The sequence below is a fragment of the Pseudomonas sp. GQ91 genome (genome assembly GCF_059758795.1).
In genome coordinates, this window is record NZ_JCAXED010000004.1 from 1 (window position 1) to 57,671 (window position 57,671).

The window sequence follows — 57,671 nt, forward strand, 5'->3', positions numbered from 1 at the left end:
ATTCAAATACGATCCAGCAGGCCGTTTACTCAAGGAAACCGGAAGGCCTCGAATGGCAGACCGAGACCTTCGCCTACGACGGCAACGGCAATTTGCTACTGGCCGAAAACGCCGCCTGCAAGCTGCAATGGTTCTACGACCGCGCCGGTAACAATACCCGCGAGCACCAATACCTGCGTTATCTGCAAGAACCGCATGTAGCCATCTGGAAACATGAATACGATGCCCTCAACCAACGCATCGCGACCACTCGACCGGATGGCCATCGGGTCAGTTGGTTGACCTATGGCAGCGGCCATTTGCTGGCCTTGAGTGGGAAGGTTTATTGGCAAGGATCCGATTGGGTTTGCGGGTGGGCTCAACGTCTATGCGTATGCGCCAAATCCAGTTGGGTGGATTGACCCGCTCGGGCTGGCAACCAACAGAGGAAGAATCCAAGCTCAAGGGACAAAACTTGAACAGTCGGTAAGTTGGAACCAAGACTCACCCCTTACCGCCGCTGATGCAAAATTAAAACTAGATGAACTCAAGGGAAAACTAGGCCGTCAAGATTTGAGAGCTAGGGAAGAAGCCTTCGGCGCACATGAACGTGTGGATATAGAAGTCAGCTCTGGAACAGCATTTACGGGTAAATAATATGTTCAACGACTACCTATCCACCCCAAGCACATACAAAAAACTTGAAAGCTACATCAAAAAACTTTTTATCGAGCTTGCAATTTCACACAACATAAATATTGAGAGCTTTATTACTCCTTTTTATAAAACTACATTTTCCAATGGAAGCCCCTTTATGGACGCCAACCCCATATTTTCGGTAAAACACCAAAAAACAGGAAACATATTAAAAATAGTTCTGAATGAAAACATCAGCAAAACCACTTCCACCACTAAAAAGTCAGAACTAGGGCATGAAACATCCATCATTTCAGCTCAAAAAAATCTCACATCAATTAAAAATGAAATATCTAAATGGCTCAAAACGCTTGCCACTTAAATTAGTCATTGTCTATCGCCAGTGCCCGCACACATCATTAGCTTAATCGCCAGTAACCACCACAATTCTTCAATCTAAAAAACAAGACGAGGCAGTATGAACAAACCGCCCTTCTCCACATTTCCTCCAGCAGAACGAGACAGCCGTCTTCACCAAGCAGCCAGAGAGAGAGTGCTATGAAATGATGCCAATAATTCGACTCGGAGATACCACCGACCACGGCGGTATTGTCACCGAATCCATCCCCCACACCAACCTCAACGGCAAGCCGATGGCCGGCAAAGGCAACTTGGTGATGTGCCCCTTATGCAAAGGCCCCTTCCCGATTGCCGAAGGCAGCAGCACCTATTCCGTCAACGGAATCCCCGTAGCACTGGACGGCATGAAGACCGCCTGCGGCGCTACACTGATCGCCAGCGGTTCTCATGGTGCCGTTCATCGCTGACCGGCCCACTCGCTCTTTAACGCTGGCATCGCTTCAGTGCAGTGGCGTGGTACCAATGCGACCACCTCGGCACGCCTGTGGAGTTGACCGACGAACACGGCGACATCGCCTGACGTGGGCTGCACTACAATCGGTATCGGTACTTATACTGAGACGTAAAAATTATCAGGCTGGCAACACCCATGGAGCGGCATAAAGGAGTAAGGAATGATCCAAGAACAAAAAAAGGAAATAGGTACAGGAAGGAGATCAAGCACGTTTCGGAGCGTTGGCGCGGAGTACTCCGGTGTGCGTCTGCGCGCGCTGTTGAAGGAATGCAGGATTGCCCCGATGGAGTTCGCGCTGTTTGTGAGGATCAGCCCGCAGCGGCTGAACAACTGGTTTTCGAGGGGTATACCAGAACAGCGGCTCGAAGATATCGCACGCTTGTTGAGCGTTAATGCCGACTGGTTGGCAATGGGGACTGGGGAGAAGTACGTGACAAGAACTGACTTACGAGGACGTCGAGCGCCTGCACGAACGTTCTGTCTGTCCTCGGGACGAGACGCTGCGGGCTGACTCTCTCGGGAATGGGTTCAGCAGTCGATGAGCCCGGCGACGAACTCATCTCCGCCCAAACGGGCCAAGATGCCGGGTTAACGACTTGCAGGACAATGAGGTGACCGCTGGTTTGCAGGAGGAACGCGCTTTTGCGAGAGCAGACATACACAAAACAGACGCGCGTCAGACTAAAAAAATGCCCGATACACTGTATCGGGCGTTTTTGTCAGGACTCAATCAAACAGCATTCAACTAAGACAGATCAGCGGCTTACCAGACCAGAATGCTGTATTTGCGAAGTGTCCCCCTGGCGCAGCGAATGCTCGATAACCACGTTGTTTATCGAGTCGACGGTGATCCCAAGACGCTGCTTCGCAATTGCCAGGCCATAGGTCGCGAGTTCCTCGTTCGAAAGCGACTGGTTTACAGGCTCCGCTTCCACCAGCAACGTAGCGTCCTTCAGCATACTGACACCGATAAGCAACAGTTCACCTGTGCCTAGTGCTACCGAGCCGTGTGATCGAGTTGCACCTTCGTCGTGCAGCTTCGGCAGGTTACGCAGGCTGGATGCGACTTTCTCCAACAGAATGTTGTTACCCATGTCGCTCGCCGAGTATTTCCCTTGCGCCTGCAATTCCTTGCCCACCTGCGAACTGTACAAATTCAACACGCTTTTCGCGGCGGGCATGGAAACACCATCTTCGACGGTCAGGCTAACGTTGCCGTTTGCGGTCAACAGGCCACCACGTAATGGCTCGCTTGCGGCGAGATCCAATGCGCCCGGCGCTGTGGCCACGTCATTCGACACCAAGGCACTGGTAGCCACTGGCTGGGTAGAACGTGGGGTAACCTGGCCTGGACGAGTTTGCGGCTGGTTCACAGTCAAGGCGGTGCCGTTGGCACCTTCTGTTTTGCCCAGCAGGCCAACAGGCGTGTAAAGCGGCGCGTCGACCGAAGCGCTGCCGCTGACCTGATCACTTGCCAACTGATAATTGGCAAGGTCATCTCCGGTCAATTGCAAACCCACCACAGTGACAGGCTTGTCACGGCCAGCCCCCGGGGTGAGGAAGTCAGCACTGCCCACTGCCCCGACATGGTCCCCCGCAATAACACCTTGCAGCGTCACATCGCGAATCGTCGCCGTGGTGCGTCCGTCGTGCAATTTGTCGGCAATTTCAACCGTTGCCGTCAGGGTTTTCTTGTCGATGGTGCCGGTGCCAATTTGCGCGTCGGTGTTGAAGCTGTAGTTGCCTGCCTCTTCGCCACCGAGGCTGATCCCGCTGCCGGTCACCGATTTATCGATACCCGCGTTCTTGTTGATGAAACTGCCCTGGTTACCGACGACCAGCAGTTCATCAGCATCACCGTCGATTACGCCGATCAGTTGGACGTTGCCCAGGTTGGCGTTGGTTTTACCGTCGTAGACTTTGTCGGAGACGTCAGCCGTGGCGGTCAGGGTTTTCTTGTCGATGGTGCCGGTGCCGATTTGTGCGTCGGTGTTGAAGCTGTAGTTACCCGCCTCCTCACCGCCGAGGCTGATCCCGCTGCCGTTTACCGACTTATCGATGCCCGCATTCTTGTCGATGAAGCTGCCTTGGTTACCGACAACCTGCAGTTCATCAGCATCATCGTCGATTACGCCGACCAACTGGACATTGCCCAGATTAGCGTTGGTCTTGCCGTCGTAGACCTTGTCGGAGACGTCAGCCGTCGCCGTCAGGGTTTTCTTATCGATGGTAGCAGTACCGATCTGCGCGTCGGTGTTGAAACTGTAGTTCCCCGCCTCCTCACCGCCGAGGCTGATCCCGCTGCCGTTTACCGACTTATCGATGCCCGCGTTCTTATTGATGAAGCTACCTTGGTTGCCTACAACCAACAGTTCGTCAGCATCACCGTCGACCACGCCGACCAATTGGACATTACCCAGATTGGCCTTGGTCTTGCCGTCGTAGACCTTGTCGGAGACATCAGCCGTCGCCGTCAGGGTTTTCTTGTCGATGGTCCCGGTGCCGATTTGCGCATCGGTGTTGAAGCTGTAGTTGCTCGCCTCCTCACCACCGAGGCTGATCCCGCTGCCGGTCACCGATTTATCGATACCCGCATTTTTGTCGCTGAAGCTGCCCTGGTTGCCAACGACCAGCAGTTCATCAGCATCACCGTCGATTACGCCGATCAGTTGGACGTTGCCCAGGTTGGCGTTGGTTTTGCCATCGTAGACTTTGTCGGAGACGTCAGCCGTCGCCGTCAGGGTTTTCTTGTCGATGGTAGCAGTACCGATCTGCGCGTCGGTGTTGAAGCTGTAGTTACCCGCCTCTTCGCCACCCAGGGTGATCCCGCTACCGGTCACCGACTTATCGACGCCCGCGTTCTTATTGATGAAGCTGCCTTGGTTGCCTACAACCAACAGTTCGTCAGCATCACCGTCGATTACGCCGACCAACTGGACATTGCCCAGATTAGCGTTGGTCTTGCCGTCGTAGACCTTGTCGGAGACATCAGCCGTCGCCGTCAGGGTTTTCTTGTCGATGGTCCCGGTGCCGATTTGTGCGTCGGTGTTGAAGCTGTAGTTCCCCGCCTCCTCACCGCCGAGGCTGATCCCGCTGCCGTTTACCGACTTATCGAAGCCCGCGTTCTTATTGATGAAGCTACCTTGGTTGCCTACAACCAACAGTTCGTCAGCATCACCGTCGATTACGCCGACCAACTGGACATTGCCCAGATTGGCATTGGTCTTGCCGTCGTAGACCTTGTCGGAGACATCAGCCGTCGCCGTCAGGGTTTTCTTGTCGATAGTAGCGGTGCCGATTTGCGCGCCGGTGTTGAAGCTGTAATTACCCGCTTCTTCGCCACCCAGGCTGATCCCGCTGCCGGTCACCGACTTATCGACGCCTGCGTTTTTGTCGATGAAGCTGCCTTGGTTACCGACAACCTGCAGTTCATCAGCGTCACCGTCGACCACGCCGACCAACTGGACATTGCCCAGATTAGCGTTGGTCTTGCCGTCATAGACCTTGTCGGAGACGTCGGCCGTTGCCGTCAGGGTTTTCTTGTCGATGGTCCCGGTGCCGATTTGCGCGTCGGTGTTGAAGCTGTAGTTACCCGCCTCTTCGCCACCCAGGCTGATCCCGCTACCGGTCACCGATTTATCGATACCCGCATTCTTGTCGCTGAAGCTGCCCTGGTTGCCGACGACCAGCAGTTCATCAGCATCACCGTCGATTACGCCGACCAGCTGGACATTACCCAGGTTGGCATTGGTCTTGCCGTCATAGACCTTGTCGGAGACATCAGCCGTCGCCGTCAGGGTTTTCTTGTCGATGGTAGCAGTACCGATTTGCGCGCCGGTGTTGAAGCTGTAGTTGCCCGCCTCCTCACCGCCGAGACTGATCCCGCTGCCTGTCACCGACTTATCGATGCCCGCATTCTTGTCGATGAAGCTGCCTTGGTTACCGACAACCTGCAGTTCATCAGCATCACCGTCGACCACGCCGACCAGTTGGACGTTGCCCAGATTAGCGTTGGTCTTGCCGTCATAAACCTTGTCGGAGACATCAGCCGTCGCCGTCAGGGTTTTCTTGTCGATGGTAGCGGTGCCGATTTGCGCGTCGGTGTTGAAGCTGTAGTTACCCGCCTCCTCACCACCCAGGCTGATCCCGCTGCCGGTCACCGACTTATCGATGCCTGCATTCTTGTCGCTGAAACTACCCTGATTACCGACAACCAGCAGTTCATCAGCATCACCGTCGACCACGCCGACCAGTTGGACGTTGCCCAGATTAGCGTTGGTCTTGCCGTCATAAACCTTGTCGGAGACATCAGCCGTCGCCGTCAGGGTTTTCTTGTCGATAGTAGCGGTGCCGATTTGCGCGTCGGTGTTGAAGCTGTAGTTACCCGCTTCTTCGCCACCCAGGCTGATCCCGCTGCCCGTCACCGTTTTATCGACGCCCGCGTTCTTGTCGCTGAAACTGCCCTGAGTGCCCACCACGTCCAGCTGGCCGACATCGCCACTGAGCACACCGATCAACTGAATGTTATTCAAGCTGGCCGCGGTCTTGCCGTCGTAGACCTTGTCTGCCACGTTCGCCGTCGCGATCAGGACTTTTTTGTCGATGTTGCCGATGTCACCGCTGACACTGTCGGATACCAACTGGTAGCCATACACCTTGGCATCACCGTTCTGCGCTTCGCCAAGGCTGATGCCGCTTACGCTGACAGTCTTGCCGCTGCCGGCGTTTTTGTTGTCGTAGCTTGCGGTGTCATAGCCGGCAATGATGAGGCTGATGTCGTCGCCATCGATAGCGCCCGAAGCAGCCGTGAAGTTATCTGCTTTCACCGTGGCATGGGCATCGCCGTCGTAGGTTTTGCTGACCTCGCCAGTCAGGCCCACCGTGACTTTGGGCGCGACGGTGTAGATATGGCCGTTTCCGCTGGACTGCGCCAGCGTATCGCCGTAGTGGGCGTTGTACTGTTTGAAATCCAGCGGCAGGCCGCCGCGCACGTCCGCGTCCGGGCTGGTCGAGTAAGTCAACCAGCGCCCATTGCTATTGGAGGCGTTCAGCGCCGCGCTGCCGGCGTGATTGATGAAGTTGCGCGCGGCACTCAAGACCACGGCGTCGCCGGTGCCCTCGCCGGTAACGCTGCCCGTGCTGCCGATCACAACATCCGCCTGGCCTGCACGAGCGATCACGTGCCCGGTCGAACTGGTGTTCTGCAGGGCACCATCAATTTGGATGTTGCCGTTGAGCAAGGTCAGGCTGTTGTTGGCGTTGAAACCGAAACCGCTGTTGTTCACGGTGGTGGTACCGGTACCGTCCGCGCGGCCGATGGTCAGGTTCATGATGTTGTCGAGCTTGCCGAGCGTATTGGCCGTTGCGATCCCATCGGTGCCATCCAGGGAAATATTGGTGGCGATATTCCAGGGCTCCAACCTGAGGCTGGCGGTCGACACGTTCTGCAGCGTGGCCTGGGTGAAATCGATGTTGGTCGCGCGCAGAGTCAGTGCGTCGTTACCGGTATCGAGCTTGACGTTGCTGGTGAAATTGATGTCGCCGTCCGTGTAAATCGATGCCCCGCCGAGCATGGTCAGCGGCGTAGAGAAATTGACGTCACCACTCAGACTGAGCTTGCCGCCCAGGCGCTTTTCACCCGTAGATCCGCCCAGGCCCTTGGCGCCCATCGCATCACCAAAAAACAGCCGCCCGGCCCCCAGGGTTATGTCGCCCGTGAGCGTAGCAATACTTTCCGCATACGCGGTTGTACCAAAGGAAAGGTACAGGTTGCCGCCGGCGGTGTTGATCGGCGTGTTGATGGTCAACGCCCCCCGGCCGCCGGTGTCCGAGTCGCTGGACAGCCGCACATAGCCGCCATTGGTCGTGACGGCACCGGCAATGGTCAAGCCGTCGGCGCCCAGCAGGGTAATACTGCCTGCCCCCGGAACACCGCTGCCGATAGTCGAGACATTATGCGTCGGCAGGTCCGCGATCGCTGGATTGGCCCCAGCTCCGTGGGCAATGAGGTTGAACGAGTTCCTGATCGACCCCGTCCCGGTGCCCCCCGCTTGCATATAAATGCTGCCGGTACCCGATACTTCCAGGGTGTTGGCCGCATTGGCGAAGCTGATCACTGCATCGCCGCCGTCCAAGGCTTCAGCCCGAAAACTGACATCGTCCTGCATCGTAATGGTGCCATCGCCACCATTTTGCGTCAGATCGGCAAAGGTGATGGAATCAGTGGCTTGCAGCAACACGTTGGCGGTCTGGGCCTCCAATGCCTTTTCGGTCACGGTACTGCCGGTAATCGCGTCACCTGCCGTACCGCCGCCGCTGACAGTGATATTCGCGGGATCAAGCAACAGGTCGCCGGTACGCCCGTGACTGGCGCGCGCGTCGGTAATGCCGCTGTACTGCAGCGTCTGTTTGCCGGAAACCTCGACTTTGCCGCCGTTGCCGCTCTGCGCACCGCCACGTACCGAGACCGTACCGGCGAAGCGCGTGCTGTCATCCGCCCAGAACACGGCGGTACCGCCGTCGCCCCGGCTTGTCGCATCCGCACGCACCGACGTACGTGCATCCACTGTGACCTTGCGCGCATTGGCCACGCCGGCGTCCTTACCTTGCCAGCCGCCGCCTACTTTCACGGTGCCGCCGCCGAGGGTACCGCTGGCATCCAGCGCAGCGCCAGTCAGCGCAATCTGCTCGCCGGTGATTACGATGTCGCCACCCTTACCCTGCTGCGAAGACACATCCAGCACGCCAGCCACCTGGGTCGAGCCGCCCTGGTCGTCGCCGTCCAGCAAAATACGGCCATTGCGCTCAAGCATGCCCTTGGCTTCGATGAGGCCGGTGTTGTTTACCACACTGCTGATGGCGGCATCGGCCGAGCGTGCGCTCAGCGTCACCAGTCCTCCATCGGCGCTGATCTGGCCGCTGTTCTGGACCAGCGCGTCCAGCACGCCACGGTCGACGTTCACGCTGACCAGGCCGTCGCCATTGAAGTCCAGGCTGACTTTATCGCCCGCCGCAAGCGCCGTGCTGCCGCCTGGCGTGTGGATCACGCCGCTGTTGCTGACGTGTGGCCCGATCAGTGCGACAACGCCACCTTCTGCGGTAGTGATGCGCCCCTGGTTACTCACCAAGCCGGCACCCGCACCGTCGCGCAATGTCGTTTTGCCCGCCAGAAAGTCTTCATCGCTGATCTTCAACGAAGAGGCGACCAGCCCACCCACATTGACCTGGGCACCCTTGCCGATAACCACCCCGTTGGGGTTCAGCAGCCAGACCTGACCGTTGGCGTTCAGTTTGCCGAGGATCTGGCTGGCATTGCCGCCGCCCACCACCCGGTTGAGTGCGACGCTGGCGCTGTTGGGCTGCCGGAAGGTCACGCTGGCGTCACGGCCGACATCAAAGCTGTTCCAGTTGGTCACCAGCTTGCCGGTGGATTGGTCAATCACCATGTGGTTGCCGTTTTGCGAAATGCTGCCAACGCCGCCGACTATCGCGCCACCGGTCGGCAGATCGGCCGCCTGGGCCAGGCCCGCGCCCAATAGCCCCAGCGCCGCGAGAGTGGCGATCAATCCACCCCGCTTGCCACGGGCATTGGTGTGTTCGGAAACAGCAACATAGGCTTGGGCGGCATCGCTCCAGACCAGACGGTAAACATGGTTCAACGAGGCGTTCTTCATAATGGAATGCTCTTGAGAGTTCGGAGGCTGGAGGCGGAATCAGAAAGCCACGGACGTTTGTAGCCATGCGCGCCAGTCGCTGGAGCGACTGTCCGCGTCCAGGCCCGAAAGGCTGCGACCGGGGTTGTTGTCCAAGGTGCGCGCGACCGCGGTACGCACCGTCCAGTTGCCGACCCAGAGGTTGGCGCCCAGCCCAACGGCATTGAGGTCATAACGATTGGTATTGCCGGCATTGTTGACCGAACCCTCCCACTGCTTTTCATGCAGCCAGATGCGGCCGGTGTCGAAAAAACCCAGCGCCTGGAACTTGGCCATCGCCAGGCCGAGATCGATATCGCGCCGTAATTCCAGGGTTGCCAGCCAGCCATGATCGCCCGAGGCCTCGCCAACGGGATAAGCGCGCACGCCCGCCGGTCCGCCCAGCAGAAATTTCTCGGATGAATCGAGGTTCTGGCTCGCCCATTGGGTGGACACCGCGCCGAACACCGTCCAGCTGTCAGTGGCTCCCAGGCTTTGCAGGCGCGACAGGCGCAAGTTGACCTTATGGAAATCACCGTCGCTTTTGGCGCTGGTACGGTCAGCGAGCTCATCGTCGCGATTGCCTGAAAGGTCGAGCTTGCCAACGGTCAAGGAGGCGCTGGCATCCGTCACGCCGCCACCGGCGAAACTGTCGAAACGGTTGCCGCTCAGGGCAAAGGTAAAGTTGTCCAGGGTACGCTCACGCAGTTGGCTGCCGAGCCCACGGTCTTCCAGTTCCCGGCGCTCATAGGTACCGGTAACGTCGAGGTTTTGCAGGCGCGAACGAATCAATGGATACGTCAACCCCAGGGAACCGCTCTTGGCGGTACCGCGCAGGTCCAGAGGCCTGAACACTTCCTGGTCTACGTCATAACGCAAGTAAGAAGCCGCCGCGAGCAGACGCAACCCCGAAGGGCTCAGCGGCAAGCTGTAGCCGCCGCCCACCACCGAGCTGCCGGTGGTCTTGCTGAGCCCGAGGTACAAGCGATCGCCGAAGCCAAAGGGATCATCGACGTTGAGTTGCGCATTGCCCCGCGCCGTGCCGGTGCTTCGGTTGCCATAGTTGTCCGCCGACACGCCGCCGCTGAAGATCGGCCCTTGCGTGGCATTGATCAGCAATTGGCTGCTGCCCGGTTCAGCACCACGATCCAAGGCCGAGTGGGCCACGATGCCCGGCTGATCATTGATCAGCAGCAGCGCCCGCTCCAGTTCGCGGGCACGCAGTACCTGACCTTCCGGCAAGGCGGCGCTGGCGATGTCATGCAGGCGCTGCGCAGACGTACGGGTCTGCCCGCTGACCTTGATACGCTCTGCGCCTGACTGCAGTTCGCCCTGGACAATCGCAATCTCGAGCACACCTTCGGTCAAGTCCTGGCGAGGCAAGTACGCCCGCGCAAGTACGTAACCCTGACCGCGCAGATAACGGGTCAGGCTTTCTACCAGTCGCTGCAACGCGGGATGGTCGAGGGTCTTGCCCAGGACAGGCGCAACCAATGCATGCAGATTCTCGTGGTCGGCCAGTTCGGTATCACCGCTGAAACGAATGGCATTGAGCTTGACGCGCAATCCTGAGTCTTTCACCGACGAGGCGTCCGACGGGATTTCGAATGCCGGTGGCGGCTGGGTCGATCGACGCTCGGTAGGGACGGTCTGCTGCTGCTCGTTGAGCAATTGCCCGGCATCCGGAATCGTCAGTGCCAGACTTAAGGGGGCGGCAGTCGAACCGACCAGAGCGATCGTCCACTGCAGCAGATGCCTGCTCACATACATCGAGTCCCTGTGAGAATTGCGCATCGTTAGTTACTCCGTTGGAAAACTGTCCGCACCGACATGGAACGGAAAATGTACGGCGCACAGTTTTCCAGGCGCCGCACAACAGCATCTTTGAATGACGGAATAAATATTTTGCTGGAGCGGATACAGCTCAATAAGCCTGCAAAATCGAGCAACGGCCCACGGCGCACGCTCAGGATTTCCGAGCGCGCCCAGTGACGGCAATCAGTGGCGGACGTTGAGCGTCAGGCCGACGGTCCTCGGATCACCGGGCAGCACGCCATAGTCGCCGGCCCCCAATAAGGAATACACGGCGGTGATGTACTGCTTGTCGAACAGGTTGCGCGCCCAGCCTTCAACGCTCCAGCTGCGCTCATGGTCGCGCAGGCCGACGCGCAGATTCGCCAACCCGTAGCCTGGCTGATAGCTGCCGGGACCGCCTTCGAGGGTGCCCTGGTAGCCGCTTCGCAGGCTGTAGTCCAGACCCGAATATGCTTCCAGGCCTGCCTCCAGTGGATAGCGCCAATCCACCCCGGCCGTGGTGTTCCACTCGGGCGCGTTATAAAGCCGCGCACCGCTGAGGTTGCAGGTCCATTGCCCGGAGCCCGGCGGGCAAGGTGCATTCTCGAAGTCGCGATAACGCGCATCGCTCCACGCCGTGCCCCAGCGTAGGTCGATGCGTTCGTTCAAACGCCAGGCGAAGTCCAGCTCGATACCCCGCAGGCGCACCGCGCCGACGTTCAACAGGTTGTCGCGTAGCGGCGGTGACAGCGTATCGACCGGTCGACTGTAGGTCAGCGCCTGATAGTCATCGACATCGGTTTGATACAGCGCGAGATTCATGCGCGCGGCATCGTTCCAGAACTGGGTTTTCACCCCGACTTCCATCGACGTGGCCTGCTCGGCCTTATAGGTCGGGTTGACACCGGGGCTGACCACATCCAGATTGATGCCGCCGGCTTTCGAGCCGCGGGACACACTGGCATACCCCAGCACCTGCTCGTTGAAACGATAGCTCAGGCCCAGCAGACCGGAAACATTGTGTTCGTCAATGGTGCTACGCCGGTAATAGCTGCCGCCCAAGGCGACATTGCGCAGCAGTTGCCCGCCTACCAGCGAAATCGGATCGCGCTCCAATGGCGCAAGATTGACGACCTCGCGGGAAATCCAACCGGTCTTGCGCTCCTCGGTGTAGCGCAGACCGAAGGTCAATTCCAAAGGCTCAAGGGGACGCCAGGTGTATTGGCCGAACACCGCACGGCTGTCGCCCTTCTGCTCGCCGTCGAAACGCTGGCCAGCGCCGTTCAACAGGCTGGCGGGAATCTGCTGCGGGCGGGTCACGCCAAAGGCCGCCAGTTCCGGGCGGTCACCGAGAAACCAGGCGCTGGCGTCCTTGCCGAAGTCCACATCCACCGTGCGGTCCAGGTGCTGTTGCAGGTAATAAAGACCGACCACGTAATCCAGCCGATCATTGACCTTGCCCGCCAGGCGCCATTCCTGGCTGAACTGGCGTTGATCGAGCCCGCTATCCGCTTGCGCGATCGCCAGCCCGCTGCCGTCTCCATCGCGAGGATTACGAAAACGCCAGTCGCGGTACCCGCTGAGGCTGGTCAACACATGCTCGTCATCCAGCGTCCAGTTGAGTTCCAGCGACAGACCATTCTGCTGGCTCCGGGTCCGGGTCAAGCCATCTTGTTGGGTCTCGCGTCGATACGGGTCCGTCGGCAACAAGGTGTAGCGCATGAACCGCGCGCGATTGCGCGTTTCCTGGCTGTACTGGCTCGCCAGCAACGCATTGCCAGTCTCGTCCTGCCAGGCGCGATCAGCGCTCAGGCGGGCGCTGAAGCGCGCATTCGGCGCCCATAACAGCTGACCGCGCAGGGCCTGACGATTCTGATCATTGAGTCGCGATCCGTTGTGCAGGTTTTCAACCTCTGGATCACGGGTGCTTTGCGATGCGCTGAGTCGCCCCATCAGCACTTCGTCTACCAGCGGGCCTGACAGCACACCGCGATATTCACGGGAACCATGGCTGCCCAGCGAGGTTTCGGCGCTGGACTCCAGATAAGGGGTGGGCTGGCGCGTGACAATATTGATCGCCCCGGCGCTGGTATTTTTGCCATACAACGTGCCTTGCGGGCCACGCAGCACTTCAACGCGCTCAACATCGAGCAAATCGCTGAAGGCCATGCCCGAGCGACCGAGATAAACCCCGTCGACGAAGACCCCGACGCTGCTTTCCAGCCCGTCGTTATAGGCGGTGGCGCCAAATCCTCGCAGCCCCAGACCGGCATATCGCGCGTTATGCCCCGACACCACCAGCCCGGGGATTCGCTCTTGAATACCCTGCAAGTCATGCAGGCCACTGTCGTCCAGTTGCTGGCCGTCGAGCACGCTGAGGGCGATGGGTACGTTCTGCGGCTTTTCCAGGCGATGCCGCGCAGTGACCTGCGTCTCGTCCAGCACCAACGCTGATGGCGCGGCCGCCGTCGATTCGCCATCGGCCGCTGCGAACGGGGCCCAGACCAGCGGCCCCCATAACAAAAGACCCGCGCAGGAAGACCACGCAAGGACACCCGGAAGGCAGCTCCTTGGATTCTTTTTATTGTTCATGGACCGAATTCTGCCGCTCAGTGAGTGTGTGCTGGATCAGCGCCTGAATGCCTGCAATCAGCTCGTTTCCGGAGGCGGGCTTGAGTAACGTGGTATCGAAGTCCAGCGTTTGCGGGTAACCGACGGGCCGTCGTGGCGGCGCCGAGGAGTAAAGCAGCACGGGCAACTCCGGACGCTGTGCTCGCAGGCGCCGCAGCAGCGCCCAGCCGTCCATGACCGGCATTGCCTGGTCGGTCATCACCAGGTCAAACGACCCTGTATCGACGAGGGCCAGCGCGCGCTCGCCATTCTCGGCAACGGCTACATCGACGCCATAGCCGGTCAAGAAATCGTAGAGCCAGTCGCGATTCAGCTTGACATCATCGACCACCAGAATTCGCGTGCCCTCGCCGTCAAAGGCCAGCCAATTGTTCTGCTCCGAGGCTGAATCCAGCTCATCTTCGCCGGCAAGCTCCAGTTCCAGGCTGAAGCTGAAACAACTGCCACGTTGCGCCTCGGACTGCAGTTCAAGGGTGCTGCCCATGTGCGCCAGCAATTGACTGACGATGGATAAGCCCAAGCCGCTGCCTTCATAGTGGCCGGCGTTGCTGCCACGCCGAAAGGGTTCAAGTATGTGGTCCAGTTCTGCCGAATCGACGCCGATGCCGGTGTCCGTCACGCTGAAGCGCAAACGCGCGCGCTGAGCATCCGAGCCAGCCTGCTGGGTCACTTCAAGGGTGATACAGCCATGACGCGTGAACTTGGAAGCGTTTGCCAACAGGTTGATCAAGACTTGACGCAAGCGCCGGTAATCGGCCCTGACCAGCGCCGGCAGGTCTTCGGCAAAACGGCAGACAAACAGATTGTCCTGTCGTGAGGCCAGTAATCGCCCGTCCTCTTCGACCTGCTGGAGAAATCGATACAGGTAGCCCGCAGCCAGCGAAAGTTCCAATTGCTGCAGTTCGCTGCGCGAAAACTCCAGCAGCTCGTCAATCAGCTCCAATTGATGGCGCGCGCTGTTTTCGATGCGATGACTGTAGTGCTCTGCGCGGACCGGATCGCTGGCGAGCATCCTCGCGTAATCAATGATGGTGACCAGTGGCGAGCGCAAATCGTGACTGATGCGCGCCATCAGCGAGCTGCGCGCCTGGAGGGAGTCGTTCAACTGCTGGGTGCGCAACGCTACGGTATTTTCCAGGCGCTGGTGTTCGGCTTGCTGTTGGCTCTCAAGATCCGCCAGGGCACGTCTTTCGCGGGTGCGGCCACGGCTCACCTCGACCACCAAGGTGCACACCAGCAGGACGATGCCGGGTATCGCCGAAGACAAATCATGTCGATTGGCCTGGGCCTGCCACGGCAACTGATAAAGGGTCAGGACATAGCGCGTCACGAATTGCACGCCGAACAGAAACACCACGATCCAGGCCATCGGGTTAAACGTAATGCCCTTGCGCACCCCGATCGCCAGGGTGAGCGGCAAAATGACGTAGATGCCATAGAGAAATACCAGCGAGGCCTTTGCGCCGTCCTGCGCATCGATCCCCAGCCCCCACAGGCGACTGGCGGCAAACCCGACCAGTTGCAACGAAAACAGCCATCCGAGGATTTTCGGCAAGCGCCTGACCTGCAACAACACCCGCGCGTAACCCAGGAAAAAGGCGAACGAGACAATACTGAAGAAGGTGAATATCTGCGGGGTAAGCAGCGAGGCTGCGGGCCAGAACGTGAGGTAACCGTTGGTGGCGCAGGTCAGCAGAATGTAGCTCAACAGCAACCCCGCATGCACACGCAATAACTGCGAGCGCACTATCCAACCCACGAGCAGGCTGAATGGCACGAACACAAATACGATGCCCAGCGCGATGCCGTCCACCAGGTCGACGTATTGGCGCGTTTCCAGCAAACCACGATCGGACCACAGTTGCGGGTCTATCAGCAGCAATGAGTCACTGGCAATCCGGATCAGCAGCGTAACCTGCTCGCCTTCCTGCAATTGCAAGGGAAACACCGGCTGTCGAAAGGGCATCGGCCACTGGTCCAGCGGGTAGTCGGCGCCAGCCCGCAGCACTTGCTCGCCGGAGGCGCGCAGCACGTGCATTTGAATGTTCTGCAGGCGCGGCTCACCTACGGTCAGCCACTGGGTACAACTGCCGCTCGCCGCATTCCGAAGGGTCAACCGCAACCAGAACGCGGCACCGGAATAGTCAGGACGCGCCCATGTATCCATGGGGTGAAAGCGTTCGCCAGGCACCGCCAACACTTGCGCGGCAGTCAACTGTCCACCCGTGTCTTGCAACACTTGCGCCGAGGGGGTCAGCGCCTGGCGATCTGATCGGCACGCGTCCACGACTGTGGGTGCGGCTTGCCCTGCTCCCATGCCGCTTATAAATAGAAGCAACAGACGAATCCAGAAGGTCACGTACGCCCACCAGCATCCTGCGTTCCCTGTGCCTGCTGCCTGAACTGGCTGGGGGTCATTGCGAATCTCTCGCGAAACGCAGTGGCAAAGTTTGCGGCACTTTTGAAGCCTATTTCTTCGGCTATGTCCTGCATGTTCATCGAACCGCTCAACAGCAGCTCCTGTCCCCGGAGCAGGCGTGCCTCGCGGATATAACCAAAGACCGTGGTGCCGAGGCGCGCGCGAAATATGCCAGACAGTCGTTTTTCGTGGGTCCCTACCGTCAAGGCAATGTCGGCCAGGGATGGCAGCACTTCCAGGTTCTGCCCGATATAGCGCATGGCCGCCTGCAGCACAATCTGCTCCGCATCAGCCGGCGTCGCGAGTTCGGCAGGCAGCGCCTCGGCCGCTTCCCCACGCCGCGTCAGTTGCAGGTGCAGGCGAATTCGCGCCAGGACTTCATGGGGTTCGAAAGGTTTGAGCACGTAGTCCACACCCCCCAGGGCAAAACCCTCGAGCCGCTCCTCCAGGGTGCTGGAAGAGGTCAGGAAGATCACTGGCGTGCTGCGCGTAGCCGCTGCTTCGCGCAGCAATCGGCACAGGGTGAACCCGCTCATTTTCGGCATTCGGACATCGAGCAGAATCAGATCGGGACGCAGCGTCAGTGCGCGCTGATAGCCCTGGTGGGGATCACTGGCGAAAGAAAGTCGCCAGGGCTGTGTCTGCAATAACTGCAGCAACGGTCGAACTTCGCTGACACTGTCGTCGATAATCAAGACATGGGGTTTGGTACAGGGTGAAACAGCATTGACCTGCATCGATCCTTCCTGGCGTCTCATCTATCAGCATGTTTAGTTTTATTAGTGACGGCAGCATACAGAGCATTCTTGAACGAATAAATATAACCAAAGTAAATGCCCGCACTAACCGTGCGACGCCCCTCTGGCTCCCCGCCCTTCTTGGCAAAATCGAACGCGCGCGGCGTTGCCGCGGGTAACGGAATCATAAAAGACACTGAAACCTGTGCTTTCAGTTCCACATAGAAATCCTGCTCCTGTCAGGTCCGCACATGCAGGCCCGACCAACCTTTTGTCGCTGCAAACCACCTCCGCTGATTGTTGACACTTGCACTTAAGGTATTATGGTATACCATCATACACAGACCCACTCACATCCAGCTGGAGCAGCCATGAGTTTCGAAATCCGCAAGATCGTCAGCTATGTAGAAGAAACCTTTATCGAAGGCGGCAAAGCCTCGGACACGCCGGTGACCATGGTCGGCCTGGCTGTTGTGTTGAAAAACCCATGGCTGGGTCGTGGTTTCGTCGAAGACCTGAAGCCGGAAATCCGTGCCAACTGCTCCGACCTCGGTGCGTTGATGGTCGAGCGCCTGGTGAGCATCATCGGCGGCGCCGACAAGATCGAGGCCTACGGCAAGGCGGCCGTGGTGGGCGCCGATGGCGAGATCGAGCATGCCTCGGCGATCATCCATACCTTGCGTTTCGGCAACCACTACCGTGAAGCGGTCAAGGCCAAGAGCTACCTGAGCTTCACCAACAAGCGCGGCGGCCCGGGGACCTCGATCCAGATTCCGATGATGCACAAGGACGACGAAGGGCTGCGCTCGCACTACATCACCCTGGAAATGCAAATCGAAGACGCTCCGCGCGCCGACGAGGTTGTCGTGGTGCTGGGTTGCGCGGATGGCGGTCGCCTGCATCCACGGATCGGTAACCGCTATATCGACCTGGAAGAACTGGCCGCCGAAAAGGCCCAGTAAACCCAAGCGAGTTATCCCAATAAAAAAGGTATGCAGGAGCGCTCCATGATTCGGCTCATCGCTGAACGCACCCCGGCTGGTACCAGTTATCTGGCGACCGGCCAAGGCCAGCCTGTGGTTTTGATCCACGGCGTGGGCCTGAATAAAGAAATGTGGGGCGGCCAGGTCGTTGGCCTGGCCACGCAGTACCGCGTGATCAGCTATGACATGCTCGGTCATGGCGCCAGCCCACGCCCGACCGCCGGCACCCCGCTGCTCGGTTATGCCGATCAACTGCTGGAGCTGCTCGATTACCTGCAATTACCCAAGGCGACGGTGATCGGGTTCTCCATGGGGGGGCTGGTCGCACGGGCGTTTGCCTTGCATTACCCGCAACGCTTGCAAAGCCTGGTGGTGCTCAACAGCGTGTTCAACCGCAGCCCCGAGCAGCGTGCCGGCGTGATCGCCCGCACTGCCCAGGCAGCCGAACACGGGCCAGACGCGAATGCCGAAGCCGCACTGTCCCGTTGGTTCAGCCGCGAGTACCAGGCGGCCAACCCGGCGCAAATCGCGGCTTTGCGCCAGACCTTGGCGGGCAACGATCCGCAGGGTTACCTGACCACCTACGAATTGTTTGCCACCCAGGACATGTACCGCGCTGACGACCTAGGCAGCATCCAGGCGCCAACCCTGGTCGCCACCGGTGAACTGGACCCCGGCTCGACACCGCAGATGGCCCGGCAATTGGCCGACCGCATCCCCGGTGCTACCGTCGCGGTGCTGGCCGAGCAACGGCATATGATGCCGGTCGAATCGCCGCGTCTGGTCAACCAGCTGCTGCTGGATTTTCTTGAAACGGCACACGCCCAACAACATCCAATAAAGGGGATCGTGGCATGACGCTTGAACGCTTCCAGATGTGCATCGGCGGTGAATGGGTCGATGCCCTGTCCGGCAAGACCTTTGACAGTCTCAACCCCGCGTTGGCCCAGCCTTGGGCACAACTGCCCGACGCCGATGAAGCGGATGTCGAGCGCGCCGTGCAAGCTGCACAAACCGCCTTCGACAGCCCGGCCTGGCGTGGTCTCACCGCCACCGCGCGGGGCAAGCTGTTGCGCCGCCTCGGTGATCTGATCGCCGACAACAAGGAGCAACTGGCGCAACTGGAAAGCCGCGACAACGGCAAATTGATCCGTGAAACCCGCGGCCAGGTCAGCTACCTGCCGGAGTTCTTTCACTACACCGCGGGCCTGGCGGACAAGCTCGAAGGCGGCACCCTGCCCCTCGACAAGCCGGACCTGTTCGCCTACACCGTGCACGAAGCCATGGGCGTGGTGGCCGCGATCATCCCATGGAACAGCCCGCTGTACCTGACCGCGATCAAACTCGCGCCGGCTTTGGCGGCGGGCAATACCATCGTCATCAAACCCTCGGAACACGCCTCGGCGAGCATTCTCGAGCTGGCGCGCCTGGCCCTGCAAGCCGGTATCCCGGCGGGCGTGGTCAACGTGGTCACCGGCTACGGCCCGAGTACCGGTGCCGCCCTCACCCGCCACCCACTGGTACGCAAGATCGCCTTCACCGGCGGCGCGGCCACCGCGCGCCATGTGGTGCGCAGCAGCGCCGAGAACTTCGCCAAGCTGTCACTGGAACTGGGGGGTAAATCACCGAATATCATCTTTGCCGACGCCGATCTCGACAGCGCCATCAATGGTGCGATTGCCGGTATCTATGCGGCGTCCGGACAGAGTTGCGTCTCCGGTTCGCGCTTGCTGGTGCAGGATGAAATCTACGATGAGTTCGTTGACCGCCTGGTCGAACGCGCCCGGCGCATCCGCATCGGTAACCCCCAGGAAGATGCCAGCGAAATGGGTCCCATGGCCACGGCACAACAGCTCGCGGTGGTCGAAGGCCTGGTGGCGGACGCCATCGCCGAAGGTGCCCGCCTGCGCATGGGCGGCAAGCGGCCACAGGATCTGGGCGAAGGCTGGTTCTACGAGCCGACTCTGTTCGAGTGCGACCGCAACTCGATGAAAATCATGCAGGAAGAAGTGTTCGGCCCGGTGGCCTCGGTCATTCGCTTCAAGGATGAAGCCGAAGCACTGGCGATCGCCAACGACTCGCAGTTCGGCCTTGCCGCCGGCATCTGGACCCGCGACCTGGGCCGCGCCCACCGCCTGGCGCGGGATGTGCGCTCGGGGATCATCTGGGTCAACACCTACCGTGCCGTGTCCGCCATGGCGCCCATCGGCGGTTTCAAGAACAGCGGCTACGGACGCGAAAGCGGCATCGATTCGGTGCTGGCCTACACCGAACTGAAGACGGTGTGGATCAATCTCTCCCAGGCGCCCATGCCTGATCCTTTTGTGATGCGCTAAGAGTCCAGAACCATGATCGAACCCGGCATTTACAAAGACGTCATGAGCTCGTTTCCTTCGGGCGTCACGGTGGTCACCACCCTCGACCCGGACGGCGGCATCGTCGGCATCACCGCCAGTGCGTTCAGCGCGCTGTCGATCGACCCGGCGCTGGTGCTGTTCTGCCCAAACTACGCCTCGGACACCTACCCGATCCTGCGCGACAGCAAGCGCTTCGCGATTCACTTGCTGTCCGCCGACCAGACCGCCGAAGCCTATGCATTCGCCAGCAAGGGCAAGGAGAAAGCCAAGGGCATCGAGTGGCACCTGAGCGAGCTGGGCAATCCATTGCTGACCAAGGCCACGGCGATCATCGAGTGCGAGCTGTGGCGCGAATACGACGGCGGGGATCACGCGATCATCGTTGGCGCGGTGAAGCATCTGATCCTGCCCGAGCAACCCGTCACGCCGATGATCTACCACAAAGGCAAACTGGGCCCGCTGCCCACCCTGGCTTGAGGAGCGTTGAACGATGAGCAACGACAAGTATGAACAAGGCTTGAAAATCCGCACCCAGGTGCTGGGCGAGGCTTACGTGAAGCGCTCGCTCGAGAACGCCGACGATTTCACCCGGCCGCTGCAGGAGATGGTCACCGAGTACTGCTGGGGCCATGTGTGGGGCCGCGAGGGTTTGTCGCTTAAAGAACGCAGCATGATAAACTTGGCGATGATTTCGGCCCTCAATCGGCCCCACGAACTCAAGCTGCATATACGTGGCGCCTTGCGTAACGGACTGAGTCGTGAACAAATACGCGAAATTCTGCTTCAGGTTGGCATTTATTGTGGGGTTCCCGCGGCCGTAGACAGTTTCCGGCTGGCCCGGGAAGCCTTCGCCGAAGCCGACGCCGAGGCCTCCAGTTAACCGCTTCATTCAGAGCAGCCCCCATGAAACGCCTGCCACTCGACGACAGCTTCAAGGTCAATCACAACCCGGTTACGCTGCGCGAAATCGTGCTGGAAAAACTGCGAAGCGCCATCATGAACTTCCAGCTCTTGCCGGGCGATCGCCTGGTGGAACGCGACCTGTGTGATCGCCTGGGCGTCAGTCGCACCTCGGTGCGCGAAGCCTTGCGCCACCTGGAGTCGGAAGGCCTGGTAGAGTTCGCCGACGCCAAAGGCCCGCAAGTGGCAGTGATCACCCTGGCCGATGCCGTCGATATCTATGAACTGCGCTGCGTACTCGAAGGCTTGATCGTGCAGCTGTTCACCCTGCGCGCCAAGGCAAAAGACATCAAGGCCCTGGAAAAGGCCCTCGAGGAAAACCGCAAGTCCCTCAAGGATGGCGAACTGCAACAGGTCATCGACTCGGTGCAAGGCTTCTACGACGTATTGCTCGAAGGCTCCGGCAACCATATCGCCGCCACCCAATTGCGGCAGTTGCAGGCACGCATCAGCTACCTGCGGGCAACCTCGGTGTCCCAGGAGAACCGTCGCGGCAGCAGCAACCAGGAAATGGAGCGCATGGTGCAGGCGATCAAGAGTGGCGACCCACTCGCCGCCCACCAGGCCTGCGTCGATCACGTGCGCGCGGCAGCAGCCGTCGCGCTGGATTACCTCAAGCGCAAACAGGAAGAGACCGGCAAGATTCCGGACATCACCCTGCCGATCGCGCTCAAAGAACCACGCATAGGTCACTGAGCATGTTCAGCCCGCGCTTTTGCCCTTGCTGCGGCAGCAGTGACCTCGGTCACCAGTTGCCACCGGGCGATACGCATGAGCGCCTGATGTGCCGTGGCTGCGGCCATATTCACTACGTCAATCCGAAAATCATCGCCGGCTGCATCATCGAGCAGGACGGTAAATACCTGCTGTGCCAACGTGCGATCCCCCCACGCCCGGGCACCTGGACGCTGCCGGCAGGTTTTATGGAGGGCGGCGAGACCACCGAACAGGCGGCGCTGCGCGAAGTCTGGGAGGAAAGCGGCGTGCGTGCCGAGATACTCTCGCCCTACTCGATCTTCAGCGTGCCGAAGATCAGCGAGGTGTACATCATTTTCCGCGCCATCGCGCAGGAGATCACCGGCCAGTTCGGCCCGGAAACCCTCGACTACAAATTCTTCGCCCCCGAGGATATTCCCTGGGACAGCATCTATTACCCGGCCATCCGGCAAATCCTCGAACGCTATATCGAAGAGCGCCAGGCCGGGGTCTACGGCATCTACATCGGCAACGACGACAGCGGCAAGATTCACTTCATCCGCTGAGGCTGCACGGCGATCTACCTGTGGTAGAGAAATTGTCTGTGGGGGCTTGCCTGTAAACAGAGTGGGCTTGTCCTGTGGCAAGGGGCTTGTCCTGTGGCGAGGGGCTTGTCCTGTGGCGAGGGGGCTTGTCCCCCGTTGGGCTGCGCAGCAGCCCCCAGACCAGCCGCAGAGGAGTGCCCGATACGCCGCATTCTACTTTATTGGGGCTGCTTCGCAGCCCAACGGGGGACAAGCCCCCTCGCCACAGGACAAGCCCCACTGCCACAGACAAGCCCCCTCGCCACAGGACAAGCCCCACTGCCACAGGACAAGCCCCACTGCCACAGACAAGCCCCACTGCCACAGGACAAGCCCCACTGCCACAGACAAGCCCCCTATCTACAGGATGGTGTTCGGCGCGCGCCGTCAGGGCGCCACGCCTTCCACAATGATCACCTGCGCCTGGGCCACACCCTCGCGATGGCGCTTCGCCTGCTGATACAGCTCGGACTCGTAACACGCCACGGCCTGCTCGTAACTGTCGAACTCGATCACCACGCTACGCTGCGGCGTGCGCCCGCCTTCCAGCGCGGTGCTGCGGCCGGCCCTGGCGAGGATCCGACCGCCGTACAGCGCGAACGCAGCCGGTGCGCGCTGGGTGTAGTGGGTGTATTGCTCGGCATCGGAAATATCTACATGGGCAATCCAGTAGGCCTTCATCGCGACATCCTCTTGCTTAAGTTTTGTGGTATACCATAATACATACAACCAACAACTTGAGCACCTCCACATGGCCTTCAACAGCATTGCAGAAATCATCGAAGACTACCGCCAGGGCAAAATGGTGCTGCTGGTCGACGATGAAGACCGGGAAAACGAAGGTGATCTGTTGCAGCCCGCCGCCTGCTGCACCGCCGAAAGTATCAGCTTCATGGCTCGCGAAGCACGGGGCCTGATCTGTCTGACCCTCACCGATGAACACTGCCAGCGCCTCGGCCTGGAACAGATGGTGCCGAGTAATGCCAGCGTGTTCGGCACAGCGTTTACCGTGTCCATCGAAGCGGCCACAGGTGTCACCACTGGCATCTCCGCCGCTGACCGCGCACGCACTGTGGCAGCAGCCGTCGACATCGATGCCGGTCCTGCCGACATCGTGCAACCGGGGCATATTTTCCCGTTGCGCGCCAAGGACGGTGGCGTGTTGACCCGCGCCGGCCACACTGAAGCCGGCTGCGACCTGGCACGCCTGGCCGGGCACATCCCGGCCTCGGTGATCGTCGAAGTGATGAATGACGACGGCACCATGGCTCGCCGGCCGGACCTGGAAGTATTCGCGCGCAGACACGGGATCAAGATCGGCACCATCGCTGACCTGATCCACTACCGCCTCAGCACCGAACGCACGGTGACGCGCATCGGCGAACGCGAGCTGCCGACCGTACACGGTACCTTCCGCCTGATTACCTTTGAAGACCGTATCGACGGCGGCGTGCATATGGCGATGGTCATGGGCCAGGTGCGCCGCGAGGAACCGACCCTGGTGCGGGTGCATGTGATTGATCCACTGCGCGATCTGGTGGGCGCCGACTACAGTGGCCCATCCAACTGGACGTTGTGGGCCGCCTTGCAACGCGTCGCCGCTGAAGGCAGTGGCGTGGTGGTGGTGCTGGCCAATCACGAGTCCTCCCAAGCCCTGCTGGAGCGGGTGCCGCAGCTGACCCAGGCACCTCGCCAGTTCAGTCGTTCGCAGTCCCGCATCTATTCTGAAGTAGGCACCGGCGCACAGATCCTGCAAAACCTCGGCGTGGGCAAGTTGCGCCACCTCGGCCCTCCGTTGAAATACGCAGGCTTGACCGGCTACGACCTGGAAGTAGTGGAGAGTATTGCCTTCATTTGACCCTGGAAACCTGCGTTGGCGGATGGCCGGTATGGCAAAATGCTTGCGCAAATCTTGGAATACCATAATATGACATTCCACAGGCCGGATGACGCTCAAGACATCAACCGGACCGACTGCTCCCGATAGGCGGGCATTCAAAAGCCCCGCTCATAAACACAACAATGAGGGCGTAAAAATGGTGTTGAACAAAGCTGTAGCCGCCGTGCTGTTTGCGGGACTGCTGAGCGTGACCAGCCAAGCCGTGCAGGCGGCCGAAAGCGTCAATTTCGTGAGCTGGGGTGGCAGTACCCAAGACGCGCAGAAGCAGGCGTGGGCCGATCCTTTCAGCAAAGCCAGCGGCGTCACCGTGGTCCAGGATGGCCCCACCGACTACGGGAAACTCAAGGCTATGGTCGAAAGCGGCAACGTTCAATGGGACGTGGTGGATGTCGAAGCTGACTTCGCCTTGCGCGCCGCCGCCGAAGGCCTGCTCGAACCCCTCGACTTCGCGGTGATCCAGCGCGACAAGATCGACCCGCGATTTGTCTCCGAGCATGGCGTGGGCTCGTTCTTCTTTTCCTTCGTGCTCGGCTACAACGAAGCCAAGCTCGGCGCCGGCAAACCCCAGGATTGGACCGCGCTGTTCGATACCAAGACCTACCCCGGCAAGCGCGCCCTCTACAAATGGCCCAGCCCCGGCGTGCTGGAGTTGGCTCTTTTGGCCGACGGCGTCGCCGCCGACAAGCTCTACCCGCTGGACCTGGACCGCGCTTTCAAGAAACTCGACACCCTCAAGAAAGACATCGTCTGGTGGGGTGGCGGCGCGCAGTCGCAACAGTTGCTGGCCTCTGGTGAAGTCAGCATGGGTCAGTTCTGGAACGGTCGCATTCACGCCCTGCAGGAAGACGGCGCACCGGTTGGCGTGAGCTGGAAGCAGAACCTGGTCATGGCCGATATTCTGGTGGTGCCCAAAGGCGCGAAAAACAAAGCCGCTGCCATGAAGTTCCTGGCCTATGCCAGCAGCGCCAAGGGCCAGGCCGACTTCTCCAACCAGACCGCCTATGCACCGGTGAATATCGACAGCGTGCAGCGCCTGGATTCGGTACTGGCGCCGAACCTGCCGACGGCGTATGCCAAGGACCAGATCACGCTTGATTTCGCCTACTGGGCCAAGCAGGGTCCGGCCATTGCAACACGGTGGAACGAATGGCTAGTCCAATGAAAATGAGCGCAACCACACCGACCGGGAGCGCCCATGGCGCTGTCGGCGCGGCTCCAGGCCACGCGGCAGTCCCTTCCCTGGCACAGCGCTGGCGCGGCTCGGGCAACCTGATCCCGGCCCTGCTGTTTCTCGGCCTGTTCTTCCTGGCGCCGCTGATTGGCCTGCTGTTGCGCGGCGTGCTGGAGCCGGTGCCAGGCCTGGGCAACTATGAACAGCTGTTCGCCAATTCGGCGTACACCCGAGTGCTGCTCAACACATTTTCGGTGGCGGGCCTGGTGACCCTGTTCAGCCTGCTGCTGGGCTTCCCGCTGGCCTGGGCAATTACCCTGGTGCCGCGCGGCTGGGGGCGCTGGATCCTCAACATCGTGCTGTTGTCGATGTGGACCAGCCTCCTCGCCCGCACTTATTCATGGCTGGTGTTGCTCCAGGCTTCAGGGGTGATCAACAAGGCGTTGATGGCGATGGGCATTATCGATCAACCGCTGGAGATGGTGCACAACCTGACAGGCGTGGTGATCGGCATGAGCTACATCATGATCCCGTTCATTGTGCTGCCGTTGCAGGCGACCATGCAGGCCATCGACCCGATGATCCTACAGGCCGGCTCGATCTGTGGCGCCAGCCCCTGGACCAATTTCTTCCGGGTGTTCCTTCCACTGTGTCGGCCGGGGCTGTTTTCCGGCGGGCTGATGGTGTTTGTGATGTCCCTCGGTTACTACGTCACTCCGGCGCTGCTCGGTGGCGCGCAGAACATGATGTTGCCCGAGTTCATCATTCAGCAGGTGCAATCGTTCCTCAATTGGGGCCTGGCCAGTGCCGGTGCCGCGCTGCTGATCGTCATCACGCTGGTGCTGTTCTACTTCTACCTGAAGCTTCAGCCGGAATCCCCGGTTGGCGCCAGCAACGCGAGGTAAGCCGTCATGCTCCTGACTCCCAATGCCATGAGCCGCAGGATGCGCCTGGGCCTGTACACGACCACCGGCCTGATTGCGTTGTTCCTGCTGTTGCCGATCGTGTTTATCGTGCTGCTGTCGTTCGGCTCATCGCAATGGCTGGTGTTTCCACCGCCGGGCTGGACGCTGAAATGGTACGGGCAGTTTTTCTCCAACGCCGACTGGATGAACGCCGCGGTAGCCAGCCTCAAGGTCGCGGTGCTGACCACCGTGTTCGCCGTCGCCCTGGGCCTGCCCACCGCGTTTGCCCTGGTGCGCGGGCGCTTCCCCGGTCGCGAGCTGCTTTACGGCCTGTTCACCCTGCCGATGATCGTGCCGCTGGTGATCATTGCGGTGGCGGTGTACGCGCTGTTCCTCAAGCTTGGCTACACCGGCACGATGTTCGCCTTTGTGGTCAGCCACGTCATCGTCGCCTTGCCGTTCACCATTATCTCGATCATCAACTCGCTGAAGCTGTTCGATCAGTCGATTGAAGATGCGGCGGTGATCTGCGGCGCATCGCGCTTGCAGGCGGTGTTCAAGGTGACCTTCCCGGCGATTCGCCCGGGGATGGTGGCCGGTGCGTTGTTCGCTTTTCTCGTTTCGTGGGACGAAGTGGTACTCAGCGTGATGATGGCCAGCCCAACCCTGCAAACCCTTCCGGTGAAGATGTGGACCACCCTGCGTCAGGACCTGACGCCGGTGATCGCCGTCGCCTCGACGCTGCTGATTGGCCTGTCAGTAATGATCATGATGATTGCCGCCGCCGTTCGCCGGCGCGCTGAAACCCGCGCCTGAGCGCCCAGGAGTAAAACATGAGTGCAGTGATCAAAGATTCCGCGCAGAAGCATGACCAACCTCTGGTCAGCCTGCGCAACCTGAACAAGTACTACGGCGAATTTGCCGCCGTCGACACTATCTCGTTGGACATCAAGGACGGTGAATTCCTCACCTTCCTCGGTTCCAGCGGCTCGGGTAAAAGCACCACCCTGTCGATGCTCGCCGGCTTCGAAACGCCGAGCAGCGGCGAAATCCTGGTCGACGGCCAATCCCTAGTCAATGTACCGCCGCACAAGCGCGACATTGGCATGGTGTTCCAGCGCTACTCATTGTTCCCGCACCTGTCGGTCCGCGACAACATCGCCTTCCCGCTGGCGATCCGCAAACTGGCCAGCGCCGAACGCGAGAAACGCGTCGACGCCATGCTCAAGCTGGTGCAGTTGGAACAATTCGCCCATCGCCGCCCTTCGCAATTGTCCGGCGGTCAACAGCAACGGGTCGCTATCGCCCGTGCGCTGGTGTACGAGCCACGCATCCTGCTGATGGACGAGCCCCTTGGCGCCCTCGACAAGAAACTGCGTGAAGACTTGCAGGATGAACTGCGTCAGTTGCATCGACGCCTGGGCATCACCATTGTCTACGTGACCCACGACCAGGAAGAAGCCATGCGTCTGTCCCAGCGCATCGCGATTTTCAGCCATGGCAAGATCGTCGGCCTGGGCAGCGGTTTCGACCTGTACCAGAACCCGCCGAATGCATTTGTCGCTTCCTTCCTCGGCAACTCCAACTTCCTCAAGCTCAAGGCCCAAGGCAACGCGGTGGCGGCGTTCGAGGGGCAATCCTTATCGATCCGCCTGACCACCGGGCTGCACACCGACCAGGATGTGCTGCTGATGGTACGACCGGAAAAAGCCCTGGCGCTGAGCATCGAACAGGCCGCCGAGCAGCCACTGGCCGTCGGCTGGAATGAAGTCTCGGCGGTTGTCGGCGAAGTGTTGTTCCTCGGCGAAAGCCTGACCTGCAGCGTGAAAACCCTGGGCGGTACCTCAATGACGGTCAAGGCACTGTATGCTGCGGGCATGCCACTCAAGTCCGGTGATTCGGTGCGCGTGCGCTGGGCGACGGCGGATGCGTGCGTGTATACCGAATGGCAGGACAGCGATCTGAACAAGGCTGCAGGCGCGCACTGATCGCAGGCCAAAACACGTCACCTTGAGGCCGCCACAACGTCGGGTTGTGGCGGCTTTTTTTAGCCGGTAGGGAATCTCAGGCTTGAGTTGGGCTGCGAAGCAGCCCCAGCAAGCCGAATACGCTGTATCAGATACTCCGTAGCGGCTGCTTTTGGGGCTGCTGCGCAGCCCTACGCGGGACAAGCCCGCTCGCCACAGGCGATATTCGTCAATTTCTGAAAGTTGTGTAGATGCCTCTGCCCAAAGGGGCGAGGGGACTGACCGAAGTATGCCGAGAAAATGGGCGACCTGAAAAAACCGTTTTGATTGTGGATTCGATGCCGATCCTTCAGGTCAGAAAAGTATCTGAAATATCCCCGTTCAGCCCCTTCAGATCAGATCCAGCCTTTGGCCTGTCGAGAACCACAACTAACCGCCCCAAAAGTACCAAATGCCTGCCACAGCGGCCCAAACGTAAGCAACGCGATAGGGCCACAACGCCCAACGCTTCAGCGTTAAGGGAACAGCAGCCAGTTCGATCTCGGTCACGAGGCCTGCTTGCAAATAGGGCTTGGGATTTGACAGAAAATCAATCATCAGCCCCATGCGATGAAATCTGTCGATTCGCCGATTCCTTCTTCAGAAACGTTTATGTCTACGCACTTTTTCGTTTTCACTGAAATAACTTTCCAACTCGTCGAGTTTTCGGTACTCGGTATATAACATCACCGCAAAGCCACTTAACGCCCCGGAACACATAACAATGGTGTAGGCGAGAAAAAATGACACTGCTAGGCTCCTTTTGGTTGAAATATCAAATCACCATCGGTTTCTATGATCTCACCACCCAGAAACGCACCACCGTCGCCGAGTACACTACCTCGTGCATACCCTCCCCCTTCGCCCTTCTACATTGCGCCTCTCTCCCAGTCATACACGCCTCCTTGAGTTCCAACCCCGTCACTCCCACATCCAGCGCCAACCCCAGATAAGTCCCTTTACTCAGCCACTTAGATGTCTGTCCAATCGCCCGAATCCGTTGCGCATACCCTGCAACCTCACCTGCTTCCTCTAGGGAACAGCTCACGCTGTAGGTGTCAGGAACAATCACCAACTGACCCGGCGTTACCAATCCAAGGCGCAGGTGCCGGTTCAACACATCGAAATGACCGGAGCGCTGCCGACTAGGGGCGCCGTCCATCAAGCGGGATTTCAAACTCGAGTAGTCCGCGGTTCGGTCGTTGATATACCCTTGCGCCATGTTTCACATCCTGGATGCAATTAGAGATGGCGTCGAAAAATAAACAAGCAACTACGACCCCAGACACAAGCCAGAGGGGTGAAATAATATTTAGGAATTTGCCTACACAGCGAAGAAATAACGCCGGCAGAAACGTCCTGGGGCTCGGTCATCTCTAGGTGCTGCACGCAATCACTAAGCTGCAACGCCCCTTCCGGCAATCAGGGTAACCAGAGCCTAGATACAAAAATGCCCGGCATTGACCGCAATGCCGTGCAGTTAAGAAAGTCGCGTGCCAAACACCATCCTGTGGCGAGGGGGCTTGTCCCCCGTTGGGCTGCGCAGCAGCCCTAATAAAGACAAATGCGGTGTATCAGGCACTCTTCAGCGACTGGGTTTTGGGGCTGCTGCGCAGCCCAACGGGGGACAAGCCCCCTCGCCACAGACAAGCCCCTCGCCACAGGAGATTCAGCCTTAACTGCACGGCATTGCGGCATTGGCCGGGCATTTCAACTGGTGCGAGGACTAGTCGGTATAACCTAACCTCACCGCCTTGACCTTCTGCGCCTGCTGACGTGTGGCCAGGCAGTAATACAATGGGCACGTCACCACCAACCCCACCAGCCACGACAAGTCCGCGCCTTCCACCAGGTTGGCCCACGGCCCGACATACAGCGATGTATTGGCAAATGGCAGTTGCACGATGATGCCAATGAAGTACGCGACGATGGCGTGCGGGTTGAAGCGCCCGTAGATTCCGCCGTCGGCCTGGAAGATCGAGGCAATGTCGTAGGCCCCACGCTTGATGAGGTAGAAGTCGATCAAATTGATCGACGCCCAGGGCACCAGCACCAACAACAGCGCCAGGATCAGCCCGATAAACTGCGAGATGAAATCCTCCGAAGCACCCAGCGCTACCACACAGCAGCCCGCGAGGATCACGCCCGACAGCATCACTCGCACCTTGATGCTGGGTGTCCACTGGCTGGCGAAGGTCTGGATCGAGGTGATGATCGACAGCACCGCGCCATACAGATTCAGGGCGTTGTGACTGATGATATTGAGCAGGAACAACACCATCAGGATCGGCCCCAGCCAACCGGTGGCTTGCTTGACCGCGACCATGGCTTCGGTGCCTTCCGGTGTGGCCAAGGCAGCTACCAGACCGAAAGCAAAGGACAGGATGGTGCCGAGAGTGGCGCCCAGGTACGTCGCAATGAAGGGTCGGGTAATGCCGATATCCGCCGGCAGATAGCGCGAATAATCGCTGGTATAGGGTGAGAAACTGATTTGCCAGATCACCCCCAAGGACACCGTTGCCAACCAGCCGGCCAGGTTGAAGCCGCCACGGGTCAGAAAGTCCGCCGGCAACTCATGGGCGAAGATATAGATAAAGCCCGCGAGCAATGCCCCCCCCATCACCCAGGTGCCGACACGGTTCAAGGTATGGATAAAACGGTAGCCGATCACACCGATGGCCGTGGCGCTGAGCGCGCCGATCAGGATACTCGCCGGCATCGGTACCGACGGCACGATACCGACAATGGATTTACCGGCCAGCACAATGTTGGAGATGAAAAAGCCGATATAGATCAGCGCCGCGAAAAACACTATCAACAACGCGCCATAGCGCCCGAACTGCCCACGACTCTGCACCATCTGCGGAATGCCCATTCGCGGGCCCTGGGCCGACGCAAGCGCAATCACCACCCCGCCAAGCATATGTCCAAAGGCAATCGCCAGCAGCCCCCAGACCAGATTGAGATGGAATACCTGGGCCACCATGGCTCCGGTAACGATGGGCAGCGGTGCAATGTTGGTGCTGAACCATAAAGTGAACAGGTCGCGGGCCTTTCCATGGCGTTCCGCGAGGGGGACGTAATCGACCGTGTGATTCTCGATCAGGGGGTCTTGCCGGGACATCTGGGGCATGGAAATGAACTCGCGTTTGTCTGATCTTATAGTTGTTTGACGCCAAACCGGGAGAGCTCTCTGGCTCCCAAGTTGAACACCATATTATGGTATTCCAACATTTTCACAAGGCTGATCCGTCATTCTGACACGTATCTGATCCGTTATTGTGATACATGGCAGAACGCTATTTATTGGAAAAATCCCCGTATTTATTGAGCTTGAGCACAAACCTGTACGCTCATCGGTCACAGGAAAAAGCGCTTGCACAGATCGTATTACGGTATACCATCAGACTTACAAATTTATAAAAACTGCTTCACCGCCAGAGGACCTTCCCATGATCGATGCTGCCATCTACAAACAAGTGATGGGGTCGTTTCCGTCCGGGGTTACCGTGATCACCACGCTTGACGACAACGGCCAGGTCGTAGGGCTGACCGCCAGTGCGTTCAGCTCATTGTCCATGGACCCGGCCTTGGTGCTGTTCTGCCCCAACTACAGCTCCGACTCCTACCCAGTCCTGATCAAAAACAAACGCTTTGCCATTCACGTACTTTCCGGCGGCCAGCAAAACGAAGCTTATGCTTTTGCGCGCAAGGGCAAGGACAAGGCCCAGGGCATCGAATGGACCTTGAGCGAACTGGGCAACCCGATCCTGGCCAATGCCTCGGCAGTGATCGAGTGCGAGCTGTGGCGTGAATATGAAGGCGGCGACCACGCGATCATGGTCGGCTCGGTGAAGAACCTGATCGTGCCCCAGCAGAACGCCGGGCCACTGGTGTATTGCCACGGCAAGATGGGCGCCCTGCCCGTCGTTGCCTGACAGATCCCGCGCGAGGGCGCGGATGAAGAGAAACATTTTGCGACTACATCGTATTATGGTATACCAATAATCGGTCCACCGAACAGCTGTCACCACTGACAGGCTTCACAGGGGCGAGCGTATTTAGGGCCTGCAGTCGACAGGCCGATCACAATAGATCCGAGGTAAGCATCATGAAGTTTTCCCTGTTCGTACACATGGAGCGCTGGGATGAAAGTGTCAGCCACCGCCAGTTGTTTGAAGACCTGAGCGAATTGACCCTGATGGCCGAGGCAGGTGGGTTCAGTACCGTGTGGATCGGCGAACACCACGCCATGGAATACACCATCTCACCCAGCCCGATGCCGCTGCTGGCTTACCTCGCGGCCAAGACCACCACCATTCACCTGGGCGCGGGCACCATCATTGCGCCGTTCTGGCACCCATTGCGGGTGGCGGGCGAATGCGCCTTGCTCGACGTCATCAGCAACGGGCGCATGGAGGTCGGCCTGGCCCGTGGCGCTTACCAGGTGGAATTCGACCGCATGGCCGGAGGCATGCCCGCCTCCGCCGGCGGCGCGGCGTTGCGCGAGATGGTGCCGGTGGTGCGTGCTTTGTGGAAGGGCGACTACGCCCATGACGGCGATATCTGGAAATTCCCGACCTCCACCAGCGTGCCCAAACCGATCCAGCAGCCTAACCCGCCGATGTGGATTGCCGCGCGCGATCCAGACTCCCACAACTTCGCGGTGGCCAATGGTTGCAACGTGATGGTCACCCCATTGATGAAGGGCGACGAAGAAGTCCTCGACCTGAAAAACAAATTCCAGGCCGCGCTGGATAACAACCCGGATGTGCCACGCCCGCAATTGATGGTATTGCGCCACACCCACGTGCATGCGGTCGATGACCCTGAAGGCTGGAAAGTCGGGGCCAAGGCGATCTCCAGGTTCTATCGGACCTTCGATGCCTGGTTCGGCAATAAGGAGGTGCCCGTCAACGGTTTCCTCGCGCCGAGCCCTGAGGAGAAGTTCGCCACCCGCCCCGAGTTTGAACTGGAAAGCCTGCACCGGACCGCCATGATCGGCACACCCGAAGAAATCATTCCGCGGATCCGGTATTACCAGGAACTGGGGGTCGACGAATTCAGTTTCTGGTGTGATAACAGCTTGTCCCACGCAGAGAAGAAAAAATCCCTGGCGCTGTTTATCAAGCACGTGGTGCCGGCATTTCGCTGAACCGCGCCCTGTCCTATCCACGCCGGCACTCGCCGGCGTTTTGCGTTTTGGCCGTTGCTCAGGGGTCGTCTGCTCATGCACCTCTCCCACGCAAAGGCGAGGATTGACAGACCTTACAATGGATCCATTATAAAAAAATAAAAACAGAATTGCGCGATAATCGCCCATAAATTCCCAGAACAAGCCCACGGCAATGTTGACTCTCCGTAGTTTTCACCACTTAATGGATCCATTAAACAAAAATAAGTACAAGCCTGGAGAGCTCCCATGTATCCCAAGAACACGTGGTACGTTGCCTGCACCCCCGATGAAATCGCTCACAAGCCCCTCGGCCGGCAGATCTGCGGTGAAAAAATGGTGTTTTATCGCGGCGCGGAAGGCAACGTCGCGGCCGTCGAGGACTTCTGCCCACATCGCGGCGCGCCACTGTCCCTGGGCTATGTCGAAAACGGCAACCTCGTCTGCGGTTATCACGGTCTGGTGATGGGCAGTGACGGCAAGACGGTGGAAATGCCCGGTCAGCGGGTACGGGGGTTTCCGTGCAACAAGAGCTTTGCAGTGGTTGAGCGCTACGGCTTCATCTGGGTCTGGCCCGGCGATCAGGCCCAGGCCGATCCCGCATTGATCCACCATTTGGAATGGGCTGTGAGCGATCAATGGGCCTATGGCGGCGGGTTGTTTCACATCAAGTGTGATTACCGCCTGATGATCGACAACCTGATGGACCTGACCCACGAAACCTACGTCCACGCTTCCAGTATCGGTCAGAAGGAAATCGACGAAGCGCCGCCGCTGACCACCGTCGAGGGCGACGAGGTGGTGACCGCCCGGCATATGGAAAACATCATGGCCCCGCCGTTCTGGCGCATGGCCCTGCGCGGTAACAACCTCGCCGATGACGTACCGGTGGATCGCTGGCAGATCTGCCGCTTCAGCCCGCCCAGCCATGTACTGATCGAGGTCGGCGTGGCCCACGCCGGCAAGGGCGGCTATGACGCCGCTGCCGAACACAAGGCCGCGAGCATCGTGGTGGACTTCATCACTCCGGAGACCGAGACCTCGATCTGGTACTTCTGGGGCATGGCGCGCAACTTCAACCCCCAGGACCAGGAACTGACCGCCAGTATTCGCGAAGGCCAGGGGAAGATCTTCAGCGAAGACCTGGAGATGCTCGAACGCCAGCAACAGAACCTGCTCGCGCATCCGACCCGCAACCTGCTCAAGCTCAATATCGATGCCGGCGGCGTGCAGTCGCGCAAGGTGCTGGAACGCCTGATCGCCAAGGAGCGCAGCGCGCAACCGCAACTGATCGCCGCAACCAGCGCCTGACGCCGCCTGCACCGAGCGCGGCGTCCTCATCGCGCCGCGCCCTGCCCTGTGCCTTTACCGAATAAACAGAAGTGGCCGCTCGCAGCGGCAACACGCCAAGGACCGAACATGATCGACGTGGTGGTGGTATCCCGCAACACTGAAGCCGAGGACATCTGCAGCTATGAACTGGCGAGCCTCGATGGCAAGCCGCTGCCGGCCTTCAGCGCCGGCGCGCATATCGACGTGCACATGCCCGACGGACTGGTCCGCCAATACTCGCTGTGCAATCACCCGCAAGAGCAGCATCGCTACCTGATCGGCGTGCTCAAAGACCCGGCCTCCCGAGGCGGCTCCCAGTGCCTGCACGAACAGATCCATACCGGCGCTCACCTGCGCATCAGCGAACCGCGCAACCTGTTCCCGCTGGTGCACGGTGCCCGACGCAGCCTGCTGTTTGCCGGCGGTATCGGCATCACCCCGATTCTGTGCATGGCCGAGCGGCTGGCCCAGGCTGGCGCCGACTTCGAACTGCACTATTGCGCCCGTTCCAGCGCGCGCGCGGCCTTTGTCCAGCGTCTCAAGGATTCGCCGTTTGCCGAACGGGTGTTCCTGCATTTCGACGAAACCCCGCACACCGCCCTGGATGCCGCCAAGGTCCTCGCGATACCCGCAGACAATGTGCATCTCTACGTGTGCGGTCCCGGTGGCTTCATGCAGCATGTGCTCGACAGCGCCCGCGCCCAGGGTTGGCAGGAAGACCACCTGCACCGCGAATATTTCGCTGCGGCCCCGGTGGACAGCAGCCACGATGGGCGCTTTTCGGTCAAGCTCGGCAGCAGTGGCCAAGTCTTCGAAATACCGGCCGACAAGACCGTGGTCCAGGTCCTGGAAAGCCACGGCATCGAGATTGCCGTGTCTTGCGAACAAGGCATTTGCGGCACCTGCCTGACCCGGGTCCTGGAAGGTGAACCGGAGCACCGCGACCTGTTTCTCAGCGAGGAAGAACAAGCGCTCAACGACCAGTTCACGCCTTGTTGCTCACGCTCGAAAACGCCGCTGCTGGTGCTGGATATCTGAGGAGGCTTACTCGGTACGCAGAATGATCTTCATCCGCTGGTCTGCCGTCGCGCTGCTGAAGACCTCGGCGTAGCGCAAGGTGGCATTCGCATGTTCGCGCATGATTGCCTCGGCCCGCGCGCCCTGGCGACTGACCAGGGCATCGAACACGGAGTGGTGCTGCATGTGGGCATAGTTGAAGCGCCGGTATTCGCGAGCCATGTCCTCACGGTCCACGGCCAGCGCGGTGACCGAAGCGAACGGCAGGTGATCGTTGCGCGCCAGCGCGTCGGCAATCGCGGGGTTGTGGCTACCCTCGACGATGATCTGGTGAAAACGCATGTTGAGATCATGATAAATCTCAAGATCGTCTTCGGTCACATACCCCTTGTCGAACAACTGGTCACCCTGCACCAGGCACAACTCAAGCGCCGCCCGCGCCGCCTCGGATAACCCTCGCTCAGCGGCCTGGCGCGCTGCCAGGCCCTCGAGCACACCCCGAACCTCGACCGCTCCGGCGATGTCGTCGGCACTCACCGAACGCACCTGAAAACCGCGCCCGCCAAAACGCACCAACAGGCCTTCCTGCTCCAAGGTGCGGAATGCCATGCGCACCGGCATCCGTGACACACCGAACAGTTGCGCGGTGGGGATTTCCATCAAGCGTTCACCCGCCGCCAACTCGCCAGAGGCGATCATCTTGCGTAGTGCGACCAGCACTAATTGACCGGGCTTACTCATCCAGACACTTCCAGGAAACGTGGGCCGTCATAGTACAGCAAGGCTTGGGCCGCTTGCAGGCGAACCGGGCAGCGGACCGTTGTAGCTGACGCTCCGGGGAATGCCGGGCGGGGCGCTTGAATACTTATCCGCTTTGTCGGTAACGCTGATGTACGCCCCGCCTCGCTCTCCTTACAGCGCCAGCGGATAACTGATAATCAACCGAGTCTGGTCAAAATCGCTGCTGAAACTGCGCCGATTGGTCGCGTTATTCAGGCGCACACTGAGGTTCTTCAAATCACCACTCTGGAAGGTATAGCTCACCTCCGTATCGCGCTCCCACTCCCTGCCGTTAGTGCCAGTCTGGGTGGTGGCGTTCTCCCCATGGCCGTAACGCACCATCGCCAATAGCCCTGGCACGCCCATCGCGGCAAAGTTGTAGTCATAGCGGGCCTGCCAGGAGCGCTCATCAGCGTTGCTGAAGTTACCGTTGAACATGTCATTGCCCAAGGTCCGGCCACTGCTGCCGTAGACTGACATCCACGGACTGTCACCACTGACCTTCTGCAGACCCAGATACAGGGTATGGCCGCCAGTGGTCGCCGAGAGCAAGGCAAAGGCGGTGCGGCTCTGGATCTCCCCGATACGCGCACGCCCATCATCCTTGTCGATGAAGTAACCCAGGTTCGCCCCCAGCACCCAAGCGCCCACCGGCTGCTTGTGCAAGAGGTTGAAGTAGCTCTGACGGTAGATGTCTTCAAGCTGCGAATGCCAGGCCCCGACCAGGGTTCGCTGCTGGTTGAAACGATATTCGACACCCGCGTAATTGAAGCCATCGGCGGTAACGCCCGGAGCCGCCCAGGCCGAGAGGTCCTGCATGTCCGAAGAGTTGCGCAGGCTCACCGAGCGGTACTGCCCGGCCTGTATCCCCAGTCCTTGGATTTCCCGGGAATCGAGCATGGCCCCGCGAAAGGTCTGAGGCAGTAGCCGACCATCGTCGTAGCGCAGCACAGGAACATCCGGCAGTAATTCGCCGACCTTCAATTCGGTGGCCGACATGCGCACCTTGAACGCCGCACCGGCGCGTCCGAAATTATCCGCCGCCCGCCCATCGCCTTGTACCGGCAGCAGATCCGAACCACTGGTCCCGGGACTGCTGTCGAGCTTGAAGCCGAACATGGCGATGCCGTCCAGACCGACACCAACGATACCCGGCGTGTAGCCGGAATTGAACTTGAGAATAAAACCCTGGGCCCATTCTTGGACCTGACTCTTAGCCGCTCCGCGATCGCGAAAATCCCGATTGAAGTAATAGTTGCGCACGAGCAGATCGGTCTTCGCACCCTCGAGAAAACCGGCGTCTTCGGCCCAGGCCGGCAGGCCGATGGACAAGGTCAGCGAAGCTGCGGTGATCGAACGTGCAAGGCTGTTGTGAGAGAGGTTCATTATTATTGTTTTCCGTTTTTCATAGGCGCAGCCGTCCCCCGGCAGGCAGCTTGGGACCTGTCGTTCAGTGGCTGCAGAAAAGGCCCGGCACAGCCGGGCGTCAATCAGCTGTGGCGAGTGCTAGGCGCTGGCCAGCGCAGGTTCGGCCTCGGCCCTGGGCAGCTTGAGGAGTAACAGACAGCCGGCGGCAATCACGAACACACTGGCAAAAACCCCGTACAAGTGCAGCGGCTGCCAGCCGTCGTCGAGCAGAAAGCCGGCCACGGTCGGCGAAATAATCGCGCCGATCCGCCCGATACCAATGCCCCAGCCGACTCCGGTGGCACGCACCGAAGCGCCATAGACCACCGGCGACAGTGCATAGAGACCGGCGACACAGCCGTTGGAGAACAAGCCGATCAACAAGCCGAGCCCCAGGGCCGCGGCAATCGAGGAGCCCGAGCCGACGAACAACACCAGTAAGCCGGCCGTGATCAGCATGAACAGCGACAGCACCCGGGTCAGCGGCCAGCGTGAGGCCAGGCCACCGATCAGCGCCGCACCGAAGATTCCGCCGACGCTCAGCAGCACCCCGCCGGTGATGCCTTGCTGTGCCGACAAACCAGCGGCGACCAGCAGTTTCGGGGTCCAGCTCATGACGAAGTAGAAGCCGAACATCACCAGGAAAAACAGCAGCCAGATCAGCAACGTGGTGCGGCGCATGGCTGGCGCCAAAAGCTCGCCGAAACCGCTGGCAGCGCCGGGTTGCTTGAGCATCGCCGCCGGCATTTGCGCCAGCGCTGGTTGCCCCAGGCGCCGGGCCAGGCGATTGATCCGCGCCAGGGCGTTGGCCGGGCGGCGGGCGAGCAGAAAGTCCAGGGACTCCGGCAGCCACAGCAGCACCAATGGAATCACCACCAAGGTCACCACGCCACCAAACAGAAACACCGAGCGCCAGCCCCAGTGAGTCAGCAGCCACACCGCGAGCAAGCCGCCGAGAGTCGCGCCCAGGGCGTAGCCGGTGGATTGCAGGCTGACCGCCAAACCGCGCCAGCGCTTGCTGGAGTACTCGCTGGCAATCACGTTGCTGCTGGCCAGGATGCCGCCGATGCCCAGGCCTGTAAGACCCCGCAGCAAGGCCAGTTGCACAGGGGTCTGACTCAGCGCCGAGAGCAGCATGCCGAGCCCGGAAATCCCCAGGCAGAACAGGATCAATGGGCGACGACCGAAGCGGTCGGCCCAGGGCGCGATAAACAATGAACCGGCGGCCATGCCAAACAGCCCAGCGCTGAGCAACAAGCCGATCTGTGCACCGCTCAGGCTCCATTCGGCCGACACCGAGGCGGCGGTAAACGCCATGACCAGTACATCGAAACCGTCGATCATGTTCAGCACAATGCAGATGCCGATCGCCACGTATTGAAAGGAATTCATGGGGCCGCTGTCCACGCGGCGCTGCAGATCGAAGCTCATGACCGGACCTCCGCGTGCAGAACCCACAGCGACGGAGAAGTAGACAGCAGCGTACACGCGCACCGGTGGCCAGCAGAACCCACGCAGGTGTGCGCCGTTGATAAGCCATTCATGACGAAACCCTTCTTGTAGTTTTTATCGGGATGATCAGGAGGGCTCCTGCCATCGCCAGGGCGCTAATTAACCCGCTAATGGATCCACGAACAAGAGCCTCCAAACGTGGGAGCGCAGGAAAAGCATTCCAGGCCGATGAAAAACCATCAATAAATACCTTTAATATCAATCACTTAATCATATAAAGCGTCACACACATTTCCGTTCGATTATCGATCACCCACGCGTGTTTCCGGCACTCGGTGATCTTTTGGAGGTGTACCGCTGATCGAAGCGAACAATGGATCCACTAGACAAAAGCCAAGGCTGCCCGTGCGCCCTCTATCGCGGCCAGGTGCGGCGCCACCCTGGACGGCAAGTAGTTGAAGAAGAAGCCGGCGCTTTGCAGTTTGCTGGCGCGCAACGGATCTTCTTCCGGCAGCGCCCTGGAGACCCGCGCCGCCCGCGCCCAGGCCATGGCCAACAAGCCAATACCGCACAACTGGAGAAAATCCGCGGCGGCCCGATAGGGATATTCACTGTCCTCCCGTGCCCGTTCGCGTATGTCGTCGACCACTGTAGACAGTGTGTCGCACACGCGCTCCAGAGCGCTGGCGAACGCCGCGCATTCGGCTCGTTCCGCGCCCTGCCTGGCCTCGTCGCGCAGATGCGCCATCAACAGGCCGAACGCCCGGCCCTGATCTCCCAGAACCTGGCGCAGCAGCAGGTCGTTGGCCTGGATTTCGTTGCTGCCCTCGTAAAGCATGGCGACGCGGCTGTCGCGCAGTGTCTGTTCGATGGCGAACTCGGTGAGGTAGCCGTAACCGCCGAAGACTTGCAAGGCGTTGCTCGCCTGGCGAAACCCCTGCTCGGTGAAAAACGCCTTGATGATCGGCGTCAACAGTTGCGCCAGTTGCGCGGCCTGCTGGCGCCCCTGGGGATCCGGATCATGTTCAGCCTGATCGAGCAGGTGAGCGGCCCAATAGCCAACCGCCCGCAAGCCTTCGCTGGTGGTGCGCAGTTCCAGCAACACGCGACGGACAGCGGGGTGATAATGGATCGGGTCGGCGGCTTGGGCCGCTACGCCTTCCGGACGCAGCGGCGCTCGCATCTGTAGGCGTTCGGCGCCATATTCGCGGGCGTTCTGCCAGGCCGCCTCGACATGCCCCAAGCCTTGCAGGCCGACATGCAGGCGCGCCGAATTCATCATCACGAACATGGCCGCCAGACCCCGATTGGCCTCGCCGATCAGCCAGCCTTGGGCACCTTCGAACACCAGCGAGCAGGTGGCGCTGCCCTTGATGCCCATCTTGTGTTCGATGCCATTGCAGTGCAGGTCGTTGGCTTGGCCATCGTCCAGTAGCTTGGGCACCAGGAACAGAGAAATACCGCGGCTTCCCGACGGCGCACCCGGCAGGCGCGCCAGCACCAGATGCAGGATATTTTCCGTCAGGTCGTGCTCACCGCCGGAGATGAATAACTTGTTGCCGTGCAGCCGATAACCGCCGGCGCCATCGGGTTCGGCGCGACAGCGCAGCAGCCCGACATCACTGCCAGCCTGGGGCTCGGTCAAGCACATGGTGGGCAGCGCCTGGCCGCTGACAATAGCCGGCAGATAGCGTCGCTGCAGCCAGGCCGCGCCATGGGTCTTGAGGCACAAATAGGCGCCGTGGGCGATGCCGGTGTACATGGCCCACGCGTGGTTGCTGGCGTAAAGCATTTCTTGCAACGCCGCATCGAGCAGTTGCGGCAAACCCTGTCCACCCAACGCTTCGGCACAGGCCAGCGCCGGCCATCCGCCCTCGACATAGGCTTTATAGGCATCAACAAAACCCTCAGGGGTACTGACCCTGCCCGCGCGCCACTGACAACCCTGGCGATCGCCACTGCTGTTCAAGGGCGCCAGCACGCCCTCGCTGAAACGCCCGGCCTGTTCCAGGACCTGCATCGCCAAGGACAGGTCCATGCCTTCGAACGCTGGGCTGCGGCGCCACTCCCCGGGCGCCTGGAGCCAATGTTCAAGCACAAATTGCATATCGCGCAGGGGCGCCTGATAGCTCCACATGGGCAACCTCACAGGATAAAAAAACAGTCGCCCGCCCTGTTGGGCGAGCCAAGGACCTCAGGCGCGGTACGCCGGGTTTTCGATCAACAACGCCATGCCCTGCCCACCCCCCACGCATGCGGCAGCAATCCCGTAGCGCAGATTGTGCTGGCGTAATTGCCGGGCCAGGCTCATGACCAGACGCAGGCCGGTGGCGGCCAAGGGATGCCCCAGCGCCAGGGATCCGCCCTCGACGTTGAGCCGGGAACTGTCCAACTCCAGCTCCTGAACCACCGCCAGCACCTGGGCGGCCTGCGCTTCGTTGATCTCGAAACGGTCGATATCGTCCAGGTTCAGCCCACTGCGTTGCAGCAACAGGCGAATCGCCGGTGCCGGCCCGATGCCCATGAACTCCGGGGCCACACCGACTACCGCGCTGGCCAACAGTCGGGCCAGGACCGGCGCGGTGCACGCCGAAGAGCGCCCCACCAGAGCGGCCGCGGCGCCATCGACCACCGCACAGCTGTTGCCGGCGGTTTGCACGCCCCCGGCATGCACCGCGCGCAAGCGGGTCAGAGCCGCAAGGTCGGTGGGGCGTGGATGACTGTCCTCGGTGACCGCACTGGCGCGACGCGGCAAGTTGATGCCACGGGGCTGATACCCCTCAAGCTCGAACACCTGATTATCGACGGCGACGATTTCTTCGCTCCAGGCCCCCGCTTTCTGAGCCTGCAAGGCCCGGTGGTGACTGGCGCAGGCATACTGATCCAGCGTTTCACGGCTCAAGCCAAACCGACGCGCGAGGTTATCGGCAGTGGCGATCATATCCAGCCCGGGAGCCGGGTCGTACAAGGCTTCCCAGAGAAAGTCCTTGAACGCCACTCCCGCACCTAGACGAAAACCATCTCGATGGGTGTAGGCCGCAATCGGGTTGCGCGACATCGATTCACTGGCCACGCACAACGCCAGTTGCACCTCGTCGCGCAGTTGTCCGGCGGCCTGGCGCAACAGCTCGAAGCCAGTCCCGCAGATGCGCTGCACCCCCAGCGCCGGGACCGATTGCGACACGCCGCTGTACAATCCGATATGCCGTGGCAGCAGGTAGGCATCAAAACTGGCCTGGGCCATTGAGCCGGCCAGCACGCTGTCCACCGCCAACGGATCGATACCGGCCCGGGCCAGCACCTCACGGCCGACCTTGATCCCAAGGTCAATCGGCGAAACCTGGGCCAACGCCCCACCGAGATCGACCCAAGGCGTGCGCACGGCATCGAAAATCGCCACATCGACAAAGGCTGAGTACTGCCCGGCGCTGCTCACGGCTTGGGCCCCGCTCGCAGGAGCGTGGCGTCTTCGCCGCGATACAGCGCCTCGACCCTGGCGGCGCGCCACTGCAATACCGCGCGCTGATTGATCGAACCTTTATCGGTGATTTCCCCACGATCGATGGAGGCCGGTTCATCGAGCAGAACGATCCATTCCAGGCGACTGGCATTCCCGGTCGCCTCGCGGTTGAGCCGCTGCAGCCAGTCGTAGAACCATTGACGCACCGGCCCGCTGGCCAACACTTGGGCATCGCTGGCCTCGGCGTCCAGACCTGCCAGCCGCCGGCATTCGTACAGCCGTGGAAACACCAGGGCTCCCAGGCATTCGCGGTCCGGCGCGGCAATCACCAGGTCCTGGACATAGGGCGAACCTTCGAGGACCGCGCGATTGCGCAACGGCCCGACGCTGACAAAGACCCCGGAGGACAGCTTGAAGTCTTCGGCGATGCGACCATCGAACATCAGGCCCAATTGCGGATTGGCCGGATCCGCCAGCTTGATGGCGTCACCGGAGCAGTAAAAGCCGTCTTCGTCGAAAACTTCGGCGGTCTGCTCGGGCGCGCGCCAGTAGCCGGGCATGATGTGCGGACCACGAAAACGCCCTTCCAGCTTGCCCTCCAACGGCACCAGGCGTACCTCGCAGCCCGGCGCCGGCAAGCCGATATAACCCGCCATCGACAGCGGCCCGGTGGTAAAGGTGCAGGACGGCGCCGCTTCGGTCATGCCGAGCCCGGCCATCATGCGGATGCGCTCGCCGCAGTGCTGCTCGGCCACGCGGTCAAGACGGTCCCAGATACTCTGCGACAGGCCGGCGGCGGCGAAGAAAAACAGCTTCATGCGCGCAAAAAAACGCTGCCGCAGCTCGGCATCCTGCTCCAGGGCATTGACCAGCTCTTCCCAGCCCTTGGGCACCGTCAGGTAGGCCGTGGGCGAAACGTCCTTGAGGTTGCGCAGGGTTTCGGCAAAGCCCTGGACCGTGGGTTTGCCATCGTCGAGGTAAAAGGTGCCGCCGTTGTACAGCACGATGCCGACGTTGTGACTGCCGCCAAACGTGTGGTTCCACGGCAGCCAGTCCACCAGCACCGGCGGTTCTTCACCGAATACCGGAAAGGTCTGCAACAGCATCTGCTGGTTGGCGCACAACATGCGTTGGGTAGTGACCACCGCCTTGGGCAACTTGGTCGAACCCGAGGTAAAAAGAAACTTGGCGATGCTGTCGGGGCCGGTGGCATGGAATGCCTGATCGGCCTCGGCGCCGCCAGGCGCTTGCAGCAGGCTGGCGAAACTCACCCGGGCGCGTCCCGGCACCTGGCCGCGCACCGTAATCAGCGGTGTCGCGGCGGGTATCACGGCGTCGATGGCGCGCTGGTACTGCGCCCCATCGCTGACGAACACCAGCCCCGGCTGCAACAGATCGCAGACATGCCGCAGCTTGGCGAAATCCTGGGATAACAGTGAGTACGCCGGCGAAACCGGGCAGTAAGGAATCCCGGCATACATTGCACCGAGCGCCACTTGCAGGTGTTCGATGTCATTGCCCGACAGCAGGACCAGCGGCCGTTCAGCCGATAATCCGTAACCCAGCAGACTCTGCGCAACCGCCCGCACGCTATCGAGCATTTGCGCATAACTGATTCGGCGCCATTCGCCATCGGCCTGGCGCGCGGCAACAAAGGTCTGCTCGGGACGTACCTGCGCCCAGTGCAACAGGCGATCCAGCAAGCGCGTCGGCAATTCAGCCAGGGGTTCCAGGGAACGCATGTGCAGCACGCCCTGCTCTTCAATGACTTCGACTGACGGATGCCCGATGGACACCTCGCGGTATCGGGGCGCAGGTTGCGGGTGCTGGGATTGCGGACTGAATTCGGAACTCACGTGGTTGTCCTCCATCAAGGCACGCGGGCGGGCGCCCATCGGCGACTCGCGGCGCGGCGGAGCAGCCAGCGGCTGCGGCCTCGTTATTGTTATGTAGGGTCGACACGGGGCATCCATGCCCGACGTGAAGAACCGCGGTTCAGATCGGGTAGTGTCGGGGTCCGTTCTGCAAGGTCACCCAGCGCAGTTGGGTGAAGTGCTCGATCGAGGCCTTGCCGCCAAAGCTGCCGTAGCCACTCGACTTGACCCCGCCAAAAGGCATCTGCGCCTCGTCGTGCACGGTCGGGCCGTTGATATGGCAAATGCCCGACTCCACCCGCTGGGCCAGGGCCAGGGCGCGCCCGGTGTCGCGACTGAAGATCGCCGCCGACAAGCCGAACTCGGAATCGTTGGCCAGGCGCAGCAGTTCTTCATCACCGTCGCCGCGCAGCAGCACCGCCACCGGGCCAAATGACTCTTCGCGATACAGGCGCATGTCCTCGGTGACGCCGTCCAGCAAGGTCGGTTGCAGGATGCTGCCCTCCAGCTGCCCGCCCACGACCAACCGCGCGCCCTTACCCAGGGCATCGTCAATCAGCCCCTTGATGCGGGTGCCAGCACTGGCGTCCACCAGGGAACCCAATACCGAATCGGCTGCACCGGGGTCACCGGCACGCAGGGTCGCGACCTTGGCCGCGAGCTTGGCGACAAACGCATCGGCGACCGTGGCGTCGACGATCAGACGCTCGGTGGACATGCAAATCTGCCCCTGATTGAAGTAGGCACCAAACGCCGCCGCCGCGACGGCGGCGTCGAGGTCGGCATCCTCCAGCACCAGCAACGGCGCCTTGCCGCCCAGCTCCAGCAAGGCTGGCTTGAGGTGGCGTGCCGACAGCTCGCCGACAAGCCTGCCGACGTGGGTCGAACCCGTGAAGTTGACCCGCCGCACCGCCGGATTGGCGATCAGCCGCTCGACGATGGCGGCGGCATCCGCCGGGGCATTGCTGATGACATTCACCACGCCGTCGCCAAGGCCCGCGTCCTGCAACACCTGGCCGATCAGGCGGTGTACCGCCGGACTCAGCTCGGATGCCTTGAGCACCACGGTGTTACCGCAGGCCAGGGGCATGGCGATGGCGCGGGTAGCGAGGATCACCGGGGCATTCCATGGCGCGATCCCCAGCACCACGCCGCAAGGCTGACGCAGGGCCATGGCAAAACTGCCGGGCACGTCCGAGGGAATCACCTCACCGGTAATCTGGGTGGTCATCGACGCCGCTTCGCGCAACATGTTGGCCGCCAGGCGCACGTTGAAGCCATACCAGTTGGCCATGGCCCCGGTCTCGCCAGCGGCGGCGATGAATTCGGCGCTGCGCGCCTGCAATTGTTCGGCCGCCGCCAGCAGTCGGCTGCGGCGTTCATTGGGCGCCAGCGCGGCCCAGCCGGGGAACGCAGCCTGGGCGGCCGCCACAGCGGCGTCGGCATCTTCCAGCGTGGCCGCGGCCACCCGCGACACCATTTCACCGGTCACCGGGTTACGGCGTTCGAAGGTTCGTCCGTCGCGGGCGGGCCGCGACTGGCCACCAATCAACAGGGGCACGTCGAGCATGGTGATTCCTCTTTATTGTCTTTATCGGGAATGCATTCAAGCGGTCTAACAGTAGCGCCGACGCGGGGCAACGAACAGCAGGCCGGACCCGCCGCGCGCCCACGCGACCTTCAGCGTTTATACGTCTGCAGGCCGGGCTTGATGCTCTTGTCGTCGAGGAACTGCTTCATCCCCTGCTCACGGCCGCCTTCGGTGTCGAGCAAGCGCGACTGGTCGAGCTTGGCGTAGAGGTAATCCTCATTCTGCTCCCAGGTCAGTTCGCGGCAACGCTTGAAACCATGCTTGGCCGCGCGCAGCACCACCGGGTTTTTCTCCAGCAGGTTGCGCGCCAGCTCGATGGTCACTTCGCGCAGTCGGGCAAGGGGCACGCTCTCGTTGACCAGGCCCATTTCGGCGGCTTTCTGCCCGTCGAAGGTCTTGCCGGTCATGATGTAGTAGAGCGATTGGCGATGACCCACGGTGTCGGCCATGGCTTTGCTCACCAGATTGCCCGGCGGGATGCCCCAGTTGATTTCCGAGAGACCGAAGGTCGCTTCATCGGCGCAGATGGCCAGGTCGCACGCCACCAACGGGCTGAAGCCGCCGCCGAAACACCAGCCGTTGACCATGGCAATGGTCGGCTTGGCGTACATGCGCAGCAGCTTCCATTGCCATTGCGAGGCTTCGCGGCGGATTTTTTCCTGGAGGATTTCCGGGCCGGCGTCCACTTCGCGGAAGTACTCCTTGAGGTCCATGCCGGCGGTCCAGGCCTCGCCGGCACCGGTCAACACCAGCACGCCGGCCGCTGGATCCTGCTCCAGGGTTTCCAGCACGTCGATCATTTCCCGGTTCAGGGTCGGGCTCATGGCGTTGCGCTTTTCCGGACGGTTGAGGATGACCCAGGCGATGCCTTCTTCGATCTCGACCTTGACGGTGGTCCAGCGGCCTTCGTAGTTGCTCATGGCGATTGCTCTCTTGTTGTTCGCGTGAAGATGAGCAAAACCTAACCGGCAAATTTAGTTATGTCAATTAACTATTAATTCAATTAATCAAATATCCAGCGACTCGGCGGGAGAGAAATCTGCGAGCAAGTCAATGAAAGACTGGCGCAGCCAGCGGTTTGCCGGATCGTGATGGAAGCGCGTATGCCAATAGAGGTGGATGTCGTAGCCGCAGATATGCCAAGGCAGCGGGACCAGGCGCACATCGGTGATTTCGGCAAACCGTCGTCCGACAGCCAACGGCACGGTGGCGATCATGTCGGAATCAGCCACCAGAAACGGCACCCCCATGAACCGTGGCAAGCTGAAACGCACCCGGCGAACGATGCCATGGGTGGCCAGCTCTCGATCCAGCACACTCATGCCGCGCCCTTCGGCCTGAACCGCGACATGCACGGCGGCCTGGTATTGTTCGGCGGTCATGCTGTCACCGATGGTGGGGTGATCGCCGCGCACGATGCAGACAAATGAATGGCTGTAGAGCGCCCGATGACGGATCGAGGTGTTGAGCAAGCGCGGGAAATAACCGATGGCCGCGTCCACCTCGCCGGCATCCAGGCCTTCTTCAAGTTGTTCCGAAGACAACGCCAGGGTACGGATTCGCACCTGCGGCGCGTCTCTGTCGAGCATTCGCAACAGCCGGGGGAGGAATACCATTTCACCAATATCCGACATGCACAGCACCAGCTGGCGCTCGGAGGTTGCGGCGACAAACCCGGTGGACGGCAACACTTCGCTGCTGACCATTTCCAGGATCCGCTGCACCGGCTCGGCGATTTGCAGGGCTCTTGCGGTGGGTTGCATGCCACGGGAGGTGCGGATGAACAACGGGTCATCGAACAACGTGCGCAACTTGGACAAAGCGAAGCTCATGGCCGGCTGACTGAGCCCCATGAGATCACCGGCGAGGGTCACGCTGTGCTTCTTGCGCAGCGCATCGAAGACTTTCAGCAGGTTAAGATCGACGTCTTTGATATCCATAATTTGGATTTTATCTATAAGCAAAATAAGGTTTTCGGATTCTAGGTCGAAGCCTAGACTCGGTACAAGATCGTTAAGGTAATTAACGGATCGGCACTCTTATAACAATAACGGAGCGAATCATGCCCAAGAAGCTACGCAGTAATTTCCCCTACGGATCCTACTTGTGGGCTGTGCGTGCCGCCCAGTGGCGTGCCTTGGGAATTGAGGAGAGCGAGCTGGAAAAACCGAAGATCGCCATCGTCAACTCGTCGTCGAACCTGGCAATCTGCTTCAGTCATCTGGATGGCATCGCCGCCCGCCTCAAGCAATCGATACGCGATGCCGGCGCCCTGCCCTTCGAAATCCGCACCGCCGCGCCCAGCGATTTCATCACCGGAGCCGGCGCGGGTGGCGCTTATATGCTGGCCGCCCGCGACCTCATCACCAACGATATCGAGGTGGCGGTCGAGGGTGCCCAACTCGATGGCATGATCTGCCTGGCGTCCTGCGACAAGACAGTTCCCGGCCAGTTGATGGCCGCCGCGCGACTCAATATTCCAACGCTGATCGTGGTGTGCGGGTATCAGCCCAGCGGCGAATACAACGGCAAGCACGTTGACATCGAAGATGTGTTTATCAGTTCGATGCACGTGGTGACCGGCAAACTGCCGGTCGAGGATCTGGTCGGCATGACTCGAAATGCCATCAAGGGCCCCGGTGTGTGCTCGGGCATGGGCACCGCCAACTCCATGCACCTGGTGTGTGAAGCCCTGGGCATGGCCTTGCCCGGCAGTTCTCCGATCGCCGCCAACAGCCCCCAGATGTTCGATTTCGTGCACCAGGCCGGCAAACGCATTGTCGAAATGATCGAGGAAGACCTCAAGCCTCGCGACATCCTGACGCCCGCGGCCTTCGCCAATGCCGTTGCCACCATTCTCGCTGCGGGAGGCTCGGTCAACACCATCAAACATATGCAAGCGGTGGCGGCCGAAGGCGGGATTGACGTGGACGTCTACCAGCTGTTCAGGGAGCTGGGAAAAAAGGTGCCTGTTCTGGTCGGCGTGCGCCCCGTGGGCGAACACAGCATCGAGCAGATGGAAGCCGCGGGCGGTGGGCGCGCGCTGCTCAAGCGCCTGGAGCCGTTACTGCATGGCGAGGTGCTGACCGTCACCGGCAAGTCCCTGACGCAAAACCTGCAAGGTGTCAGCCCCAGCGACGACGAGGTGATTCGACCGCTGGACAATCCCTTCGCCACCCAGCCAGCGATCGTCATGCTGCGCGGCAATATCGCGCCCCAGGCGGGCATCGTCAAATACGGCATCGACCCGAACAAGATGCGCCGGTTCAAGGGTCCCGCAATCTGTTTCGAGCGCTCCGCCGATGCCATCGAAGCCCTGCAGGACGGCCGCATACAGCCCGGACACGTGGTGGTCATGCGCGGTGCGGGGGTACGCGGCGGCCCGGCCATGGGCGGCGGGGCCTCGAAAGTGGTGTTCGCCATTGACGGGGCCGGGCTGGGTGATCATGTAGCCATGCTGACTGACGGCCATCTCTCGGGATTGGTGTGCAAGGGCCTGGTAGTGGCGGAAGTAGCACCTGAGGCAGCGGTCGGCGGCCCGCTGGCGCTGGTCGAGGACGGCGACATCATCACTATCGACCTGGACCTCAACACCCTTGACGCCACTGTCAGCGAAACCGAAATGCAAGCGCGCCGTGCCCGCTGGCAGCCGCTGGCGCCGCAGTTCGGGGGTGGCTGGCTGGATATCTATCGCAACAATGTGTCCTCCATGGAACACGGTGCCGTGCTGATCAAGCCGTTCGACGTCACCGACGAGCCGGAGCAGCCGCAATGAGATTGCGCGACGACGAAAAAGCCATGCTCGCCGGCGACCAAGGCCCGGCGGTACAGAAAGCCATGGATCTGCTGGTGCGCTATGGCGAAGCGCTGGATGCGCACTGCCTGGTGGACACGCGGAATGTGGCCGGTACGATCGGCGCCACCACGCCCTTCCTGCGTCAGTACGCAGACCGCAAGGGCGGTATGGATGCGGTGTTCAGCGAGTTCAACCTCGACAGTGCCGAGGTCGTCGAGATCCCCAGGGTCAAGGTGTTCAGCAGCCACCTGCAACAGGGCATCGACCCTCGGCACGCCGCACGCCAAGGCATCTCGGAAGACGTGGTGCGCATTTATGAAACAGGCCAGGCCTACAGCAACGGCCTGGGCGTGCAACCGCTGAACACCTGCACGCCTTACCAGGTCGGCAACGTGCCGGTAAAAGGCGAGCACTGCGCCTGGATGGAGTCCTCTGCGGTGATCTACATCAACTCGGTACTCGGCGCCCGCACCAATGCCGAAGGCCGCGAAAGCACCGGCGCGGCGATGCTGACCGGCAAGATTCCCTATTGGGGCCTGCACCTCGATGAAAACCGTCGCGGCAGCCACCTGATCCAGCTGGATATCGACGTGAGCACCACGGCCGATTGGGGATTGCTCGGCTACTGGGTCGGTGAGCAGGTGCAGGATCGCATCCCGGTGATCGAAGGCCTGAGCCACCAGCCGAACCTGGCTCGCCTCAAGCACTTCGGCGCGGCGGCGGCTTCCAGCGGCGGCGTGGAGATGTATCACCTTGTCGGGGTTACGCCCGAGGCGCCCACCTGCGAGCAGGCGTTCGGCTCATCTCGCCCTCAAGACACCTTGCGTTTCGGCGAGGCCGAACGGCGCTGGGCCTACGAGCAAGTCAATATCACGGCCCGAGATGCCCACATCGATTTCGTGATGCTCGGCTGCCCGCACTACAGCCTCGAACAAATCTGGGAGGTCTGCCAATTGCTGGAAGGCCAGCGCCTGAGCCCGAACACCGAACTCTGGATATTTACCGCGGCGTCGATCAAGCAACTGGCCGACGCCGCCGGCTACACCCGTACCATCGAGCAAGCCGGCGGGCATGTGATGACCGATACCTGCTCGGCGATCGGCAAGGTAGTGCCCAAGGGCACCAGGGTGGCGGCAGTCGACTCGGCCAAACAAGCGCATTATCTGCCGGCAATCATGGGGATCCAGGCCTGGTTCGGCACCACCGCCGACTGTGTCCAGGCAGCCATCGAGGGGCGCTGGAGAGGAGTACTGAAATGAACGAGACCTTCACCCTCAAAGGCCGCAAGGTCGTCGGCGGCCGTTTCGAAGGCGAAGCCTTGGTGACCCGCGAGCGCATCTCCGGCTGGGGCGGGATCGACCCGCGCAGCGGCACTGTCATCGAGACCCGCCACGAACTCAAAGGCATCAGTTTCGCCGGCAAGGTCCTGGTGTTTCCAGGGGCCAAGGGCTCGTCTGGCTGGTCCTCGCAGTTCCATATCGCACGCCTCGCCGGCGTGGCGCCCGGCGCCATGTTGTTCAACGAAATGACCGCGAAGATGGGCCTTGGCGCCGTCGTCGTGCATGCACCGGCCCTCACCGACTTCGATGAGGATCCGCTGAAACGGATTCGTAGCGGCGACTGGGTACGCGTCGATGCCGACGCCGGGACCGTCGAAGTGATCCCGCGTGAACGCCGTACCGATCAGCACGTCGCACGCCCCCCGACCGACCTGGATCGACTACCGGACCAGCCGTAACCCGGATCTGCTTGCCGCAACAACTGCTCCCGTGGCCCCCGGCCAACGGGCTCGGTGTCGGCTGCTTTTTTTAACACCTAGAAAGGTAGTTTTATGGCTCATGTGATTCGCACGGTACGCCGTGCCAACGCCCCCACCGCCCAGCGCTTGCAGGCTGACGTATGCATTGCCGGTGCCGGCATCTCGGGGATTTCCGCCGCCCTGGAAGCCGCCGCGCTCGGCAAGCGCGTGGTGCTGTTCGATGCCCTGCCGATGCTCGGCGGCCAGGCGGTCGGCTCGATCATCGGGACCTTCTGCGGGTTGTTCTCCAACGGTCCGCATCGCCAACTGCTGACCCACGGCATCGCAGATGGCATCCTGCGCGACCTCGGCGCCTCGGGAGATTTGCACCAGGCCATTGGCCCCTTGACTACCGTGGTTTATTACGACGAAGTGGCCCTGGGCCGGTGGATTGGCCAAAAGATCCTCGACGCCGGAATCACGGTGGTACTCGGCGCCGTGTTGCGTGATGTGGTGCGCGAAGGCGCGCGCATCCAAGAAGTGGAGCTGGCCACCCGTTACGGTGATGTGCGGGTGGCGGCCAACGGTTTTATCGACGCCAGCGGCGACGCGGCGCTGGCCTGGAACGCCGGGTTGGCCTGCCGAGAGCCGGATACGCCAATCTACGGCACGCAGATGTTCGTCCTCGAGCATATCGATGAGGCTCACCTGCCTACACGTGCGCAGTTCACCGAACGGATCAAGCAACATGCTAAAAGCTATGGCATCGAACGCGACGACGGACTGTTCTTCCAGTTCCCAGGACGCGGTACGGCAGCGTTCAACATGACCCATATCGAAACGCCGCTGGACCCGGTCGCTGCCTCCCATGTCGCCATCGCCGGGCGCCAGCAGGTCGATCACGTGATCAACTTCCTGCAATCGGAGTATCCCGAGGCCTACAGCAAGGCCAAGGTGCGCGCGTACGCGTTGCCCGGCATTCGCCAGACCCGCTGGATTGTCGGGCACCATCATCTGACGACCGACGAAGTGCGCGCGGCGACGATATTCCCCGACGCGGTCGCGCGCACCTCCTGGCCGGTAGAACTGCACGGCGACTCCAGTGGCTATCAATGGGAACCGTTTGGCGACGATCACATCCACAGTGTACCGCTGCGCAGCATGCTGCCCGAAGGCAGCGACAACCTGGTGGTCGCCGGGCGCTGCATCGACGCCGATGCGGCCGCGCTGTCGAGTGTTCGCGTCATGGGACCGTGTATCGCCATGGGCGCCGCCGCGGCTCATGCGCTGGACCTCGCCGGCCCCGACGGCAGGTTGAGCGACATCCCTGCCCCCGCGTTGCGCGAACGCCTGGCGTTCAATCTGGAATAACTGTTCCACCGGTTCGACGCGCCACCGCTCCGGCGGGGCGCTACTCCAACAACAATAAAAATGCAGTGGAGAACGTACATGTCACAGTCCCGCACCTTGGATGTAGCGGCGCTCATAGAGGGCCGCAAACTGTCCCGCTTCAACTACGTGGTGATTATGGTCTCGGTCCTGATCACTTTCCTCGACGGCTTCGATTTGCTGGTGCTGTCCCACACCGCGTCCTATATCGCCGACGAAGTCGGCCTGGACAAGATCCAGTTGGGCGAGATTTTCTCCACTGGCCTGCTGGGGATGATGCTCGGCGGGTTCTTCTTCGGTTACCTGGGTGACCGTATCGGGCGGCGTCCCACGATTCTTTTTTCAACCTGCTCGTTCGGCGTGTTGACCTTGTTGTTCGCCTTGGCCAACAGCTATGAATCGCTGATGGTCTTGCGCTTTCTCAACGGTTTCGCCCTGGGCGCCATGTTGCCGTTGTGCTGGGCCTTGAACATTGAGTTCGTGCCCAAGCGTTATCGCTCCACAGTGGTGACCATCATCATGGTCGGGTTCAGTCTCGGTAGCGCAATGGCCGGCCCGCTGACCGTGTGGCTGGCGCCGCACATCGGCTGGCAAGGGGTGTTTGTGTTTGGCGGTGTGCTGACCCTGGCCGCCAGCGTGCTGCTGTTCTTCACCCTGCCGGAGTCGGTGCGATTCCTGGCCAGCAAGCATAAGGGCGCGGATAAAATCGCGGCCATCCTAAAGCGAATGGACCCACGCCTGGATGTGCGCCCTGGTGACGCATTCGTCCTGCTGGACGAGCCGGATATCGGGCGCAAACAGTTTCGTCTCGGCCAACTGTTCATCGGCCGCTTGAAATGGATCACGCCGGTGATCTGGCTCGGCTACTCGGCCAGCTCCATGGCCATGTATTTCCTGGCTTCCTGGAGCCCACTGGTCTATCAGTACGCGGGGTTCGATCGCGCGACCGCGTCGTGGGTCAGTTCCATCGCATCGTTCAGCGGCGCGATGGCGGGCCTGGCGATGATGCGCTTCGTCGACACCCGTGGCCCCTATATGGTGATGATCTATCCGCTGCTGGCCTTGCCGTTTTTGCTGGTACTGGGGATCACCGGCATGCAGGGCTCCGCGTTCCTGGCGCTGAGCCTGATCGGGGCCGTGTTCGTCAAAGGCTCCCACTACGGCATCCTCAGCATTGCCGGGGTCTTCTACCCCAGCGCCATTCGCGCCAATGGCGCTGGCTGGGCCACTTCGATCGCCAAGATCGGCTCGATCCTCGGCCCGCTGCTGGGCGCTTATGTGCTGAACAGCGGGATGCCGGTGGTCAAGAGCTTCCTGATCCTGGCGATCTGCCCGGCCGTGCTGGCCGCCTGCGCATTCGCCATCGGTCACCTTACACGTCACGAGGTTGCTGCGGTCCCTTTGCCCGCACCGTCACAAACCTGAGCAGCATCCGCTGATTCAGCACCTTTGACCCACCCGTTCCCAGGCTGCGTCGTCACCGACGCGGCCAGGTAAAACTCGTCCCGAACAACCGCCATACTTATCCTGAGACCAATAAAAATGAACAGGAATTTACCTCGCTTTACCGCCCTGCTGCTCTGCGCCCACTTCACCTGCGCCCAGGCCGACTTCGTCAGCGACAGCAGCGCGACGCTGACCACGCGCAATTTTTATCTGAATCGCGACTTCCGCCAAAGTGGCGCGCCCCAGGCCAAGGCTGAAGAATGGACCCAGGGTTTCTTTGCCGAACTTCAGTCTGGCTACACCGAAGGCACCGTGGGATTCGGTCTCGACGCCCTGGGTGAACTGGGGATCAAGCTCGACTCGGGTCGAGGTCGACGTGGCACCGCGCTGCTGCCTTACGGGCCGGAGAGTAACCAGCCCGTTGACGCGTACAGCGAACTGGGCCTGACCGCCAAAATGCGCCTGTCCAAGACCCTGCTCAAAGTGGGAACCCTGATGCCGGTCCACCCGCTGGCGTACTACAGCGACACCCGCTTGCTGCCCTCGACCTTCACGGGCGCCTACCTGACGTCGGGCGAAATCGATAACTTGACTGTCACCGCAGCCAGATTGACCGCAGCCAACGGCCGCGACTCCTCCAGCAATGACGACATCAGCTACGCCGGCCAGCGCAGCAATCATCTGGACCTGCTCGGCGGTGACTATGCATTGGGCAAGCACCTGACCCTGCGCTACCACCGCGGCGAGCTGCAAGACATCTACCGCCAGCAATTCGCCGGGCTGATTCACGTACTGCCACTGGGACAAGGCCTGAGCCTGCGCTCCGATTTGCGCTACGTCGACAGCCATGAGATTGGCGCCGGCAAAGCCGGGAAGATCGACAACCGCAACTTCAACGGCATGTTCACCCTGACCGTCGGAGCCCAGCGCTTCGCCGCCGCGTTCCAGCATCTGTCGGGCGACAGTGCGTTTCCGGTAATCGACACCGGCACGCCCTATGTGGCGAACCTTGTCACCTACAACCCCTTCACCAAAGCCAACGAGAAGTCCTGGCAACTGCGTTACGAATATGACTTCGCCGCGCTCGGCGTACCCGGCCTGACATTCATGACGCGCTATGTGAAAGGCAGCGATATCCGCACCAGTACGGTCAGCGACGGCAGTGAGTGGGAACGCGATACCGACCTGACCTACGTGATCCAGAGCGGAACGCTGGAGGGGCTGAACCTGCGCTGGCGCAACGTCACTTATCGATCCGGCGATGGCCTGACCCAGCAGCTCGATGAGAACCGCCTGATCGTCGCTTACAGCTGGAAATTGTGGTGAGCCTGGCACGCCGGGACCGGTCCGCTTACCTCTTATTGTGTGGAGAATACCCATGATTGCGTCACGCGCCATCGATGTCGCCGCCTTGATCGAGGGGCGCAAACTGTCGAGCTTCAACTACGTGATCATCTGCGTGTCCGTGCTGATCACCTTTCTCGACGGGTTTGACCTGCTGATGCTGTCCCATACCGCCGCCTATATGGCCGACGAAATCGGACTGAGCAAGTTGCAGCTGGGCAATATTTTTTCAATTGGCTTGTTCGGCATGATGTTGGGTGGATTCTTTTTCGGTTACCTCGGTGACCGGATCGGCCGCCGTCCGACCATCATCCTGTCCACCGCCGCCTTCGGCCTGATGACCTTGCTGTTTACCCTCGCCGACAGCTACACCTCGCTGCTGGTATTGCGTTTTCTCAACGGCTTCGCCCTGGGTGCCATGCTGCCGCTGTGCTGGGCCTTGAATATCGAGTTTGTGCCCAAGCGCTACCGCGCAAGCGTGATCACTATCATCATGGTCGGTTTCAGCCTCGGCGGCGCCGTCGCCGGCCCCTTGACCGTATGGATCGCGCCTCACTATGGCTGGGCCAGCGTGTTCGCCCTGGGCGGCATCGCGACCTTGCTCTCCAGCGTGCTGTTGTTTTTCACCCTGCCGGAATCGGTACGGTTTCTGGTCAGCAAGCACAAGCATCCAGAAGCCGTGGAGCGGATCCTCAAGCGTCTGGATCCGGGCATAGAGATACGCCCCGGAGACCGGTACTTTCTTGCCGATGAAATCGATATCGGCGACCAGCCATTTCGCGTCGGACAGCTGTTCATCGGCAAACTCAAATGGATCACCCCCATGATCTGGATCGGCTTCGGCGCCAGTTCCATGGCCATGTACTTTCTCGCGTCGTGGAGCCCGCTGGTTTACCAGTATGCGGGCTTCGACCGGGCGACCGCCTCCTGGGTGAGCTCCTTCGCCTCGTTCAGTGGAGCCATGGCCGGGCTGATACTGATGCGCGTTGTCGACACCCGGGGGCCTTATGCGGTGATGATCTATCCGCTATTGTCGCTCCCCTTCCTGCTGGCCCTGGGTATCGGCGACCTACAGGGCAACGCCTTCATTGTGCTGAGCCTGATCGGGGCGATTTTTGTCAAGGGCAGCCACTATGGCATCACCAGCATCGCCGGGATTTTCTATCCCAGTGCGATTCGCGGCAACGGCGCGGGGTGGGCGGCCTCGATGGGCAAGATCGGTTCGGTGTGCGGACCATTACTCGGCGCCTATGTGCTCAACAGCGGCATGCCCGTGGTGAAGAGCTTCGCGATTTTAGCCCTGTGCCCTGCAGTACTTGGGGTGTGTGCCTATACCGTGGCGCGTATCGATAGACGCTCGACCGTGAAAGCCGAGCATTTGAGCCCCTCGCCACCCTAGAGATTAGACACGGCCGGGAGGTGATGGTAGCCATCGGCCGATAACCTCGGCAAACTAGATAGCTTTCTTAACTTCATTTACCCAAGGACTCCACTTTGAATGGCCAAGCTTTCTAAAATCGCCGACGTGAGTGAGGGGCTCCCCGAGGGC

At 60.7% G+C, this 57,671-nt stretch carries 46 protein-coding genes and 1 pseudogene (1 of these 47 running past the window's edge); 29 read left to right on the forward strand and 18 right to left on the reverse strand.

Features of this window, described 5'->3' with window-relative positions; translation table 11 throughout:
- The 5 genes from AC6CIA_RS06895 to AC6CIA_RS06915 all read left to right on the forward strand — a co-directional run.
- A partial coding sequence (locus AC6CIA_RS06895) for a hypothetical protein (protein WP_498311216.1) occupies positions 1-401 on the forward strand: 401 nt, incomplete at its 5' end.
- Complete coding sequence (locus tag AC6CIA_RS06900; protein WP_498311217.1) at positions 313-636, forward strand: RHS repeat-associated core domain-containing protein; 324 nt, start codon at positions 313-315, stop codon at positions 634-636. The genes AC6CIA_RS06895 and AC6CIA_RS06900, both read left to right, overlap by 89 nt.
- A gap of 1 nt (position 637) precedes the next feature.
- Positions 638-997, forward strand: coding sequence for a hypothetical protein (locus AC6CIA_RS06905; RefSeq protein WP_498311218.1), 360 nt, complete (start codon positions 638-640; stop codon positions 995-997).
- Positions 998-1,181: 184 nt separating this feature from the next.
- On the forward strand, positions 1,182-1,442 hold the full coding sequence (locus tag AC6CIA_RS06910) for a PAAR domain-containing protein (RefSeq protein ID WP_498311503.1): 261 nt from the start codon (positions 1,182-1,184) through the stop codon (positions 1,440-1,442).
- A 41-nt stretch (positions 1,443-1,483) separates the two neighbouring features.
- Positions 1,484-1,555: an RHS domain-containing protein gene (locus tag AC6CIA_RS06915; RefSeq protein ID WP_422630773.1), complete on the forward strand. Its 72-nt coding sequence runs from the start codon at positions 1,484-1,486 to the stop codon at positions 1,553-1,555.
- Between the two features lie 689 nt (positions 1,556-2,244).
- On the opposite strand, the gene AC6CIA_RS06920 is transcribed toward AC6CIA_RS06915, so the two are convergent.
- The 6 genes from AC6CIA_RS06920 to AC6CIA_RS06945 form a co-directional block, all read right to left on the reverse strand.
- Positions 2,245-9,162 (reverse strand): YDG domain-containing protein, encoded by a 6,918-nt coding sequence (locus AC6CIA_RS06920; RefSeq protein WP_498311219.1) that lies wholly within the window; start codon positions 9,160-9,162, stop codon positions 2,245-2,247.
- A 39-nt stretch (positions 9,163-9,201) separates the two neighbouring features.
- Positions 9,202-10,950, reverse strand: coding sequence for a ShlB/FhaC/HecB family hemolysin secretion/activation protein (locus AC6CIA_RS06925; RefSeq protein WP_498311504.1), 1,749 nt, complete (start codon positions 10,948-10,950; stop codon positions 9,202-9,204).
- Between the two features lie 228 nt (positions 10,951-11,178).
- A complete protein-coding gene (locus tag AC6CIA_RS06930) occupies positions 11,179-13,566 on the reverse strand; it encodes a TonB-dependent receptor (RefSeq protein ID WP_498311220.1) in 2,388 nt (795 codons plus the stop codon).
- Positions 13,556-15,964: a hybrid sensor histidine kinase/response regulator gene (locus AC6CIA_RS06935; protein ID WP_498311221.1), complete on the reverse strand. Its 2,409-nt coding sequence runs from the start codon at positions 15,962-15,964 to the stop codon at positions 13,556-13,558. The genes AC6CIA_RS06930 and AC6CIA_RS06935 overlap by 11 nt, the downstream gene beginning before the upstream one ends.
- Entirely contained in the window at positions 15,961-16,761 is an 801-nt protein-coding gene (locus AC6CIA_RS06940; protein WP_498311222.1) for a response regulator transcription factor, read from the reverse strand. Before AC6CIA_RS06940 ends, AC6CIA_RS06935 begins: the two co-directional genes overlap by 4 nt.
- 17 nt (positions 16,762-16,778) lie before the next feature.
- Complete coding sequence (locus AC6CIA_RS06945; RefSeq protein WP_498311223.1) at positions 16,779-16,982, reverse strand: hypothetical protein; 204 nt, start codon at positions 16,980-16,982, stop codon at positions 16,779-16,781.
- Positions 16,983-17,132: 150 nt separating this feature from the next.
- Between AC6CIA_RS06945 and AC6CIA_RS06950 the strand changes: the two genes are divergently transcribed.
- From AC6CIA_RS06950 to AC6CIA_RS06980, 7 genes are read left to right on the forward strand one after another with little or no spacing between them, the layout of a single operon-like run.
- A complete protein-coding gene (locus tag AC6CIA_RS06950; RefSeq protein WP_339530037.1) occupies positions 17,133-17,723 on the forward strand; it encodes an amino acid synthesis family protein in 591 nt (196 codons plus the stop codon).
- Positions 17,724-17,768: 45 nt separating this feature from the next.
- Positions 17,769-18,602: an alpha/beta fold hydrolase gene (locus AC6CIA_RS06955; RefSeq protein WP_498311224.1), complete on the forward strand. Its 834-nt coding sequence runs from the start codon at positions 17,769-17,771 to the stop codon at positions 18,600-18,602.
- A complete protein-coding gene (locus tag AC6CIA_RS06960) occupies positions 18,599-20,080 on the forward strand; it encodes an aldehyde dehydrogenase (RefSeq protein WP_084381726.1) in 1,482 nt (493 codons plus the stop codon). Before AC6CIA_RS06955 ends, AC6CIA_RS06960 begins: the two co-directional genes overlap by 4 nt.
- A gap of 12 nt (positions 20,081-20,092) precedes the next feature.
- Complete coding sequence (locus AC6CIA_RS06965) at positions 20,093-20,578, forward strand: flavin reductase family protein (RefSeq protein WP_498311225.1); 486 nt, start codon at positions 20,093-20,095, stop codon at positions 20,576-20,578.
- 13 nt (positions 20,579-20,591) lie between these two features.
- On the forward strand, positions 20,592-20,981 hold the full coding sequence (locus AC6CIA_RS06970; RefSeq protein WP_084381728.1) for a carboxymuconolactone decarboxylase family protein: 390 nt from the start codon (positions 20,592-20,594) through the stop codon (positions 20,979-20,981).
- Between the two features lie 23 nt (positions 20,982-21,004).
- Complete coding sequence (locus AC6CIA_RS06975; protein ID WP_084381729.1) at positions 21,005-21,757, forward strand: GntR family transcriptional regulator; 753 nt, start codon at positions 21,005-21,007, stop codon at positions 21,755-21,757.
- Between the two features lie 2 nt (positions 21,758-21,759).
- The gene (locus tag AC6CIA_RS06980; protein ID WP_084381730.1) at positions 21,760-22,323 is read left to right on the forward strand and encodes an NUDIX hydrolase; all 564 of its coding nucleotides are present in this window, start codon (positions 21,760-21,762) and stop codon (positions 22,321-22,323) included.
- Positions 22,324-22,728: 405 nt separating this feature from the next.
- Here the strand turns inward: AC6CIA_RS06980 and AC6CIA_RS06985 are convergent, their stop codons facing one another.
- Positions 22,729-23,022, reverse strand: coding sequence for a DUF1330 domain-containing protein (locus AC6CIA_RS06985; RefSeq protein ID WP_498311226.1), 294 nt, complete (start codon positions 23,020-23,022; stop codon positions 22,729-22,731).
- Between the two features lie 70 nt (positions 23,023-23,092).
- Between AC6CIA_RS06985 and ribBA the strand changes: the two genes are divergently transcribed.
- The 5 genes from ribBA (at position 23,093) to AC6CIA_RS07010 (ending at position 28,305) form a co-directional block, all read left to right on the forward strand.
- Positions 23,093-24,199, forward strand: coding sequence for a bifunctional 3,4-dihydroxy-2-butanone-4-phosphate synthase/GTP cyclohydrolase II (ribBA, locus tag AC6CIA_RS06990; protein ID WP_498311227.1), 1,107 nt, complete (start codon positions 23,093-23,095; stop codon positions 24,197-24,199).
- 178 nt (positions 24,200-24,377) lie between these two features.
- Positions 24,378-25,403 carry an ABC transporter substrate-binding protein gene (locus tag AC6CIA_RS06995; protein ID WP_498311228.1) on the forward strand — a complete coding sequence of 342 codons (1,026 nt, stop codon included), beginning with the start codon at positions 24,378-24,380 and terminating at the stop codon, positions 25,401-25,403.
- Complete coding sequence (locus AC6CIA_RS07000; protein WP_339530062.1) at positions 25,400-26,317, forward strand: ABC transporter permease; 918 nt, start codon at positions 25,400-25,402, stop codon at positions 26,315-26,317. Before AC6CIA_RS06995 ends, AC6CIA_RS07000 begins: the two co-directional genes overlap by 4 nt.
- 6 nt (positions 26,318-26,323) lie before the next feature.
- Complete coding sequence (locus AC6CIA_RS07005; RefSeq protein ID WP_339530025.1) at positions 26,324-27,133, forward strand: ABC transporter permease; 810 nt, start codon at positions 26,324-26,326, stop codon at positions 27,131-27,133.
- A gap of 17 nt (positions 27,134-27,150) precedes the next feature.
- Positions 27,151-28,305 (forward strand): ABC transporter ATP-binding protein, encoded by a 1,155-nt coding sequence (locus AC6CIA_RS07010; RefSeq protein ID WP_498311229.1) that lies wholly within the window; start codon positions 27,151-27,153, stop codon positions 28,303-28,305.
- 770 nt (positions 28,306-29,075) lie between these two features.
- Here the strand turns inward: AC6CIA_RS07010 and AC6CIA_RS07015 are convergent.
- Together AC6CIA_RS07015 and AC6CIA_RS07020 are read right to left on the reverse strand one after the other, a co-directional pair.
- Positions 29,076-29,545 (reverse strand): annotated as a pseudogene (locus AC6CIA_RS07015) (hypothetical protein).
- Positions 29,546-30,049: 504 nt separating this feature from the next.
- Positions 30,050-31,456 carry a purine-cytosine permease family protein gene (locus AC6CIA_RS07020; protein ID WP_498311230.1) on the reverse strand — a complete coding sequence of 469 codons (1,407 nt, stop codon included), beginning with the start codon at positions 31,454-31,456 and terminating at the stop codon, positions 30,050-30,052.
- 319 nt (positions 31,457-31,775) lie between these two features.
- On the opposite strand from AC6CIA_RS07020, the gene AC6CIA_RS07025 reads away from it, so the two are divergent.
- The 4 genes from AC6CIA_RS07025 (at position 31,776) to AC6CIA_RS07040 (ending at position 35,866) form a co-directional block, all read left to right on the forward strand.
- Positions 31,776-32,261 carry a flavin reductase family protein gene (locus AC6CIA_RS07025; RefSeq protein ID WP_498311231.1) on the forward strand — a complete coding sequence of 162 codons (486 nt, stop codon included), beginning with the start codon at positions 31,776-31,778 and terminating at the stop codon, positions 32,259-32,261.
- 173 nt (positions 32,262-32,434) lie between these two features.
- Positions 32,435-33,478 (forward strand): LLM class flavin-dependent oxidoreductase, encoded by a 1,044-nt coding sequence (locus AC6CIA_RS07030; RefSeq protein ID WP_498311232.1) that lies wholly within the window; start codon positions 32,435-32,437, stop codon positions 33,476-33,478.
- 267 nt (positions 33,479-33,745) lie between these two features.
- A complete protein-coding gene (locus tag AC6CIA_RS07035) occupies positions 33,746-34,807 on the forward strand; it encodes a Rieske 2Fe-2S domain-containing protein (RefSeq protein WP_498311233.1) in 1,062 nt (353 codons plus the stop codon).
- A gap of 108 nt (positions 34,808-34,915) precedes the next feature.
- Positions 34,916-35,866, forward strand: a complete 951-nt coding sequence (locus AC6CIA_RS07040) for a PDR/VanB family oxidoreductase (RefSeq protein ID WP_498311234.1) — start codon at positions 34,916-34,918, stop codon at positions 35,864-35,866.
- Between the two features lie 6 nt (positions 35,867-35,872).
- Here the strand turns inward: AC6CIA_RS07040 and AC6CIA_RS07045 are convergent, their stop codons facing one another.
- The 9 genes from AC6CIA_RS07045 to AC6CIA_RS07085 all read right to left on the reverse strand — a co-directional run bounded on the left by AC6CIA_RS07045 (position 35,873) and on the right by AC6CIA_RS07085 (position 48,349).
- Positions 35,873-36,586, reverse strand: coding sequence for a GntR family transcriptional regulator (locus AC6CIA_RS07045; RefSeq protein WP_498311235.1), 714 nt, complete (start codon positions 36,584-36,586; stop codon positions 35,873-35,875).
- Between the two features lie 171 nt (positions 36,587-36,757).
- Positions 36,758-38,011, reverse strand: coding sequence for an OprD family porin (locus tag AC6CIA_RS07050; RefSeq protein ID WP_498311236.1), 1,254 nt, complete (start codon positions 38,009-38,011; stop codon positions 36,758-36,760).
- A gap of 120 nt (positions 38,012-38,131) precedes the next feature.
- On the reverse strand, positions 38,132-39,463 hold the full coding sequence (locus AC6CIA_RS07055) for an MFS transporter (RefSeq protein WP_498311237.1): 1,332 nt from the start codon (positions 39,461-39,463) through the stop codon (positions 38,132-38,134).
- Positions 39,464-39,866: 403 nt separating this feature from the next.
- On the reverse strand, positions 39,867-41,621 hold the full coding sequence (locus AC6CIA_RS07060) for an acyl-CoA dehydrogenase (RefSeq protein WP_498311238.1): 1,755 nt from the start codon (positions 41,619-41,621) through the stop codon (positions 39,867-39,869).
- A 57-nt stretch (positions 41,622-41,678) separates the two neighbouring features.
- On the reverse strand, positions 41,679-42,920 hold the full coding sequence (locus AC6CIA_RS07065) for a thiolase family protein (RefSeq protein ID WP_498311239.1): 1,242 nt from the start codon (positions 42,918-42,920) through the stop codon (positions 41,679-41,681).
- Complete coding sequence (locus AC6CIA_RS07070) at positions 42,917-44,800, reverse strand: feruloyl-CoA synthase (RefSeq protein ID WP_498311505.1); 1,884 nt, start codon at positions 44,798-44,800, stop codon at positions 42,917-42,919. The genes AC6CIA_RS07065 and AC6CIA_RS07070 overlap by 4 nt, the downstream gene beginning before the upstream one ends.
- 139 nt (positions 44,801-44,939) lie before the next feature.
- Positions 44,940-46,388, reverse strand: coding sequence for an aldehyde dehydrogenase (locus AC6CIA_RS07075; protein ID WP_498311240.1), 1,449 nt, complete (start codon positions 46,386-46,388; stop codon positions 44,940-44,942).
- 110 nt (positions 46,389-46,498) lie between these two features.
- The gene (locus tag AC6CIA_RS07080; protein WP_498311241.1) at positions 46,499-47,329 is read right to left on the reverse strand and encodes a p-hydroxycinnamoyl CoA hydratase/lyase; all 831 of its coding nucleotides are present in this window, start codon (positions 47,327-47,329) and stop codon (positions 46,499-46,501) included.
- Positions 47,330-47,416: 87 nt separating this feature from the next.
- Entirely contained in the window at positions 47,417-48,349 is a 933-nt protein-coding gene (locus AC6CIA_RS07085; protein WP_498311242.1) for a LysR family transcriptional regulator, read from the reverse strand.
- A 122-nt stretch (positions 48,350-48,471) separates the two neighbouring features.
- On the opposite strand from AC6CIA_RS07085, the gene ilvD reads away from it, so the two are divergent.
- From ilvD to AC6CIA_RS07125, 8 genes are all read left to right on the forward strand, one after another.
- Complete coding sequence (ilvD, locus tag AC6CIA_RS07090; RefSeq protein ID WP_498311243.1) at positions 48,472-50,184, forward strand: dihydroxy-acid dehydratase; 1,713 nt, start codon at positions 48,472-48,474, stop codon at positions 50,182-50,184.
- Positions 50,181-51,464, forward strand: coding sequence for an aconitase X (locus AC6CIA_RS07095; RefSeq protein WP_498311244.1), 1,284 nt, complete (start codon positions 50,181-50,183; stop codon positions 51,462-51,464). The genes ilvD and AC6CIA_RS07095 overlap by 4 nt, the downstream gene beginning before the upstream one ends.
- A complete protein-coding gene (locus AC6CIA_RS07100; protein ID WP_498311245.1) occupies positions 51,461-51,943 on the forward strand; it encodes an aconitase X swivel domain-containing protein in 483 nt (160 codons plus the stop codon). Before AC6CIA_RS07095 ends, AC6CIA_RS07100 begins: the two co-directional genes overlap by 4 nt.
- Before the next feature lie 93 nt (positions 51,944-52,036).
- The gene (locus AC6CIA_RS07105; RefSeq protein ID WP_498311246.1) at positions 52,037-53,314 is read left to right on the forward strand and encodes an FAD-dependent oxidoreductase; all 1,278 of its coding nucleotides are present in this window, start codon (positions 52,037-52,039) and stop codon (positions 53,312-53,314) included.
- Positions 53,315-53,392: 78 nt separating this feature from the next.
- Positions 53,393-54,757: an MFS transporter gene (locus tag AC6CIA_RS07110; protein WP_498311247.1), complete on the forward strand. Its 1,365-nt coding sequence runs from the start codon at positions 53,393-53,395 to the stop codon at positions 54,755-54,757.
- Between the two features lie 117 nt (positions 54,758-54,874).
- Positions 54,875-56,104, forward strand: a complete 1,230-nt coding sequence (locus AC6CIA_RS07115; RefSeq protein WP_498311248.1) for an OprD family porin — start codon at positions 54,875-54,877, stop codon at positions 56,102-56,104.
- A gap of 52 nt (positions 56,105-56,156) precedes the next feature.
- Entirely contained in the window at positions 56,157-57,521 is a 1,365-nt protein-coding gene (locus AC6CIA_RS07120) for an MFS transporter (RefSeq protein WP_339529988.1), read from the forward strand.
- A gap of 99 nt (positions 57,522-57,620) precedes the next feature.
- Positions 57,621-57,671, forward strand: the start of a protein-coding gene (locus tag AC6CIA_RS07125; protein WP_498311249.1) for a MarR family winged helix-turn-helix transcriptional regulator. The gene runs 438 nt beyond the window's last position; 51 of the gene's 489 nt are visible here — the first part of the coding sequence; its start codon is at positions 57,621-57,623; its stop codon lies off the right edge, out of view.

Bases quoted from the DNA above. Each gene is read 5' to 3' on its own strand.
- AC6CIA_RS06960 (WP_084381726.1), top strand. From the start codon at position 18,599: ATGACGCTTGAACGCTTCCAGATGTGCATCGGCGGTGAATGGGTCGAT.
- AC6CIA_RS06920 (WP_498311219.1), bottom strand. From the start codon at position 9,162: ATGAAGAACGCCTCGTTGAACCATGTTTACCGTCTGGTCTGGAGCGAT.
- AC6CIA_RS07080 (WP_498311241.1), bottom strand. From the start codon at position 47,329: ATGAGCAACTACGAAGGCCGCTGGACCACCGTCAAGGTCGAGATCGAA.
- AC6CIA_RS06980 (WP_084381730.1), top strand. From the start codon at position 21,760: ATGTTCAGCCCGCGCTTTTGCCCTTGCTGCGGCAGCAGTGACCTCGGT.
- AC6CIA_RS06905 (WP_498311218.1), top strand. From the start codon at position 638: ATGTTCAACGACTACCTATCCACCCCAAGCACATACAAAAAACTTGAA.
- AC6CIA_RS07095 (WP_498311244.1), top strand. From the start codon at position 50,181: ATGAGATTGCGCGACGACGAAAAAGCCATGCTCGCCGGCGACCAAGGC.
- AC6CIA_RS07105 (WP_498311246.1), top strand. From the start codon at position 52,037: ATGGCTCATGTGATTCGCACGGTACGCCGTGCCAACGCCCCCACCGCC.
- AC6CIA_RS07005 (WP_339530025.1), top strand. From the start codon at position 26,324: ATGCTCCTGACTCCCAATGCCATGAGCCGCAGGATGCGCCTGGGCCTG.
- AC6CIA_RS07030 (WP_498311232.1), top strand. From the start codon at position 32,435: ATGAAGTTTTCCCTGTTCGTACACATGGAGCGCTGGGATGAAAGTGTC.
- AC6CIA_RS06955 (WP_498311224.1), top strand. From the start codon at position 17,769: ATGATTCGGCTCATCGCTGAACGCACCCCGGCTGGTACCAGTTATCTG.
- AC6CIA_RS07085 (WP_498311242.1), bottom strand. From the start codon at position 48,349: ATGGATATCAAAGACGTCGATCTTAACCTGCTGAAAGTCTTCGATGCG.
- AC6CIA_RS07100 (WP_498311245.1), top strand. From the start codon at position 51,461: ATGAACGAGACCTTCACCCTCAAAGGCCGCAAGGTCGTCGGCGGCCGT.
- AC6CIA_RS07050 (WP_498311236.1), bottom strand. From the start codon at position 38,011: ATGAACCTCTCTCACAACAGCCTTGCACGTTCGATCACCGCAGCTTCG.
- AC6CIA_RS07075 (WP_498311240.1), bottom strand. From the start codon at position 46,388: ATGCTCGACGTGCCCCTGTTGATTGGTGGCCAGTCGCGGCCCGCCCGC.
- AC6CIA_RS06930 (WP_498311220.1), bottom strand. From the start codon at position 13,566: ATGAACAATAAAAAGAATCCAAGGAGCTGCCTTCCGGGTGTCCTTGCG.
- AC6CIA_RS07010 (WP_498311229.1), top strand. From the start codon at position 27,151: ATGAGTGCAGTGATCAAAGATTCCGCGCAGAAGCATGACCAACCTCTG.
- AC6CIA_RS06985 (WP_498311226.1), bottom strand. From the start codon at position 23,022: ATGAAGGCCTACTGGATTGCCCATGTAGATATTTCCGATGCCGAGCAA.
- AC6CIA_RS06910 (WP_498311503.1), top strand. From the start codon at position 1,182: ATGCCAATAATTCGACTCGGAGATACCACCGACCACGGCGGTATTGTC.
- AC6CIA_RS07000 (WP_339530062.1), top strand. From the start codon at position 25,400: ATGAAAATGAGCGCAACCACACCGACCGGGAGCGCCCATGGCGCTGTC.
- ilvD (WP_498311243.1), top strand. From the start codon at position 48,472: ATGCCCAAGAAGCTACGCAGTAATTTCCCCTACGGATCCTACTTGTGG.
- AC6CIA_RS07055 (WP_498311237.1), bottom strand. From the start codon at position 39,463: ATGAGCTTCGATCTGCAGCGCCGCGTGGACAGCGGCCCCATGAATTCC.
- AC6CIA_RS06970 (WP_084381728.1), top strand. From the start codon at position 20,592: ATGAGCAACGACAAGTATGAACAAGGCTTGAAAATCCGCACCCAGGTG.
- AC6CIA_RS06925 (WP_498311504.1), bottom strand. From the start codon at position 10,950: ATGTATGTGAGCAGGCATCTGCTGCAGTGGACGATCGCTCTGGTCGGT.
- AC6CIA_RS06950 (WP_339530037.1), top strand. From the start codon at position 17,133: ATGAGTTTCGAAATCCGCAAGATCGTCAGCTATGTAGAAGAAACCTTT.
- AC6CIA_RS07020 (WP_498311230.1), bottom strand. From the start codon at position 31,456: ATGCCCCAGATGTCCCGGCAAGACCCCCTGATCGAGAATCACACGGTC.
- AC6CIA_RS07040 (WP_498311234.1), top strand. From the start codon at position 34,916: ATGATCGACGTGGTGGTGGTATCCCGCAACACTGAAGCCGAGGACATC.
- AC6CIA_RS06940 (WP_498311222.1), bottom strand. From the start codon at position 16,761: ATGCAGGTCAATGCTGTTTCACCCTGTACCAAACCCCATGTCTTGATT.
- AC6CIA_RS07115 (WP_498311248.1), top strand. From the start codon at position 54,875: ATGAACAGGAATTTACCTCGCTTTACCGCCCTGCTGCTCTGCGCCCAC.
- ribBA (WP_498311227.1), top strand. From the start codon at position 23,093: ATGGCCTTCAACAGCATTGCAGAAATCATCGAAGACTACCGCCAGGGC.
- AC6CIA_RS07110 (WP_498311247.1), top strand. From the start codon at position 53,393: ATGTCACAGTCCCGCACCTTGGATGTAGCGGCGCTCATAGAGGGCCGC.
- AC6CIA_RS07120 (WP_339529988.1), top strand. From the start codon at position 56,157: ATGATTGCGTCACGCGCCATCGATGTCGCCGCCTTGATCGAGGGGCGC.
- AC6CIA_RS07025 (WP_498311231.1), top strand. From the start codon at position 31,776: ATGATCGATGCTGCCATCTACAAACAAGTGATGGGGTCGTTTCCGTCC.
- AC6CIA_RS07035 (WP_498311233.1), top strand. From the start codon at position 33,746: ATGTATCCCAAGAACACGTGGTACGTTGCCTGCACCCCCGATGAAATC.
- AC6CIA_RS06975 (WP_084381729.1), top strand. From the start codon at position 21,005: ATGAAACGCCTGCCACTCGACGACAGCTTCAAGGTCAATCACAACCCG.
- AC6CIA_RS07060 (WP_498311238.1), bottom strand. From the start codon at position 41,621: ATGTGGAGCTATCAGGCGCCCCTGCGCGATATGCAATTTGTGCTTGAA.
- AC6CIA_RS06965 (WP_498311225.1), top strand. From the start codon at position 20,093: ATGATCGAACCCGGCATTTACAAAGACGTCATGAGCTCGTTTCCTTCG.
- AC6CIA_RS06995 (WP_498311228.1), top strand. From the start codon at position 24,378: ATGGTGTTGAACAAAGCTGTAGCCGCCGTGCTGTTTGCGGGACTGCTG.
- AC6CIA_RS07045 (WP_498311235.1), bottom strand. From the start codon at position 36,586: ATGAGTAAGCCCGGTCAATTAGTGCTGGTCGCACTACGCAAGATGATC.